Annotated in this window: 46 protein-coding genes (1 of these 46 running past the window's edge); 18 read left to right on the forward strand and 28 right to left on the reverse strand. The window is 62.0% G+C overall.

Annotated elements, in window-relative coordinates; translation table 11 throughout:
- Positions 1-15 precede the first annotated feature (15 nt).
- Complete coding sequence (locus BLR95_RS13710; RefSeq protein ID WP_092621336.1) at positions 16-1,350, forward strand: type II toxin-antitoxin system HipA family toxin; 1,335 nt, start codon at positions 16-18, stop codon at positions 1,348-1,350.
- Positions 1,351-1,446: 96 nt separating this feature from the next.
- On the opposite strand, the gene BLR95_RS15580 is transcribed toward BLR95_RS13710, so the two are convergent.
- From BLR95_RS15580 to BLR95_RS13720, 3 genes are all read right to left on the reverse strand, one after another.
- A complete protein-coding gene (locus BLR95_RS15580) occupies positions 1,447-1,881 on the reverse strand; it encodes a hypothetical protein (protein ID WP_143131012.1) in 435 nt (144 codons plus the stop codon).
- A gap of 156 nt (positions 1,882-2,037) precedes the next feature.
- The gene (locus tag BLR95_RS13715; RefSeq protein WP_092621339.1) at positions 2,038-2,751 is read right to left on the reverse strand and encodes a hypothetical protein; all 714 of its coding nucleotides are present in this window, start codon (positions 2,749-2,751) and stop codon (positions 2,038-2,040) included.
- Positions 2,748-4,157, reverse strand: a complete 1,410-nt coding sequence (locus BLR95_RS13720) for a type IV secretory system conjugative DNA transfer family protein (RefSeq protein WP_092621342.1) — start codon at positions 4,155-4,157, stop codon at positions 2,748-2,750. Before BLR95_RS13720 ends, BLR95_RS13715 begins: the two co-directional genes overlap by 4 nt.
- 279 nt (positions 4,158-4,436) lie before the next feature.
- On the opposite strand from BLR95_RS13720, the gene BLR95_RS13725 reads away from it, so the two are divergent.
- Positions 4,437-4,625: a hypothetical protein gene (locus BLR95_RS13725; protein WP_092621345.1), complete on the forward strand. Its 189-nt coding sequence runs from the start codon at positions 4,437-4,439 to the stop codon at positions 4,623-4,625.
- 51 nt (positions 4,626-4,676) lie between these two features.
- Here BLR95_RS13725 and BLR95_RS13730 read toward each other — a convergent pair whose 3' ends face one another.
- From BLR95_RS13730 to BLR95_RS13770, 10 genes are all read right to left on the reverse strand, one after another.
- Positions 4,677-5,576 (reverse strand): ArdC family protein, encoded by a 900-nt coding sequence (locus BLR95_RS13730; RefSeq protein WP_092621348.1) that lies wholly within the window; start codon positions 5,574-5,576, stop codon positions 4,677-4,679.
- 377 nt (positions 5,577-5,953) lie between these two features.
- A complete protein-coding gene (locus BLR95_RS15585) occupies positions 5,954-6,889 on the reverse strand; it encodes a hypothetical protein (protein ID WP_143131013.1) in 936 nt (311 codons plus the stop codon).
- Positions 6,889-8,616 carry an AAA family ATPase gene (locus BLR95_RS13735; protein ID WP_092621351.1) on the reverse strand — a complete coding sequence of 576 codons (1,728 nt, stop codon included), beginning with the start codon at positions 8,614-8,616 and terminating at the stop codon, positions 6,889-6,891. Before BLR95_RS13735 ends, BLR95_RS15585 begins: the two co-directional genes overlap by 1 nt.
- A 2-nt stretch (positions 8,617-8,618) precedes the next feature.
- The gene (locus tag BLR95_RS13740) at positions 8,619-9,635 is read right to left on the reverse strand and encodes a DUF4917 family protein (RefSeq protein WP_092621354.1); all 1,017 of its coding nucleotides are present in this window, start codon (positions 9,633-9,635) and stop codon (positions 8,619-8,621) included.
- A 9-nt stretch (positions 9,636-9,644) separates the two neighbouring features.
- Positions 9,645-10,565 carry a DUF5655 domain-containing protein gene (locus tag BLR95_RS13745; protein ID WP_092621357.1) on the reverse strand — a complete coding sequence of 307 codons (921 nt, stop codon included), beginning with the start codon at positions 10,563-10,565 and terminating at the stop codon, positions 9,645-9,647.
- Positions 10,562-11,077, reverse strand: coding sequence for a hypothetical protein (locus BLR95_RS13750; RefSeq protein ID WP_092621360.1), 516 nt, complete (start codon positions 11,075-11,077; stop codon positions 10,562-10,564). Before BLR95_RS13750 ends, BLR95_RS13745 begins: the two co-directional genes overlap by 4 nt.
- Positions 11,074-12,234, reverse strand: a complete 1,161-nt coding sequence (locus BLR95_RS13755; protein WP_092621363.1) for a restriction endonuclease subunit S — start codon at positions 12,232-12,234, stop codon at positions 11,074-11,076. The genes BLR95_RS13750 and BLR95_RS13755 overlap by 4 nt, the downstream gene beginning before the upstream one ends.
- Positions 12,231-13,757 (reverse strand): type I restriction-modification system subunit M, encoded by a 1,527-nt coding sequence (locus tag BLR95_RS13760; protein ID WP_092621366.1) that lies wholly within the window; start codon positions 13,755-13,757, stop codon positions 12,231-12,233. The genes BLR95_RS13755 and BLR95_RS13760 overlap by 4 nt, the downstream gene beginning before the upstream one ends.
- Positions 13,754-17,170 carry a type I restriction endonuclease subunit R gene (locus BLR95_RS13765; RefSeq protein WP_092621369.1) on the reverse strand — a complete coding sequence of 1,139 codons (3,417 nt, stop codon included), beginning with the start codon at positions 17,168-17,170 and terminating at the stop codon, positions 13,754-13,756. The genes BLR95_RS13760 and BLR95_RS13765 overlap by 4 nt, the downstream gene beginning before the upstream one ends.
- A complete protein-coding gene (locus BLR95_RS13770) occupies positions 17,167-18,024 on the reverse strand; it encodes a BrxR family helix-turn-helix transcriptional regulator (RefSeq protein ID WP_092621372.1) in 858 nt (285 codons plus the stop codon). Before BLR95_RS13770 ends, BLR95_RS13765 begins: the two co-directional genes overlap by 4 nt.
- 973 nt (positions 18,025-18,997) lie before the next feature.
- On the opposite strand from BLR95_RS13770, the gene BLR95_RS13775 reads away from it, so the two are divergent.
- The gene (locus BLR95_RS13775; protein ID WP_218119567.1) at positions 18,998-19,318 is read left to right on the forward strand and encodes a hypothetical protein; all 321 of its coding nucleotides are present in this window, start codon (positions 18,998-19,000) and stop codon (positions 19,316-19,318) included.
- A gap of 181 nt (positions 19,319-19,499) precedes the next feature.
- Positions 19,500-20,576 (forward strand): tyrosine-type recombinase/integrase, encoded by a 1,077-nt coding sequence (locus tag BLR95_RS13780; protein WP_218119568.1) that lies wholly within the window; start codon positions 19,500-19,502, stop codon positions 20,574-20,576.
- A gap of 611 nt (positions 20,577-21,187) precedes the next feature.
- Here BLR95_RS13780 and BLR95_RS15590 read toward each other — a convergent pair.
- Both BLR95_RS15590 and BLR95_RS13785 read right to left on the reverse strand, forming a co-directional pair.
- A complete protein-coding gene (locus BLR95_RS15590; RefSeq protein WP_143131014.1) occupies positions 21,188-21,766 on the reverse strand; it encodes a hypothetical protein in 579 nt (192 codons plus the stop codon).
- Positions 21,767-21,794: 28 nt separating this feature from the next.
- On the reverse strand, positions 21,795-22,619 hold the full coding sequence (locus BLR95_RS13785; RefSeq protein ID WP_092621378.1) for a helix-turn-helix domain-containing protein: 825 nt from the start codon (positions 22,617-22,619) through the stop codon (positions 21,795-21,797).
- A 186-nt stretch (positions 22,620-22,805) separates the two neighbouring features.
- On the opposite strand from BLR95_RS13785, the gene BLR95_RS15595 reads away from it, so the two are divergent.
- The 4 genes from BLR95_RS15595 to BLR95_RS13800 all read left to right on the forward strand — a co-directional run bounded on the left by BLR95_RS15595 (position 22,806) and on the right by BLR95_RS13800 (position 26,843).
- A complete protein-coding gene (locus tag BLR95_RS15595; protein WP_143131015.1) occupies positions 22,806-23,138 on the forward strand; it encodes a hypothetical protein in 333 nt (110 codons plus the stop codon).
- A complete protein-coding gene (locus tag BLR95_RS13790) occupies positions 23,132-24,772 on the forward strand; it encodes a recombinase family protein (RefSeq protein ID WP_092621381.1) in 1,641 nt (546 codons plus the stop codon). The genes BLR95_RS15595 and BLR95_RS13790 overlap by 7 nt, the downstream gene beginning before the upstream one ends.
- Before the next feature lie 204 nt (positions 24,773-24,976).
- Positions 24,977-26,209 carry a site-specific integrase gene (locus BLR95_RS13795; RefSeq protein ID WP_092621384.1) on the forward strand — a complete coding sequence of 411 codons (1,233 nt, stop codon included), beginning with the start codon at positions 24,977-24,979 and terminating at the stop codon, positions 26,207-26,209.
- Positions 26,210-26,546: 337 nt separating this feature from the next.
- Entirely contained in the window at positions 26,547-26,843 is a 297-nt protein-coding gene (locus BLR95_RS13800) for a hypothetical protein (protein ID WP_092621387.1), read from the forward strand.
- A 53-nt stretch (positions 26,844-26,896) separates the two neighbouring features.
- Here BLR95_RS13800 and BLR95_RS13805 read toward each other — a convergent pair whose 3' ends face one another.
- Positions 26,897-27,625 carry a Crp/Fnr family transcriptional regulator gene (locus BLR95_RS13805; protein ID WP_092621390.1) on the reverse strand — a complete coding sequence of 243 codons (729 nt, stop codon included), beginning with the start codon at positions 27,623-27,625 and terminating at the stop codon, positions 26,897-26,899.
- Positions 27,626-27,778: 153 nt separating this feature from the next.
- Here BLR95_RS13805 and BLR95_RS13810 point away from each other — a divergent pair, with 153 nt between their 5' ends.
- The 9 genes from BLR95_RS13810 to BLR95_RS13840 all read left to right on the forward strand — a co-directional run bounded on the left by BLR95_RS13810 (position 27,779) and on the right by BLR95_RS13840 (position 47,247).
- Positions 27,779-28,015 (forward strand): hypothetical protein, encoded by a 237-nt coding sequence (locus BLR95_RS13810; protein ID WP_143131016.1) that lies wholly within the window; start codon positions 27,779-27,781, stop codon positions 28,013-28,015.
- A gap of 37 nt (positions 28,016-28,052) precedes the next feature.
- Entirely contained in the window at positions 28,053-29,948 is a 1,896-nt protein-coding gene (locus BLR95_RS13815) for a B12-binding domain-containing radical SAM protein (RefSeq protein ID WP_092621395.1), read from the forward strand.
- 75 nt (positions 29,949-30,023) lie between these two features.
- Positions 30,024-30,218 carry a hypothetical protein gene (locus BLR95_RS13820; protein ID WP_092621398.1) on the forward strand — a complete coding sequence of 65 codons (195 nt, stop codon included), beginning with the start codon at positions 30,024-30,026 and terminating at the stop codon, positions 30,216-30,218.
- A gap of 228 nt (positions 30,219-30,446) precedes the next feature.
- Positions 30,447-30,650 (forward strand): hypothetical protein, encoded by a 204-nt coding sequence (locus BLR95_RS15600; protein WP_143131017.1) that lies wholly within the window; start codon positions 30,447-30,449, stop codon positions 30,648-30,650.
- Between the two features lie 17 nt (positions 30,651-30,667).
- A complete protein-coding gene (locus BLR95_RS13825) occupies positions 30,668-31,108 on the forward strand; it encodes a phosphate-starvation-inducible protein PsiE (RefSeq protein WP_092621401.1) in 441 nt (146 codons plus the stop codon).
- A 303-nt stretch (positions 31,109-31,411) separates the two neighbouring features.
- Complete coding sequence (locus BLR95_RS13830; RefSeq protein WP_245689544.1) at positions 31,412-39,850, forward strand: GH36-type glycosyl hydrolase domain-containing protein; 8,439 nt, start codon at positions 31,412-31,414, stop codon at positions 39,848-39,850.
- A gap of 214 nt (positions 39,851-40,064) precedes the next feature.
- Entirely contained in the window at positions 40,065-45,230 is a 5,166-nt protein-coding gene (locus BLR95_RS13835; protein ID WP_176787878.1) for an EAL domain-containing protein, read from the forward strand.
- 184 nt (positions 45,231-45,414) lie between these two features.
- Positions 45,415-46,215, forward strand: a complete 801-nt coding sequence (locus BLR95_RS15605; protein ID WP_143131018.1) for a hypothetical protein — start codon at positions 45,415-45,417, stop codon at positions 46,213-46,215.
- 132 nt (positions 46,216-46,347) lie between these two features.
- Positions 46,348-47,247 carry a transglutaminase family protein gene (locus tag BLR95_RS13840; RefSeq protein WP_092621410.1) on the forward strand — a complete coding sequence of 300 codons (900 nt, stop codon included), beginning with the start codon at positions 46,348-46,350 and terminating at the stop codon, positions 47,245-47,247.
- A 94-nt stretch (positions 47,248-47,341) separates the two neighbouring features.
- Here BLR95_RS13840 and BLR95_RS15845 read toward each other — a convergent pair whose 3' ends face one another.
- A complete protein-coding gene (locus BLR95_RS15845) occupies positions 47,342-48,043 on the reverse strand; it encodes a matrixin family metalloprotease (RefSeq protein WP_176787880.1) in 702 nt (233 codons plus the stop codon).
- 357 nt (positions 48,044-48,400) lie between these two features.
- On the opposite strand from BLR95_RS15845, the gene BLR95_RS15850 reads away from it, so the two are divergent.
- Positions 48,401-49,165 carry a PRC-barrel domain-containing protein gene (locus tag BLR95_RS15850; RefSeq protein WP_176787883.1) on the forward strand — a complete coding sequence of 255 codons (765 nt, stop codon included), beginning with the start codon at positions 48,401-48,403 and terminating at the stop codon, positions 49,163-49,165.
- 150 nt (positions 49,166-49,315) lie between these two features.
- Here BLR95_RS15850 and BLR95_RS13850 read toward each other — a convergent pair whose 3' ends face one another.
- From BLR95_RS13850 to BLR95_RS13900, 11 genes are all read right to left on the reverse strand, one after another.
- A complete protein-coding gene (locus BLR95_RS13850) occupies positions 49,316-50,704 on the reverse strand; it encodes a LuxR C-terminal-related transcriptional regulator (RefSeq protein ID WP_092621416.1) in 1,389 nt (462 codons plus the stop codon).
- A 112-nt stretch (positions 50,705-50,816) separates the two neighbouring features.
- Positions 50,817-51,149, reverse strand: coding sequence for a BON domain-containing protein (locus BLR95_RS13855; protein ID WP_245689546.1), 333 nt, complete (start codon positions 51,147-51,149; stop codon positions 50,817-50,819).
- Between the two features lie 102 nt (positions 51,150-51,251).
- Positions 51,252-51,416, reverse strand: a complete 165-nt coding sequence (locus BLR95_RS13860) for a DUF3309 family protein (RefSeq protein WP_092621422.1) — start codon at positions 51,414-51,416, stop codon at positions 51,252-51,254.
- A 119-nt stretch (positions 51,417-51,535) separates the two neighbouring features.
- A complete protein-coding gene (locus BLR95_RS13865; RefSeq protein WP_092621425.1) occupies positions 51,536-51,790 on the reverse strand; it encodes a hypothetical protein in 255 nt (84 codons plus the stop codon).
- A complete protein-coding gene (locus BLR95_RS13870) occupies positions 51,787-51,960 on the reverse strand; it encodes a CsbD family protein (RefSeq protein ID WP_092621428.1) in 174 nt (57 codons plus the stop codon). Before BLR95_RS13870 ends, BLR95_RS13865 begins: the two co-directional genes overlap by 4 nt.
- Before the next feature lie 417 nt (positions 51,961-52,377).
- Complete coding sequence (locus BLR95_RS13875) at positions 52,378-53,031, reverse strand: PqiC family protein (protein WP_092621431.1); 654 nt, start codon at positions 53,029-53,031, stop codon at positions 52,378-52,380.
- A 36-nt stretch (positions 53,032-53,067) separates the two neighbouring features.
- Positions 53,068-54,783: a PqiB family protein gene (locus BLR95_RS13880; protein ID WP_092621434.1), complete on the reverse strand. Its 1,716-nt coding sequence runs from the start codon at positions 54,781-54,783 to the stop codon at positions 53,068-53,070.
- Positions 54,776-55,399 carry a paraquat-inducible protein A gene (locus tag BLR95_RS13885; protein WP_092621464.1) on the reverse strand — a complete coding sequence of 208 codons (624 nt, stop codon included), beginning with the start codon at positions 55,397-55,399 and terminating at the stop codon, positions 54,776-54,778. Before BLR95_RS13885 ends, BLR95_RS13880 begins: the two co-directional genes overlap by 8 nt.
- Positions 55,396-56,019 carry a paraquat-inducible protein A gene (locus BLR95_RS13890; RefSeq protein ID WP_092621437.1) on the reverse strand — a complete coding sequence of 208 codons (624 nt, stop codon included), beginning with the start codon at positions 56,017-56,019 and terminating at the stop codon, positions 55,396-55,398. Before BLR95_RS13890 ends, BLR95_RS13885 begins: the two co-directional genes overlap by 4 nt.
- A 257-nt stretch (positions 56,020-56,276) precedes the next feature.
- Positions 56,277-57,176, reverse strand: a complete 900-nt coding sequence (locus BLR95_RS13895; protein WP_092621440.1) for a F0F1 ATP synthase subunit gamma — start codon at positions 57,174-57,176, stop codon at positions 56,277-56,279.
- On the reverse strand, positions 57,173-57,671 hold the 3' end of the coding sequence (locus BLR95_RS13900) for an alternate F1F0 ATPase, F1 subunit alpha (protein WP_092621443.1). Its footprint extends 1,082 nt past the window's final position; the window shows 499 of its 1,581 coding nt (coding positions 1,083-1,581); its start codon lies beyond the right edge, outside the window; the stop codon is at positions 57,173-57,175. Before BLR95_RS13900 ends, BLR95_RS13895 begins: the two co-directional genes overlap by 4 nt.

The following is a 57,671-nucleotide window of genomic DNA, read 5'->3' on the forward strand; positions in this document are numbered from 1 at the left end:
CGAGGACGTGTTCTAATGCCGCGCCGTCGTACCCGCATCCCTCTGAACGTGTATCTCAACAACCGGCTCGTCGGGCGTCTCAACCGCGAAAGCAGCGGCGCAATCGACTTCGCCTATGACCTGAGCTGGCTGGAATGGGAACATGCACTGCCGGTATCCCTCTCCCTGCCCCTTCGCGAGGATCGCTATATCGGCGCACCCGTCGCGGCCGTATTCGAAAACCTGCTGCCCGACTCCGACGCACTGCGGAAGCGGGTCGCCGAACGTGTCGGCGCGACCGGCACTGATGCCTATAGTCTGCTCGCCGCCATTGGCCGGGATTGCGTCGGGGCCTTGCAGTTTCTGCCGGATACCCTATCCCCGGACGATATCATGCAAAGCACCGGCAAGATCGAAGGGGAGCCCGTCGACGAAGACGACATCGGCCGGATACTGAACAACCTGGCGCGCGCGCCGCTCGGCCTCGATGAAGACGACGCCTTCCGAATATCCGTGGCGGGCGCACAGGAAAAGACCGCCCTGCTCCACTATGAAGGGCGTTGGCTCAAGCCAATCGGCACGACGCCGACGACGCACATCTTCAAGCCACAGATCGGCCAGCTCCCGAACGGGATCGACCTGTCTAACAGCGTCGAAAATGAATTCTATTGCCTGCAACTGATGAAAGCCTTCGGGCTTCCGGTCAACGAAGCGCGTATCGAAAGCTTCGCCGGAAAAAAGGTGCTCGTGATCGAGCGCTTCGACCGGCGTTGGGCGCGCGACGGCCGGTTGCTTCGCCTGCCGCAAGAGGATTGCTGTCAGGCGCTCTCAGTCCCGCCAACCATGAAATATCAGAACCAAGGGGGGCCGGGCATTTCGGCCATCGTCGAACTGTTGAAAGGCAGCGACGAGCCCGAGGCCGATCAGCTCGCCTTCTTCAAGGCCCAAATCATTTTCTGGCTCATCGGTGCGACCGACGGTCATGCGAAGAATTTCTCGATCTTCCTCACACCGGGCAGCCGCTATCGGCTGACGCCCTTCTATGATGTGCTCACGGCGCAACCGAGCCTCGACGATCACCAGATTCAGCGCAAGCAAATGAAGCTGGCAATGGCGATTGGCGACAAGAACCGATACCGGATCGAGGACATCATGGGCCGTCACTTCGTTCAGACGGGCGCGAAGGCGGGAATGGCGAAGCGCCTGACGATCCAGGCGATCTGCGATATCAGCGAAGCGGCCGAGAACGCACTGAAGGCGGTAGAAGCCCAACTGCCAAAGGACTTCCCCGCCGCCATCCATGAGTCGGTTAGCACCGCCATGCGAGACCGCGCCCGCCGTCTCGAACTGAGCGCGGCAGACGCCGAATAAGTCACCAACCACTATGTTCCGGGACAGCCGCAAGAAGCGCGGCATCAACAAGGATCGCGGCCAGGGCCGGGACCGGTAAAGTCTAAAGTCGCCCCGTCAATACAGAGGCGTACCGTTTCTGAATATCTGTACTATACGGTCTGAATTGTCATACTGTATCGAAAAATTATGCGACCAAAAATAGCCGGAAATAGGATCTTCATAATAGTAACTGAACGAATTTTCCCGCACATCTTCGGAAATTTTACTTTTAGTTACGCCCAAATTTGAGAATATTACCTTCTCTGCTTCTGTTTTTGGCAGCCCTATCGGGAAACTGTGGATCAAGGCTTGATCAAGCTCATCTCGATTTGAGTAGTCTCGGAATTTGAAATTTTGAGGCTTGAAATCAGGATGCTCTGGGTCTTTGATCTTGAAAGGGTTATAGTACAGCCATATCGAGAAGGCGACGACGACAATCAACGCTAACATAGATAGGGCCAGATAACCGATATATCTAATTATCCTAAATACAATATCTTCAATTCTCATAACTATAATCTACCTTAATATAGAACTCACAATTTCTATATTTTCACAAAGCCTTTGTTATGTCTTGGACTTTATCATTTTCGGCTATCATCAATAATCTAAAAAGGGCGGGCACCGGAATGCCCGCCCCTCAGAAACCGTCGATCTGCATCGGCTCTAGTATTTCATATCGCTGTCGTCGCCTTGCTGTTCGATCAGTTTCTTTAGCTCGCGCATCGCCTTGGCCTTCTTGGGGTCGCGGTCCTTGCGCTGCTTCTTCATCTCGCCGTTCAACACGGTCACAAGGCTGATGGCCTGCTGTTCGCTGTCCAGCTCCCAAACCTCGATGAATTTTTCGCCGTAGTCGAAGCCCACAACATAGAATCCGTCAGTACGCTGGGCCGTCGTCTTGCCGTTGAACGTGTGTTCCTGGACGGATGGCGGGACGTGATACATCTGGAACTTTCCGACCAGCGCCCTGTCATAGAAGGCGCCGTTGAGAAATAGGTTGCCGCTTTCCATCCGCTTGGGGTCGCCAAGCGCGTCGCGCTGATAGGACTCCGTGCGCTTGAAGAAGAGAAAAGCCCGCTTCTTGTAGGTGACGGTTTCCTTGACCATGGGCCGTTCCCACCGCCCGACGATGATGGTGTCGCCATACATGCGGAGCAGGATCGGGTCCTTGGGGTGATAGCCTTCCTTCATGCACTCCTTGCCGTGGAACAGGTTGTAGAGGTTCGCAAAGCCCTGGCGTCCGTTCCTGTGCTTGAAGCCGATTGTGAACGGTTCCGGCGCGCGGCTCCGTTCCGGCTCGATCCAGACGAGAGTCCCGAAGACGCGGAAGTCGAAGTCCGGGCTGACGGTATTGGGGCGGCTTTTGGTCGTGGTGGTCATGGCTCATATCTCCCTTTGAAATGTGGATGGGTGTGGTAGACGACGCGGCCGACGGCCATCGGCTTGAAGCCGGGGACCTTGATGATTTGCAGGCCGGTTTCGCGGGCGAAGTAGCGGGTCACTTCCTCGGGCGTCATAAGCTCGTGCAGCATGGTCGAGCGGGACTGGCCCTGAAGGCCCGCCCCCTGACCGGAGCGGGTGACCTCGCCGTCATTGACGACGCGGATCGCCAGCTTGCCGAGAAGCTTGGAGACGTATTCGGCGGTGCTGAAGTCGGTGTTGCCGAACCACTGCGTCACGCCCGCATTGCCGATGAAGGTTTCCCAGCTCGATTTGTAGTGCGCGCGAAGCTGCGAGATGTCCTGAATGATCGGCCAGAGTTTCACGTCGAAGCTGGCCATCTGACCGGCGGCGGATTCGATGGAGCGCATGTGCCCGAGGATCGGGAACTCATCGAGGACGAAGAGCACCGGCAGGCGCGGCTTCGTCCGCTCGCGCTCCATCGCGATCAGCGCCATGTTCAGGATGACCCGCAGCCAGCGGAAATGCGTCGCCATGCGACCGGCGGGCAGGCAGAGATAGAGCGTCGTCGGCTTCTTCTTGATGTCGGCCAGGGTGAAGGCTGAATCCGCAAGCACCCGTTCCATGGCGGGCGACACCAGAAAGCTGGTCTGCTCGATAGCGGTGGAGATGATCGAGCCGCGCTCGTTCTCGGGCTTGGCGCTCATGCTGTCGCCGACCTGGGCGACCGCGCCGCCGAACACGTCGTTTCCGGACATCTCGATGAACAGCTCTTCGAGGTCGCGCTGATCCGACGCAAGAAGCTCGCGCACATGCAGCAGATTGCGCAGCGCGGGCGGCTTCGTCGTCGCAACATGCAGGATCAGGCCGTGCAGCAGGTTCTTTGCCGATAGCGTCCAGTGATCCTGTCCGCGCCCGTCGGGGATAATCAGCGCGTCGGCGAGAAGCCCGGCATCGTCCACCGAGTCCTCGATGCTCGGGTCGAGCATCGCCATCGGATTGAAGGAAGATGTCTTCCATCCCGACGTACCGAAGGGATCGAGCACGATGGTGTTTTGCTTCAGGCGTTCATGGCGGAAGCGGCGGGTGATCCGCGCCAGCTCGCCCTTCGGGTCGATGGCGATCACCGAGCCGGGATAGTCGAGCAAGTTGGAAATGACGCCGACGGATTTGCCGGACCGCGAACCGGCCACGGTCAACATGTGCCGGTCGTCCATATAGCCGATCAGCTTCTCGCCGACGCTGCCGAGGATCAGCTTACCTTGCTGATAAGCGAAATTCGGGGAAGCCGCGACGCGCTCCGGACCGATCCATCCGACCGTGGCGGGAATCGCCTTGTCGATATCCGGGTCCACGCCGCGCGGGAATTTTGCGATGTCCAGCATCGGGGCCGGTGTCCTCTTCTAATTACCTAGAAGAGATATTTTCACCGGCGGGCTGTTCTTAAATGCTGGCCTTGCACAGGCTTTGCACCGCTGCAAGAGACGCGCGCAGCACCGCCGCGCGGTCTGCCGTCACCTTCGCGTTTCAATCCGGGCCGTTCGTTTCCTACGGTTCGATCAGCACGCCGCCAGGCGTGCGCCTTTTCCCTGTCGATGATTGTGCGGGGTCGGGGTCGGGAAAGGCTCCGACTGGCGGGGCCTCCGAACATAGGAGGAAACGAAATGACCCTGATTACGCGCTATCAACTGGCATCCCGCAGCGTCGCGGACCTGCACGCGCTCTATCACGAGATTTATGACAGCCTGGTCCTCAGCCATGAGGGCAGCCCGGAGCGCCGGTGCGCTCTCGCCTCGCTGGAAAACATCCTCGCGGAATTGCATTCCCGCGCGCTGCGCCCGCCCGGTCCCTGACCGGCAAAAAGATAGCGGCCGGACGGTGGAGCCGTCCGGCCGCGTCGCGGCTCAGGCCGCTTTCGCTTCGGCTTCTGCTTTTGGCTGATAGCCTTGCAAATGCTCGACGGCGGCTTGCGCGAAGCGCGCCGCCTGAAAGATGAAGCGCTTATCGTTGCGCAGCACTTCCAGCCATGAACCGATATAGGCCGCATGATCCTCGCGGGTTTCGGGTGTGAGTCCGAGGTCGGCGGACAGGAACGCCGATCCCAGCTCCGCGACCAGCTCTTCGCGGGCGTAGCCTTCATCGCCAAAGCGCTTGCGCCCGAAATCGCGATCCAGTCGGGACGGGTGCCGCGTCCAGTGGGTCAGCTCATGCGCCAAGGTGGCGTAATAGCTCTCGGCATCGCGGAACGTCTCGAAGGGCGGCATCTGCACATAGTCCGAACCGATGGCGTAATAGGCACGGTTCCCGCCATGGCGGATGGTGGCACCGGTGGCGGAAAAGAACCGCTCGGCGGATTCTATGCGCTCAATGTCCGGATTGACCCGCTCCGCCGTCGCATAGAAATGCGCGGGCAAGCCCTCGATCTCTTCGACGTTAAAGACGGTGTATCCCTTCATGAACGGGATGGCCTGCTCGTATTCCTTTCCGGCGTCGTCCGTCTCGGTCTTGGTGAAGGTGTCGGCATAGACGACCAGCTCGCCCTTGGCTCCCTTTCGGACATGCCCGCCAAGCTGCTTGGCCTGCTTGTAGGTCATCCACAGCGGCGCGGTGAATTCCCGCGCGGCGGCTGCCGCCCATAGCAGGATGATGTTGATTCCCTGATACGGGATTCCGTTGTGCCGCAAAGGCCGCTCGATGCGTCCGGCCAGATGTCCGGCGTTCCATGGCTTGCGCCAGGTCAGTTCGCCTTTCTCAAGGTCGGCAATGATCTTGTCGGTAACGCGGCTATAAACATCTGTTTTCATTGGTCTTCTCCTAGTTTGGGTTGCGCATATGCAACCGACTAGGCCCGCGCCAATGAGCGGGGGGACGCCGTCAAGGCCGGGGACCGGCGGAGGGGGATCGCCCGGCCTGCACAAGGCTCCGAAGCCAACGGCGAAGGAGGCGCGGAAGGCAGGGGACACCACCGGTCAACGCCCGAAGGGGCTTGGCCTTGACGGAGGAAGGGGCCGCAGGCCCCAATCAATCAAACAGGAAACAAGGTCGCGGCCGTGGCCGCGTCATTCAAAGGCGGCAACCGCCGCCGCCCGCGCGAGGGATGGAAGCCGAATGGCCGAAACCCGCCCTGGCGGGGTTCGGTTCACGACAGCCCGGCCCGAAAGGCGCGCCAAGCGCTTTTTGATTAGATCAACGTTGCACTGCCGTCGGGCCGCACGAGTACCGATCTACCAATCTTTGTGTAGACCTCCGCATCTGGGGCAAACCTCGCCCTTAGAGCTTGGGCGTGTGTATCGTCCAACAAAGTAAATGTCGCTGTTTCGTTTGCTCCAGCGGGCGATAGCCCGGCGCCGACCATGATTCCTGCACATTCGGAGAGAATGTACCTGTCATGAAAATCCTCCCCACCAGGTTTCTCAGCCCATTCGTTTAGTTCGAGTTCGATGTCTGTTGGCAAATGACCATTCAAACGCCTCTCGGCGTCAGCTCGTAGCATATGGTCAGGCGGGCGAGAGTCGTGATGGCCGAAATGCACCCGTATGCGCCTCGGAGTGAAATTGTAGTTCTGGCAAATGGCAAACAGTTGATCCAGAAATCCCCTATAATCTCCGCCTATTCCTCGAATGTCGAAGTAGGGATCTACAATATTGATCTCTTTTGATGCCGCCACCAGCAAATTTAAATGCACCGCAATATCTTGTATCGTGCGTCGTACATTTCGACTTATGGGAGCACAAAAAAGCGTGTGATCATCCTCACAATCATCAACTCTCAGCAACACAGTACAGGCCTCTTGGGTGTTTAAACTAACTATTGCATGAAAAGGACGAGCGCGATGCTCGCGAAGTGCATTTTTTATCCAGGATTCTCCGTGCTCAAAATCTCTTTGAAAATCTACTATACGCGCTTTCTTGCCGTTCTTAAGGCGATCCACAATGCTCTGAATTTTTACATCGCGGACTCCCGCCTCTTTTGCGGCTTCGATAACCTTCTTTTCCCACTTACCCGGAAACCTAGAAATTAAACGACCTTTATCGAAACCAAATTTATCGATCAAAAAGCGAAAATTCTCCCAACTCGAACCTATTGCCTCTGGGTCTACTGCATACTCGGAGTGCATCAGAAAAGCTCCTCCGACCGCTCTTCGAAGAATCCTCGCGGCCACCTATCCAAAAAGTCTCCGTCCGAGGCCACGCGAAGCGGGATGAACTTCACACTGCCATCGTCGCTCTCAGCGTAAATTACTGATAACGCATCGGTGGTTAGCGAGGGAGCGCCCGGCGGCAACTCTGCCTCAGAAGTCTCACGAATACGGCGGAGCAACCGCAACATGATGTGCTCGCTGTGGGTCTCAATGAGGAGAGACTTACGGGAAGATGGCTCTCCCTCGCCGTCATGCACTGCATCGATTAACAGGTCGCCCATCGCAACCTGGATAGCGGGATGAATGTGAAGTTCGGGCTGCTCAACAGCTAGGAGGCCTATGCGACCGCTAAGGCATCCGACGATCACGGGGATCATCTGCGAAATACCAACCCCGACATCGCTCGGCGCAACCAAGATGCCTTTCGCGAAGTCAAGAAGCGCGATCTGCGTTCGGCTATCAAGGTCTTCATAGAGTTCCTGAAGTTCGCCGATATCATCTTCCGTTAGGCCGCGTTCAAACAGCGCGCTAATACGGCTCGGTATCGGGATTTCACGGAAGAGAGCTTTTTCCAGGCGATAGTTCGTAGCGAGCTTGCTCTCGCTGCTGAGCCAATTGTTCACGGCGTCGAACAGTTCGCCTCTGGTATCGGTATAGAGCAAATCCCATGCTGCTAGCCCCTGCGCCCAACGGGATTCATCGGGCGATAGCCTCGGTCTGAAACCGCGTGTCGGGATTTCACGTAAAGGGCCGATATAGGTCATGGTGCTGAGGAAATCGCGCGCGATCCGTACTGGCCCGAGCATGAGTTCATCGAGCAACGCTGCCAAACCGCGAACGCGCGGAGTATTGCCTTCAAGCTCGAACTTGCCGACTTCTGGATCGCGCAGTTCACAATGCAACGGGCGATTGAGGTCGGGCAGCGCACCGACTTCGGTCGCGATGGAAACGCGGAAGTCACTGCCAAGTTCAGAGCTGCCATCACTCGCCATATCGCGGGAGAGCTCCCAAATCTCGCCACCTAACGGTGAGGCAAAGGGATCGGCTCCTATCTCGTCATCGGATGGTTCCAGCGCGAGAGCTTCCGCGTCTTCCTCAATGAGAGATTCATCCGACTCGTCGATTGACTGGAGCAGCGGATGGGCAAAATTGAATGCCGTGATGTATGCCCGGCCTGCCTGCGGCGGCGAATGAATCGCGGCAACGGGTTGGCCATCAGTGTCGATACGAACCGCTGAGACGTATGGGCCTGCGATCAACTCGCTCCATTTAACATCGATCCCGATTCCGATCTCCTGGACCACCGCATAGTCTTCAAGTTCTGTGTTTTCACCGACGACATAGCGCAGGCGTAAGTTCTCGAAGTCCGGGTGTTTGAGATATCCGCCACCATTGATCGGCAGGCGGTCACTGCCCTGCTCATCGCCTATGTTAATGACGAGCTTGATCGAGATCGCCCGATCCAATTCATGGTTGTGGACCAGTGCAGAGAATCCGCCGAGATCGATTAACCCCCCAGCGATGGTTTGGTCAGGATCGGGGTTCTGGCGCTCCAGGATTTCTCGCACATAGTGAAGCGCCTGGAGAATGGTGCTCTTGCCCGCGCTGTTGGGGCCGAAGAGCAGCGTGATAGGGCGCAGCTCTATGACCTGGCGCTTGCCGATGCCCTTGAAATTTTCGATCTCGATCCGGGTGAGCCGCATTCCTAGTCTCCCCAGACATTTGCCGTCGAGGCATCATAGAAATGGATCTCAAGCGGCCTCTTGCGGGGAATCTCGGAGCGTTGCTCGGCGAACCTCCTGGCCTTGGCGATTGTGCGCCTGTTCACGGTGGACTCGGGGTCGCCATAAATGCCGACGTACAGGTCTTGCACTTTGCCTGTGGGAATCCGGCCAAGGACATGGTCGTCGTTGTCGTCGAACGAATGCCCAAAGACAAACAAGGAGCCGCCGATGCTCTCAAAGCTGCGTAGCGCTTTGTGCAGATAGGCGCTGTGCATGATTTTATCGAGCTTGTCCTGGCTATGCCCCTCGGCGACGAATAACGGGTATTTCTGCTCATCAAGCGCCATCCGAATTTGATCAACGATGGCGACATCGGTTTTTGACCACGTGTATTTAGTCAGTTCGTGACCGGCATCGAAGATATGCAGCGCGCCATGTAGAAAATGGACCGTGGGCGAATTGCTATCCTGCCACGAGACGTAGGGGGCGTCTTCGTTGCCCTCCGGATGCCTAAAACCGTCGTCGCACCGGATATTCAACTCATCGACCTCATTGTGCATGAGGCTCCAATAAAGAAGGAGATCGTAGTTGAAGGTGTAGATGTGCTCAAAATTCGCAAGAAATTGTCGGCAATGAGCATACTGCTCATTTTCAATATCGTAAGGCCGATCTGGATGGTTGCGGGCGATCACATTGGCAAGAATCGTCTTCAGCGCTTCGGCGTCTTGTCGAACCTGCTCGACCAGTTCCGGCGCGGATTGTTCATAGAGCGGCAGTGCTCGCTCCATATCGACCAGCAGCCGGATGACCGCTTCAAAATCCTTGGTGTCCAGCGCATCGAATAGCGCTTCAGCATGGGGCGCAGTGGAGAAGTCCGCTTTGCTGAAGAGCGAGCCGTATGTGAAGATATCGGGCTTCAGCGCAATGCTGAAACCGTTACCCAGCAGCAGGTGCTTCTTCCCCTTAGCTCTTGCGATTGCCTGATCGAACGTCTGCATGCACCCCCCTCACGCGCTTTCGTAGCTGCGCTCCAGCAGCGGTTTGGCTTTGTCGAAATCGGCCATCGAGCCAATCGTCACTTCCAGGTCGCCGGTACCGAAATGGCCGATGGTGCGCACGTCGCGGGTGAAGCCTTTTTCGAGCTCGATCGAGTCCGGGTCGATCTTCAGGTAGACGAGCAGATTGCGCGTGCGTATGTGGACCTCGACGCAGGCAAAATTCTTAATGCGCTTGAAGGCGAAATAGTTCTTCAGCGTTTTAATCTGCACGTCATCGCCGAGATTGGTCAGGAACTCCCGTAGCGCCTCGTAGCGGTCGGTTAGCTCCTGATCGGCTTGGTCCAGATAGTTGGACACGGTCTTGGACCGCCCGCGCGAGCCGCCCGAACCCGGTGGCGCGGCAATACCATTGCCAGCGGCGGGGGCGGAGACGGCGTTGACCTGTTCCAGCAGCAGGAGATCGTCGCCGAAGCGCATATAGCGGATCAGTTCGATATTGTGGTTCATCTGCTTGATGGCGTGCTCGTCGTACTTGCTGAAATCCCCGGCGATGCAGATGAGGCGCGGCGCGGTCCATTCGACCGATTGCGCCGCCTCCTGACCAAAGGCTTTGAGAACCAGCATCTCGAAATCACCGCGATGGGTGACGAGCCAATCCAGGTAGAACAGGCCCTGATTGATCACATTCACATTGGTGGCGCGCTTGTATTCGATGATGACGGGGCAGCCGTTTTCGTCGAGGCCGAGCGTATCCATGCGCCCGCCGTGATCGCGCCCGGTGCTGAACTCGGAGGCGAGGAAGCGCACGCCGAGGAAGGTTTCCAGGTTCTGCTCGATCAGCGTCTGGAGCGACTTCTCCAGCGCCGCCGCCGATCCGTCGATCTCGGCAACATTGCCGGAGGTGATGCGGAAGAGTTTGAGATCGCTCATGCCGCCCCCTTCTCGATCAGATCAGGGAAGTACGACGAAAAGCCGCTACGTACTTCTAGCCAAGTCTTTTCGTTGTAGGTCTTTTTCGAGTGAACGACGTTGAGCACGCGGTAGCCTGCCGAACAAAGGGCATCTCGCAGTTTCTTTTCGAGTCCGGCCATTTCATCGCGAACCGGCTTATGCAAGCGCATTTGCTCTTCACGGTCCTGGCCCGACGTTTGGCCGATTTCGGGATGAATAGGGCCATGGGAGATGAGCTCGTAGCTTGCGCAGGCTTCTGGCTCGATCCCGTTCTCCAAAAGCAAACGGCGCAGGCTGTTTGCGGCCTTGGAAAACCCTAAATGTTGGCCCATCCGCGTATAGGGGGCCGTGGCAAAGGGGCTGCTGCTATCGCCTGTCCTACCCACATAGAGCATTTCACCATCGGGAGTTTCGATGCGCCAAACGTAGAGCCAGAATCCACGGGCGAGCATTCCGCCGGGCAGAACAATTCTGTAGGTTTCCGCTCTCATAAATCACCTCGGAAGGCGCGTTGGGAGAGGGATGCAAAGAGGCGTTCCGCCTGGCCTATTTCGTCGAATAGCTTCGAAAGGAGTGGATCGGCTTTTTCCCGCGCCGCTTGATACCGTGCTTGTGCGGCTCGATCGGGAAGCAGCACGGGATAGGCAGACAACTGCCGTTTGTTGATGGTAGCTATGCCAGTCGTTTGTTTAGCTGCGCGTAGGAAATAATCTTTGCCCCGACGACTGCCGATCTGACGACTTAGGACATCTGGGACGATGACGGACTGATCTACCCTAACGCGAAAAATATGATTCTGATGAATGCACTCGGGCAATTCTTCGCGCCAAACGCACCCTCGACCCAACTTGTCCGGATCGCCTCCTTCAGTGAGAAGCAAATCCCCCTCATACAGGCGAAATCGGTCGATCTCTGTCTCGGTCGCTTCGATTTCCTTAATTTCGTTCAAGTCGAGAAAGCCATCCTGGACGTTTGCGACTCGCATATAAGGCAACGACCGAAGCGTTTGGTCGGGTTTGACCTTTCTTCCCTTTGTCAGGCCTGACGTTATTTCAGCGATATCCCCTAATGGCACCTCATCCCACCCCATTGGGTTGGTGACGGGATCGCCGAACATCTCCAGGAAGGTGGATTTAAGGAGGCCGTCGGCGAGGGTCAGGGCCTGCTCGCGCTTGAGGCGTATGGCGTCCGCCTTGTCCAAAATCGCCGCGATCCGGCGTTGTTCCTCCAAAGTTTCCGGCAGCGTTATCTCTAACTCGGCAATATCTTTCCGCGAAACCTGCTTGAACGTCGAGCCGCGCGCACGTTTTTCTAGGTCGCGACGAGCAAAAGTAAGCCATCGCCAAAGGTAATTGTGATCCAAAGAACCGTTCTTTGGCCGCAAACCAGCGACGCCTCGGCCAAGGCAATATTCTTTGTCAGACCAATTAAGGTCGCCGATGGTGGCTCGAATGCATAATAGAATGTCATTCGGCTTTGATATCTTCGTCGGTTGTGACGTGAATTTTGATGAGACAGGGGTTAGGTCCCCAAAATCGCCAGCCCCAGCAAGCAACGGGTAGCCATTGCCATTGATATTGTAAGACGTTCCCTTGGGGGCCTGTCCCATCGAGATATCACAGACATCAGACAAAGGAACGGTTCTCATCCGAGCATCTCCTCCAGCTCGGCGAGATCGCTGGCAATGTCGTCGTTGAGCGTCTTCATTCGCTCCAGGATCACATGCGGCGGGTCGTATTCCTCTTCCTTGTAGACCCGCTCCTGATAACGGCCGAGCGAGAGATCATAGTTCGCGGCCCGGATATCCTCCGCCGGGACGAAGAACGCCCTGTCCTTACGGTCGGTGTCCTTGCTTTCGTCGCGAGCCTGCCAGCGAGCGAGGCAATCGGGCAGGTCGTTTTCTGCCACCAGCACGCGCTTGTCGTCGAGAGAGCGTCCATCGGCCTGCACGTCGTAAAAAAAGACGTTGTCGGTACGTCCGCCCTTGGTGAAGACCAGAATGCCGGTGGATACACCCGCATAGGGCTTGAACACGCCGCTCGGAAGCGAAATCACCGCCTCCAATTGATTGTCGTCTACTAGCAGGCGGCGCAGAGCCACATGGGCGGTCGAGGACCCGAAGAGCACGCCATCGGGCACAATCGTTGCCGACCGGCCGCCAACCTTCAGCATGCGCAGGATCAGCACGAGGAAGAGCAATTCCGTCTTCTTCGTCTTCACCTGGCGCAGCAGACCGGAGTCTACGTCCTCATAATCAAGGCTGCCTTTGAACGGCGGATTGGCGAGGACGATGTCGAAGCCTTCCTTCGCCGATTTCGGGAAGCGCTCCGCAAAGCCATTGCTGAGCGTGTCCTGGTAGTGAATGTCTGGATCATCGACACCGTGAAGCATTAGGTTCATGGCCGCGATCCGCAGCATGGTGGCGTCAAAATCGAAGCCGTGGAACATGGACGAGCGCACATGCTCGCGGTGCTCCTCCAGCATGTCACCGGTGTAGATTTTGTAAGGCTTGCCTGTGTCGGGATCGGTCTCCTCGATCACGCCTTCGGGCGAGGTGTACTTCTCCATCAGGTGTTCCATCACCTGCACCAGGAAGCCGCCGGTGCCCGCCGCCGGATCGGCGATCACGTCGGTCGGCTTCGGTTCCAGCATATCCACCATCAGCCGGATAATATGGCGTGGCGTGCGAAACTGGCCGTTGATGCCCGCCGTTGTCAGCTTGCTGAGCAGATACTCGTAGAGGTCGCCCTTGGTGTCGCCCTCAGTCAGCGGCAGCTTGTCGATCATGCCCACCGCTTTGACCAACAGGCTGGGCTTCTGGATCATGAGCTGCGCGTCTTTCATGAACTCCGCAAAAGCCGATCCGCTGGTCGATGCCTTTCGGAAGTGCGGAAAGACCTTGTCACGAACCAGTGGCAGCATCTTGTCCGCGCCCAGATGCCGGAATTGCGACCAGCGCAATTCCTGTTCTTCCGGCCCGAATCGCCGCTTTTCGAAAGGCTTGCCAGTGCGCCGGGCGCGGTTCTCGTCGCGCGCCTCGTTCACGTCGAGCAAGCGCACGAACATGAGGTAAGTGATCTGTTCGATCACAGTCAGCGGGTTGGTGATGCCTCCCTGCCAAAATTCAAGCCAGAGCGCGTCAACATCGCGTTTGAGTTCGCCGGTAATCATGGGGTTTGCGTCCTTTCATTGGTGTTCGTGCCGGCATCGCCCGTTGGCGGCGGCGCAAACAGATTCACGATCTTCATCAGCTCATCGATATCCTCAGCGCGCTCGAACACGCCTTCCGGCCCGTCGGCATCGACGACCGTAAAGGGCTGGTCATAGAGGTGATCGATGGTGATGAAGCCAAATTTGATGATGTGATTCTGCAAAAGCCCGAGGAAGCGGGTCTGCTTGGCGGTCAGCTCTGGGTGACTCGCCACGAAATCGGAAAACTTGGCTTTGACCGCGTCCGGATCGAGTCCCACGATGGAGCGGATGGTGATATCGAGCGGCAGAGCCGTGGCGCTGAAAAACTCGTGCAGGTCCTTGGCGGTGACCTGCGGATTCTGGGTGAGCACGAGCGAGACGAGGGTCTGCACATCCTCCGCCCGCACCGGCACGCCAGAACGGATTTTCTTGAGCACCGGGTTGGTGTTGAAGTGCTTTCTCAGCTCCGCCTCGACGAGTTGTTTGTACGCCTTCATGTCGACGGTGCGCAGGCTGGTGCTGCGGCGTCCGGTTTGGATCGCAGCCTGGTCTTCGGAAACATCGATGACCTTGGGCGGTACGCCGCCGGTCGTATCCTTGTCGCGGTAGTGGATGATCTGGCGCAGCGGATCGCGCACCGATTCCAACCGCTCGGCGGTGATGTCCGTCCAGAACTCATCCGATTTGGCACGCTTGATCACGTCGGCCTTCTCTCGCACCGGGTTTAGGTGCATCTGGAGACGGTCGAGGCGTTCGAAGAATTCGATCTTCTGATCGTCGAGGCTGGCAGTGCCATTCAGGATGGCGATCTGCATGCGGGCCACGAGCAGGTCGAACGCATGCGCCTCACCAAATCCGCGCGTCGTTCGCCATTGCATCAGCGGGGCCAGCGTGTTGCGCAGCATCGCGACCGTTGCCGGAGCAAATTGCTTGAGCCGTCCGGCCTCCAGGGCGGACCGGCGCTCGCGCCACTTCTCCCTTACGGAAACAGAGTCCTCTGGCAGATCGGCGATATCGGCCTCGATCAATTTGATGACCGTATCGAACACTCCGACCTCACTCTTGCGCAGTGCAGTTTCCGCCAGCGTCAGACGCTCTTCGAAGAGGAGCTGGAGCAGCGATTTGGATTGCTGGGGCTCGGCAGGCTGGTAGCCCGCTTCGAAGCGCTCGAAATTGCCCCAATGATCGAAGATGCGGAAAACTGTTTTGTCCTTGCCCGGCCCGAACAGGTCGGGGCAAAGGCGGGTTCCGCGTCCTACCATCTGCCAGAACTTGACCGGTGAGCGAACCGGCTTCGCGAAAACTAGATTGAGGATTTCCGGGATGTCGATGCCCGTGTCGAGCATGTCCACCGAAATCGCAATGGTGAGCTTGTCGTTGCTTCCCTGGCCTTTGAAGTCGTCGATCAGTTGCTCCGCGCGCGGATCATAGTTGTCGATGACCTGGCAGAATTTCCCGCCATACTGCGGATACATCTCGTCAAAGAGGCGGCTCATGAGTACGGCATGCTCATGGTTCCGCGCAAAGATGATCGACTTGCCGATGACCTGGCCACTCGCATTGCGAAGGCCGTTTTCCATCAGGTTCCGCAGGATCGCGCGGTTGGTGTCCTTGTTGTAGATTGCCTTGTCGATTTGCTCGGATGAGAAATCGTATTGCGACGGGTCCTCGCCTTGCTCCTCAAGCTCGGCAATTTGCTCCTTGGTGAGCCCTTCCAGCCGGATGCCCTCTCGCAAGAATTGCGTGGTATGGGTGAACACTTCGAACGGGGTCAGGTAGCCGTCCTCAACCGCCTGCTCCAGATCATAGTTGGCGGTCGGCAACTGCCCTTCGCAGTTGAAGAGATTGAAGGTGCTGCGGGTTACGAAGTGAACCGGCGTCGCCGTGAGTCCAACTTGCATTGCGTCGAAATAGTGAAACAGATCGCCATAGACGTTGTAGATGCTGCGGTGGGATTCATCGGCGATGATCAGGTCGAAAAAGCCGACGTCAAAGGACTGGTGGACTTTCAGCATCGCCGGATAGGTCGAGATGAAAATCCGCTCGTTTGCAGAACCTGACACACGCGAATTCACGATCCTTATCGGCTCTGAGGGGAGGAAATCCGTGAAAGCGTTTTTCGCCTGCTTGCGAAGCTCCCGACGGTCGCACAGGAACAACACGCGCTTGGCCCAGCCCGCCCGGATGAGCAGTTCGGCAAGAGCAATGGCAACACGAGTCTTGCCGGTGCCCGTCGCCTGGACTAGCAGGGACTTGCGATACTGATCTTCGAAACGCTCTGTGACGCGCTTGATCGCCTCAAGCTGATAGAGGCGGTTTACGATGTTCGGCTGAGGCGACAGCGCAGAGAGTTTGGTCCGATTGTTGCGCTGGACCTTCACCAGATATTGCAGACTGTCTTTGGAGTAATAGCCATAGACCTTGCGCGGCGGGTATCCGGAAACATCGTCCCAAAGCCAGATATCATACCCATTCGTGTAGAAGATCGCCGGGCGGATGCCTTCTTTCTTGTGGATGGCATCGGCATAAAGCTGGGCCTGTTTGCGTCCACGCTCAGGATCAACCGAAGTCTTCTTTGCCTCAACAACAGCCAACGGTGTTCCGTCATCGTCGAGCAAAACATAGTCAACGAAGCCCTTTCCGGTCGAAGTCGGTTGGTCTTCGACTTCGTACTCTTTCACAACTGTCGGCGTTGAAGTCGCATCTGGCCCAACGTCCCATCCGGCAGACGCCAACAATCCATCGATGATGCGCGCGCGGGTCGTTGCCTCATCGAATTTCAGAATGTCGGCAGACGCCTGCGCCGATGCCGATAGAGCCGCAAGCTCTTCGACCTTCTTCTCCGCGCTGTGAGCTTTCTTGCGGGTCTCATCAAGTTCACGCAAAAGCTCGTTTAGCTGCGCTTCCTGCGCGGCGAGCTTTTCTAGGGTACGCTTGCTCAAGCGCTGCGTTTCGGCTTGGTCTTTGACAATTTGTGGGGCTGGCTCGGCAAACGCCGGCAAGTTAGCCGGGTCAGCCTTTTCGAAGTTGACGGCGAGCCACCGCCCAAGGTCATGCGCCTCCTTCAGCAGCCAAAGTGCAGTTTGGGGCTTAGCCGTCTCGCCGTGCGCGGCCTTGTTGCCTTGCATGCGCAGAGCGTGAAGCTTATCCAACACCACCTTGGGCGCAACGGCGCAGAAAGCGCTCTCCCGCAACAAGTCGATGAAGGAAGGCCGGACTGGTTTGGGAAGCTGGAGTTCGCTGTAAATGTCCTTGGTCATGTACTCGGCGAACGCGCGAAGCTTCACCAGAGCGCTGGTGGCATCTGAATAAGCATATGCTTCGGCAAAGCCTGCCAGCGATGCGAGTTCAGGATATTTCTGGCGGAGGAATTCAAAATTCGTAGATTTCATGACATCGCCTCCGCAAGCGCCGCGTCAAAGGCGGCGCGGTTGGAGACAATCACCGGAGTCTCGTGAGGCTGATCAAGCGAATCCGCAGCATCTAAACGCATCCGCTTTTGGAAGTAATAGAGAAGCGCCTTACGAACCGGCACCGTCACTTTGCCATCAGTCATTTCGTAGTCTTGGGCAATAACAGCTTGCTGCGCCTTGCTCAGGGCCGGATTGGGCTTCAATGTCACCTCGAAGGTTTCGCTCCAGTACCGGTCTGCTTCGGACATAGCAGCAGGCTCACCTTCACCGCGTACCTGTAAACAGCGCGACAGGATGAAGTCCTTGAACTTTTGATCTATGTGACAAGAGGCACGGACGTGCCAACGCAGCCCATCAAAAGCGAGCGCGTGCGGCGTTATCCAACGCCATTCTGGGGTCGGCCGCTGCACATTCATTGATTGGTATTCGACTTTGATGGCGCGCTTGTTGCGGATCGCCGCCAGGATCGCGCGCAGCACCTCGACTTCCACCCGCCGGTAGGGCACCGGCGTGGTATCAAACTCTGGCGCAGCTGCCAGCCAACTTTCTTGAAGACCGTCTGCCGATACGACGCTGGCGCGCAATTGGGCGAGATACATACCGGCGCGCGGCTCAAGGAAGACTGGCTTGAAGTCCGGCGAAGCGAGGTAGCGCTTGGCGCTCTTGTCGTAAACGAGATTGCCGGGTGCCTTCTCCTCATACAGGGTCAGGTCCTTGGACGCCTGCGGAACTGAGACGCCGAACTGCTCCGTAATGTCAGCGCGATTGATGCCGCCCTCCCAGTAGAGGCGGAACTCAATGAATTCCAATCGCTTTTCAACGCCCCAGCGCATCGTTTCTATCTCTTCGTTGCTTTCGCCGGCTCTCGGCAGGAGCAGCCAACATTACGTAAACTTTCCCGATGGGTATAGTTTGTATACATATTATCGAAAGAGTCAAGAACATTCTTGGGACGACACTCCCTTCGCAATCCTCGATAAGGCGTCGTTTGATAGCAGCCGATAAACCGCATCCAAGGACGGTCCTTGGCCGGGTCCAGCGGCGGCACGCTGGTCGTGATTCAGCGCCGAAACGCTGGCCGGGATTTCGAAGGGCGGCGCGTCTTCGATCCATGGTCCGGTTCAGGCGGAGAGGGAAATCTCCGGGTCCTGATCGAGGGGTCCAGGGGGCGCGAATGCCCCCAGGCCGAAGGGGGTTGCAAGGGGGAGAGCCGGACATCCCCGCCCTGCTCGATGGGGCCTTGGGGAGAGCGAATTCTCCCCGGTCGCGATCCAACGGCGAGGCGTTGGCCATGGGGGTTTCGGGGGAGCTTGGAGGCTCCCCTGAACGGTGATGCAACAGCCGGATGTTGCACGGCACCAAAGCGGGGTTCGAAGCCCCCGACGGTGCCGCTCAAGCCCTTGGCGGACAGATGCGCAGACGCGATCTCGGACGGTTAGGGCTTGCCCTGGGGGATGCAACGGGGGACGGGAGGTCGCCCCCTTGCCAAGATGGTGTGGTACTACCACACACATCTTGCGACTCCTACGAACGACAGTTTTCACCATCCGGCTACGGGTTAGCCCGCAACCAAAAGCCAAGCCCCCTGATGCGTTGCAGCAAAGCTCCGGCCACGGCTCAACCGGACTCTGACCGACGACGCCGGGGATGACAAGCGGCCACCTCGAACCGCCCGACCGAATTCGGCAAGGGGTCCGAAACGGGCTGAAACGGATCGCCAGAATCGCCGCAAAATGGCTGTGAGCGCGGCACACAAATGACGCGAGGATAAGAATTTATTAGTACTTTAGGTTGTATCATTAAGATATGATTTACGATGAATTCAGAGCGAGTGAAGCAGGCAATCGGACGGACAAGGAAGCGCCTATCACGGAGGCGGCAAGGCCGCCGACATATGTCGATCTGAGCGAGGCGCGCATGGTGCTCGCGGAGCTGGGTATCCAGCTCACCGAGCGCCAGATGAAGCGCGCGGCGGAGACGGATGCAGAGGGGCGGCGCAAGCTGCCCTTTTTTATCGACCCCATTGACGGGCGTCTCAAGATTGCGCGTCAGGCACTGATCGACGCCTATCGCAAGCGACAGATTGCGGCGATGAAAAATGTTCGGGATAACTCCCCGATACAGTAATTATCGCTTTATATTTTTAACCAGAACGCAATCATTGAAGATTCACTTTGTTATTTTGATGAATTTATTTTGGTGAATGGCAGATATTAGAAAGCGCATAGGTAAAAACGGAACGACATACCAAGTTCGATACCCCTGCCCCTCGGCCAAGTCGGGATACGCATTCAAGACCTTTCGGACAATGAAAGAGGCGCGCGCGTTCCGGGAGAACGCACATGCCTGGAAAGAGAGCCGCCCCGTGTATGGGGCAATCAAGACCGTTCAGGATGGCCTCCAGAAGTGGCTCGATATCTGTGAGAAGGAAGGCCGTGGCGGTCGCGACCCGGTCACCCACTACACCCTCAAAGGCTACCGATACCGAGCGGAGATCATAGCCTCATACGATTGGCCGGACTTCCTTCCGAACCTCCGTGCGCCCGATGTCGTGGAATTCCGCTCATGGCTGCTGCGGAACTATAGCCGAGATCAAGCACGGAAGGTCCTCTCCTACTTCCACTCCATGGTCATCGAAATGGTCAACCGAGGGGTTCTCGACCACAACATTGCCTCTGGGGTGCGCGTTGCCACCACGTCCAGATATGACAAGCCAATCCGTATCCCGACCGTCGAAGAGGTTCGCGCACTCCTTAGCGCCGCAGACCGACTGGCCAACTCCAAGAACGCTCAAATCGCCCGGAGCTGGGCACGCTATCGGCCGATGCTCTACCTGGCCGCCGATTCCGGGATGCGGCCGCAGGAATATGTCGTGCTTCCGCGATTCAACCTTTCTGATCGCGGAGTCATGGTGGACCGGGCGCTAGATGCCGGTGGAGCCAAGATATCGGTTACCAAAACCCCGGCAGGACGACGGTTCATCGACTTGAGCCCCGAAACATTGGATATGGTCCGGCACTACGGTGAGAAGATCGCGTGGCCGAACGACCATGACTTGGTTTTCCCGACCTCTACCGGGAAATGGCAAAGCACGAAGAATTGGCGGCGGCGTGGGTTTCAGGTCGCCTGTCTCGAAGCCGGATTGATCGATTCAGATGCCGATGCATCAGATGGTTCCGAGGACCGCCCCAAATTCAAACCCTACGATCTCAGGCATTTCTATGCCTCGATGCTGATTGACCGGAAGGTCAACTTGAAACGTATCCAGAAACTAATGGGACATGCCGATATTCAAACAACATTAAACGTATATGGGCATATTATTGACAAAGACGAAGATATAGACAATAATATCGGAATAATTTCCATATTGCATGAAAATTGATGTGGCATATTTGTGGCACGCGACCGCTACCCAGCAGAAAGACTGACTTTTAATTAGGATTCCTAATCCTGGGGCCGTGGGTTCAAATCCCGCCGGGCGCACCACAATAAAATCAATGGGTTAGCGGAGAGTTACGGAAAGAAAATCAGCAAATTTTGCATTTTTGCCACAAATTTGCCACCCGCTGTAACCTGCGGTTTTCCTCACTTCTCTTTTTCAGTCTGAATCGACTTGTGGCAAATTGTGACAAATTTGATCGAATATTTTTATTTTTCTTTTATACTCAATAGAGTTTTTTATTTACAGAATGTACTTTTTTCGATACCCATAAACACATGATGAGTAAATTTTCGAAATGTTTGAGATCGATATTCAATATCGCATCTTTTTGTCACGCAAAATATTCAGCCACAGCTAGCCTCGCTGTGTCGACGCTATTGCTTTGGCGTGTAACAGATGAATCTCAGGTTATTCTTTTCATAGGGGGACTGCTCACAATCCTATCTGCCGCACGCGAAGGTTACTATCACGGAAAAGGCATCTCGATGCCGAGACTAAAGATACAACACCTGGGGCGCCAGCGACTGGCGTCTGTAGGAAGCTGCGCGCGATTAAAGGATCGCAATAGCGAGCCCAAGTAGCGTGAGCATGGCACTTACTGCTTGAACCGGGCCACGGCGATACCCGGCAATCGCACTAATCGGAATTTTTGTAAGGATTAGCAAGATTTGGACTATCACCAAAAGCCCAATAGCAATGACTAACGACAGTGCCTCGGCTGCTTGCTCTGACAACCGGCAGAGACTTCCAAATCCGTATGAAACCGCCAGAAAGCCAGGGCCAAAAATCAAGACCATGGCATACGTTTCCGCCCAATCACTTTGCCCTAACACCGATTTCACTGGTGATGCCCACCAGATCATCGTGCCAAGAGCTAGTAGGAGATAGACTACACCAACGATAATACTTAATAACTTTGTAATGAACCCGACGATGCCTTTCCTTTTCTCGACTAGATTTGCAGTCGCATTTCGTAGACTTGTTTTTGCGGATGCTATTCCACGAGAGAGAGATTGATTTAATCTCAATAATTTATCATTCAGGCAATTAATCCAATCATAGTGCGCCGCAATTGTATGCAGGACGCCGAAAGCCGCTATGATGACACCTAAAATCCTCACCAAGTCCATTTACAAATAGCCCAATACAATTCAGTGATTACCCTACCCTCTCCGGCGCGATGTACTCCAAAACATGGTCCGGCAGATCCTTGATCGGGACCGCGCCCATGCGCGGCTGCTCGGCCGCCTGCTCGATCCGTTCGCAATAGAACGGATAGCCGGGATGCGGTCCTTTGCCCGAGGCGGCGATCAGGTGACCGGCAAAGGCGGTCACGCGCGTGCCTTCGGACGGGGCCGGATAGACATAGTGCGCGACCATGAATTTCAGGCTGCGCTCGTCCTCTTCGCGCATGAGGATGAACATGTTGGCCCCGTACTGGAACAGCACACCCTCGTCATGCTCGTTGACGAAGATGCCGCTGGACGGATCGCGATAGCTCTGTGTCTCGCGCGCGGCCAGGAGGCCGCGCCGGTCTTCGATCTCAAGCGTGCTGGCCAGGGCCAAATCGGCGCGGCCGCGCGCAAGCCACCATGGCCGGACCATCCGGTAGTGGCCGCAGAAAGCCGTCGCGGCCCGTTGGTTTTCCGGCGTGGCCGCGATGCCAAGGGCCGCGAGAAACTGCATGAAGCCGAGGCTGAGCGGATCGATCTCGGCCGCGAGGCCGGGGCCGTTGATATGCGGGCTCCATAGCGCCGGATCGGACAGCAGGAAGGCGAACACGCGCCCGCCGCTCTCGTAGTCGATGGGCGGCGGATCACGGCGCGAGGATAGCCATCGGGAGATGGTGGACTGGTCGATCGCCTTGCCGTCCACGTTCATGCGCAAGGCGACCTGATAGGGCGTGATGCCCTGTTCGGCTTTCAGCCAGGCAAGCGCGTCGCGCAGCGCGCGCTTGTCGTCATTGGTGCCTTTCCACTCCATCCCGTCTCAACCCGGCCCGGTCCGCCTCACACCGCCTCTCTCCGTACCGGCGCAGCTTTGCATCGCTGCAAGCCCTGTGCAAGGTCGCCTTTGAACCGGCGCGGACCGGATACCAAACTCATTGATACGGAATGTTGTGTAATGAATCGAAGGGCCGGAAACGGCCCGCAAATGGCAGGTAATTCGATGATCGATCCGGTCACGCACCAGTCTTTATTCTTCCTAAGCGGCCTGCGTCGTCCCGCAAAGGCCAGCTTTGGCCTGCCTAAGTGTCTGTTTTTCTTGACTTATTCTCCGGAGCAACTGGTAAAATATCTATATATTCAAAGTAAAAGGTGTCAGCGTGCGAAGATAAGGCAAGAGACTGCATTCAATAGCATTCACTCCACTTTCAACGGGGTATCCGCCGGACCGGACCGGCGTCTGGTCGCCATGGCGAAGCTTCTGGCGCGCCGCGCGGCGGAACGCGATTATCATGCCTTTCTGGACGCACGCGACGGAGAGGACCGCCCATGCTGAGGGTCGCCCTATATGCCCGCTATTCATCGGACTTGCAGTCCGATGCCTCGGTCGAGGACCAGCTCCGGCTATGCCGGGCGCGGGCCGATAGCGAGGGCTGGCAGATTGTCGAAAGCTATTCTGACCGGGCGATCTCCGGCGCGTCGATGATGCGCCCCGGCCTGCAAGGGCTGCTCTCCGATGCGCAGGAAGGCCGCTTCGATGTGGTTCTCGCGGAATCGCTCGACCGGCTGTCGCGCGATCAGGAGGACATCGCCCATATCTATAAGCGCCTGACCTTCCGGGGCGTGAAGGTGGTCACGCTCTCCGAAGGTCCCGTTTCGGAGATCCATATCGGCCTCAAGGGCACGATGGGCGCGCTCTATCTCAAGGACCTGGCCGACAAGACACGGCGCGGGCTGAGCGGGCGCGTGATGCAGGGCAAGTCCGGCGGCGGCAATGCCTATGGCTATGACGTGGTGAAGCGCGTCAATGCCGACGGCGCAGCCATACGGGGCGAACGCACGATCAATCCCGATGAAGCGGAGATTGTCCGGCGCATCTTCCGCGACTACGCAGCAGGCAAGTCGCCGAAGGCGATAGCCATGACGCTGAACAAGGAAGGCATCGCCGGTCCCGGCGGTAACGAATGGGGCCAGAGCACCATCAACGGCAACCGTCACCGTGGCACCGGCATCCTGAACAATGAGCTGTATATCGGCCGGATGATCTGGAACCGGCAGCGCTTCATCAAGGACCCGGACACGGGCAAGCGCGTCGCGCGGCCCAATCCGGAATCGGAGTGGATCGTCTCTGACGTGCCGGAGTTGCGGATCGTCGATCAGGAGCTATGGGACATCGTGAAGGCGCGCCAGGGCACGCTGGAACGCGCGAAGCCGAACTTCTGGAAGAACCAGAGGCCGCGCAATCTGTTTTCCTATCTGCTCAAATGCGGGGAGTGCGGCGGCGGCTTCGCCAAAATCTCCCAGACGCATTACGGCTGCTCGACGGCGCGCAACAAGGGCACCTGCGACAACCGGCTGGCCATGGGCCAGGTGAAGCTCGAAGCCGCGATCATCGAGGTCCTGCAATCCAAGCTCATGGACCCGGCGCTGTGTGACGTGTTCTGCCAGGAATACACGCGCCATGTGAATCAGGTTCGGCGCTCGCACAATGCGGCGCTGGCCGGGCACAAGCGCGAGCTCAAGAAGCTGGAACGCGACAAGGCGCGGATGATCGACTCGATCAAGGAAGGCGTCCCTGCCGAAGTGATCCGCGATGAGCTGATCCGAACGGTGGACCGGATCGGGGAGATCGAGCGGCTGATCGCCGACGCCCAGGAAGCGCCGGTCATGCTGCACCCGAACATGGCGCAGCGCTATCGGAATGAAGTGCTGAACCTGATCGTCGCGCTCAATGACGAAGCGCACCGGCACGAAGCGGCGGACCTGCTCCGCTCGCTGATCGACAAGGTGGTGTTGACGCCAAACCCGACCCGTTCGGCGCTCACCGTCGATGTGCATGGCGATCTGGCGGGCATCCTGGCGATGGCCCACAAAGAAAAAGGCGGAGCGCCCTCTCGGGGCACTCCGCCGGTCTCGCAGGTTAAGTTGGTTGCGGGGGCAGGATTTGAACCTGCGACCTTCAGGTTATGAGTTCTGCGAATACTGTTGCGACGACTTACGCTTATGTACGACAACACACGGTAACGCCCTGTTTCCGGCTCATTTTCCGATTTTTCGCTTGCTGCTCATTTGCGCTCTTGATACCCTGAATTTGCTCTCTTCTGTTACCTATGTGTTGCCCGACGGGACCGTCAGGAGAGATGCCTGAAGGTCGCGCGGCGCGGGAGGTCGGCCATGACAAGGATCACGAAACGGGTGGTGGACAGCCTGACGCCGGGCCCCCGGGACGTCATCCATTGGGACGATGCGTTGCACGGGTTCGGTGTCCGAGTGTGGCCGACGGGCCGCAAGGTCTATGTCGCCATGACACGGGTGAAGGGCCGCCTGCGCAAGGTGACCATCGGGTCCCATGGCACCATGACGCCGGACCAGGCGCGCACCCGGGCGCACGAGATCATCTCCGAGGCCAAGGCAGGGCGTGATCCCGTCCGCGACGCCGACCTGGCCCGCAAGGCGCCGACCATGCGCGGGCTCGGCGACCGCTTCCTGTCAGAGCACGTGGCCGTGCGCTGCAAGCCATCGACCCAGGCGGAATACAAACGCGCGGTCGAGTTGTTCATCAACCCGGCGCTCGGCCCGCGCCGTATCACGGACATCGAACGGCGCGACATCGCCGACCTGCACCATTCCCTTCGGCACATTCCGTACCAAGCCAACCGGACGCTGGGCGTGCTGTCGAAGATGTTCAATCTGGCGGAGGTCTGGGGCCTGCGGCCGGACGGCAGCAATCCTTGCCGCCATGTGGGCAAGTACCCGGAGCGCAAGCGCGAGCGGTTCCTGTCGCCCGAAGAGTTTGCCGCCCTTGGCGAGGTCCTCCGCGATGCCGAACGGGATGGGTCGGAAACGCCCTCGGCCATCGCCGCCATCCGGCTGCTGGCCCTGACCGGGTGTCGGCTGAACGAGATCATGACCCTGCGCTGGGAGCATGTCGACCTCCGCAACCGGGCGCTGCGGCTGCCGGAGTCAAAGACGGGCGCCAAGGTGGTGCATTTCGGCGAGACGGTGGCCGCCGTGCTGCGGGGCATTGAGCGCGTTGACGGGAACCCCTGGGTCATCATCGGCCGGAAAGAGGGATCGCGGCTCACCGACTTGCAGCACCCCTGGCGGCGCATCCGCGCCGGCGCAGGCCTCGATGACGTCCGCCTGCACGACCTGCGCCATTCCTTCGCCAGCGGCGCGCTGAGCCTCGGCAAGGGCCTGCCGATGATCGGCAAGCTGCTGGGCCATTCCCAGGTCCAGACCACCGCCCGCTATGCCCACCTCGCCGATGATCCCGTCAAGGCCGCGGCCGGCAAGGTGTCTGACTACGTTGGGGCGGCGATGATGGGTGGCCGAGAACCGGTGGCGGCGCATTACAATTCTGAAAGGGGTCAAGAAAAAAATAATGGGATGACTGCTGAAAGATGAGAACTCTAAAAATATTAAAAAATAACCGTAGCCGATTGAAATGGCCCGCCCTCGATACCATATCTGCAACGCTGGCAAATCATTGCCTGCATGGCCCGTAAAGGGGCACTCATGTCTTTCAAAACATTCGCCCAATCGCACCCCAACGCATACAAGGATACGTCGGACGACAAGGCGGCGGGTGCGCCGGCCGCCGGGAAAGCGGCCGCCCAGCCCCCCGGAAAAGGGAGCGATGTGGCTTCGGAGCAGAAGCCGAAGTGACGGGACTCGGAGGGGGGCGACTCCCTCCGCCTGCCTCCCCCCCCCTGCCGGGATCGTCGCGACGCGGAGTTCTCCGATGACCGTCCGCACATCAAAGAAAACCGTCACCTTCGCAAACCCCTTCACTCTCGGTGATTTCGACGAGCTTCTCCAGCCCGGGACCTACGACGTGGAAACGGACGAGGAACGACTGGAGGGCGTGTCGTTCGAAGCCTATCGAAGGGTACAGACCCTGTTCCACCTGCCCGCGACGCCTGCAACTCCTGGGCGTTCGCGAACGCTGACGGTCGATCCCGATGACCTGGAGGCAGCCCTGGCGCGCGATGCGGCGGCGTCAATCCAGACCGCGCCAGAGCTGCCGACAGTCCGCTGAACGGCCCGCTCAGCGCATCCGCCAACGCGATCCCGGCGACCGCCGCGCGGGCATCACGTCCCGGAATGACCGTGATTGAGATAGCCGCTGTCGAAACCGGCCAGGTCCTCAAGCCCCGCCAAGTCGAGAATAATCACCTGTTGGGCTTTGAGCGTGATGAGCCCGCGTTCGCGCAATTGCCTGAGAATGCGGTTGACATGGATGGCGCTGAGACCCAGCGCGTCGGCCAGAACGTATTGATTGAGTGGGCAGGCGAATCCGTTGCTCGTCACTCTGCCGATCAAGGCCAGGCGTTGCCCCAGTTCCAGAAAAAAGTGGGCCGTGCGCTCGATGGCGCTGCGCCGCCCGATACTCACCAGGTGCTCGACCACCATCGCCTCGTCGCGGGAGGTGCCCCACATGATGGCCGTGGCCAGACGTGGCAAGTCCTCAAAAATCTGGGTTATTCTTTGCTGAGACACTTCGCTGATGACGGCGTCGGTCAGGCTCTCGAAAGAATGATCGGAGGTGCGCAACAAGATGCTGCGCAATCCCATGAAATCACCGGGAATCGGAAAGCCGATGATCTGCCGGCCGCCGTCGGGAACCAGTTTATAGCTGTTGGCCCAGCCATCAAGAAGCAGCCATGCGGCATGGTCCTTCTGCCCCTCGTATACAATTTCCGTTCGCGGCGCCACGCTGCGACGGGTGGATTCAAGTTCGGCAACGCACCGCAATTCGTCCGGCATCAGCGGCATGAAGGAGCCAAGCTTTCTCGCCAGGGGGCTTTCGCTTGCGGACATGGGTCGTGCTCCCGGGTCGCACTGCCGACACCGGGCCGACATGCTATCCCAGATTAGCACGCGGCGCTGCGGGACGCTGTAGGCTTTCTCGTACAGTCGCCCTGGAGCGCGGCACGGCTATACCGCCAGCCCCCACCTCCTTGAGGACCGCACGTGAAACCTGATCCCGATATCGCCGGTTTGGCGGCCCTGTCCATCTGCGAGTCGCTGCTGCTGTCGATGACCGACCTTGAGATCATCGACCGCGACGAGGCCCACGCGATCCTTGAGGATGCCGCCACGGCGCATCGAAGAGCCATGGAGGAGGCCACCAATCAACAGCTTCATAGGGACGTCGTCGACCTGATCGAACGCATCATCAAGGGCAGGAACTCGACCCGCCCCATCTGATGGTCGTCCCTGCGGCCTGCCTGAAAGGGGCCAGTCCATGCATCTGCTGCTCATCAATCCCAGGCTGCCCGAAAGCTATTGGAGCTTCAAATGGGCGGTGGACCATGTGCTGCCGGGCAAGCGGGCGGTGAACCCGCCACTCGGCCTCGCCACCCTGGCCGCGCTGTGTCCCGGCGATTGGGACATCGAGATCGTTGACGAGAATGTCGAGACCATTCCGCTGACGACCACCGCCGACATCGTCGGCGTGTGCGGCATGGGCGTGCAGCTTCCACGCCAACGGGAACTGTTGGCCTATTACCGCGAACAGGGCCACTACGTGGTGGCCGGCGGCAGTTACGCATCGCTGTGCCGTGAGGACTACACCGCCGTCGCGGACACCGTGGTCGCCGGCGAGGCGGAATACATCTGGAAGACATTCTGTGATGATTTCGCCCGTGGCGAGCCAAAGCCCATGTATCACGAAACCGGGACAGTCGCCCTTGCGGACTCTCCGCGCCCGCGCTTCGATCTGTTGAAGCTGGACCTCTACACCAATGTCACGTTGCAATTTTCGCGGGGCTGCCCATTCCGCTGCGAGTTCTGCGACATCATTGTCATGTTTGGCCGGAAGCCGCGGACAAAAAGCCTCGGACAAGTGGAGCGCGAGCTGGACGAACTCCGTCGGCTGGGCGCGCGTCAGGCGTTCTTCGTCGACGATAACCTGATCGGCAACCCGCGTCAGGCCAAGGAACTCCTGCGACGGCTGGCGTCCTACCAGGAACAGCACGGCTACAGGTTCAGTTTCGGGACCGAGGTGTCGCTCAATCTGGCCCAGGACGAGGAAATGCTCGACCTGTTGCGGGCCGCCAACTTCGGCTGGGTGTTCATCGGCATCGAGTCCACGGACCCGGTCAGCCTGAAGGAAACCGGCAAGACGCAGAACCTGCGCGAGGACCCCCTGACCGCCGTCCGCCGGATTTATGCGCATGGCATCGACGTTCTGGCGGGGTTCATCATCGGCTTCGACAATGACACCCCGGAGACCTTCGAAAGACACTATCGGTTCATCACCGAGGCCGGCATCCAGTCGGCCATGGTCGGCCTGCTGACGGCGCTGCCGCGCACCCCCCTGTATGAGCGGATGCAACGGGAAGACCGCCTGATCAAGACCGAGACGATCGGCGACAACACCGGCGCGACGACCAATATCGTGCCCAAGACCATGACCCTGGAGACGCTGGTCGAAGGCTATCGGGCCCTTTACACGCGCCTGCTCACAGCTCCCGAGATCGGCCGCCGCCTGCGCAACAAGCTGGCCTATATGCCCACACCGATCTACGGCAGCGGGTATTCCCTGCCCCAGCGCCTCGCCATCATCGGCCGCCTGATCGTCCGGGGGATCGCACCGGGAGGGTTGGGGCACATCGCCCCCTTCCTGAGCACGATCCCGTTGCGGTCCCCGGGCCAGGTCCCGCTGATGATCTCCGACTGGATCATCGGCCTGTCGATGCAACGCTTCGCAGAACGGCAATTGGCCCCGGAAGAGCGCGATGTCCCGGGGATCGAGGGGCGGATCGCGGCTTTCCGGACCGCCATCGCGCGCGCGATGGCGGCGGAGCGGGTTTCCATCACCCTGAGCCATGACCCGATCACGCGCGTCGATGTCTCGTTCACCGGGTTGATCGACCGGCGGATCGTGTTGGCAAGCGCCCGCTATCTGTCCAGGCTTCTCATGGAGACGCCAGCCAGGCTGACACTGCGGTTTCACGCCATGGAGCCGACACGCTTAAACCAGGTTGATCGCCTGCTGGATCGCCTGAAAGCCCATGGCGACAGGGTTTCCATCATGGCGGACGAACACCTGTGGGGCCGGCTTGCCGTCGATACGTCTGTGTTTCATCTCGTGCTGCCGGACCGGACACCCCATGCGGTCGGCCGTGCCGGGGCATGATACCAGCGGCGGATGAGTTTGACTCATCCGCCGAGCCGGCACCCCTGAACCAGAAAGTGAAAAGGAGACCAGGATATGGACCGCCAACAGATCGACACCGCCGGCAAGGACAAGAGCACGCCCGTTACGGAGGCGGAAATGCGCAGCGCCGGAATCACGCGGGTTTCCGCCGACGTATTCCACTATCGCGAATACAAGTACACGACCCTGAAGGATGCCATGGCCCAAGCAAAACGCGACGCCGACGCGAAACATAGTCAAAAACCGTAAATCGCCGATTTTATCATTCCGGGGCGCTCGCCCCATCACCCCCCAACCAGGGAGAAACCGAAGCGTTCAGTGTAGCAAATCACTACGAAGCGAAGTGTTGGACGTGCATCAAGGTAGGCGGATTCGTGCATTATCGCCCTGGAAGAGAGAGTTTGATCGTATTCATGATTTTCTTGATTTGGCCTTTTATGAAGACTAAGAGCATTCGATATCCAGGACGAAGCGCAAGTGGAGGCCACCGATATCTTAGGAGATGGCGGAAAACTCATTCCCAAATCAGCCAGTTCTACAAAAGAACTCTCGGCAGATAGGATTGATATTATAGAGACGAATGAAGAATGGGAAGTTCGTGTTGATGACATATTCTGGGGCGACTACGTCGACAAGGAAAGCTCACACGTGGCCGAAGACTTGGTAAGTCAGCCTCTTTAAAAAATGGATCCTCAAAAATGAGCCACGCCAAAGAAGATTATACAGAAAACAGTGTTATTGCAAAATCCGCTCGCTCGGAGAAAATTGATGAAATAGAAAGAAATATAGCGCATTATATATTCCACATAACGGAAAGATTATTTCTTATCGTAATATTAATTATGACCATATGCGGGGTTGCAGTTGAGATATATCATATGTACATTGTAAAAATAATCGGCCTTCCCGATATACTGCTTATGTTTCTTTATATTGAAGTTGTTGGAATGGTATCTGTTTATTATTCAGATCGCCGCTCTGTGTTCGTTTACCCGATTTTTATCGCCATAACGGCGCTGACCCGATTGATCATTCTTCAGGGAAAGGAAACCGCGCCGGAAAGCGTACTCTTCGAGTCCATTGCCATTCTTCTGTTGTCTTTATCCGCCATCGTCATCGTCCGCATGAGCAGAGACTGATCCGGACCACACCGGCACCGACGGTGTTGAGGGTAAAAGGCACTGGCGCCGCAAACCGGCGGACCATTGCCCACCGCGAATAGGGTGCCCGAAAACCTTTTTGGAATGAGACCGCATGGGGGCGCATGCGGGCAGAAGCCGACGCCCGAACCGTTACTGGAGGACCCCTGGACCATGCAGTCTCTACGGCACCCCGGCATCCGAAGGCGTCCATCCTCCGCCCCGCTCTGGGTCGGCCCGGCTCCCATCCGAGAGGAACGGTTCGGCCTGGACCGTCTGGAGCGGCACGCGGAAAGCCTTGCCGTGGCCCAGCAGGTCACGGCAAGGCCGCCAAGGGTCCCGCCGCTGGACCGACGCCTGAAAAGCAACGCCACCGCGTTGTTGGCCGATTATCGGTCGAGTGCCGCCGAAGCCGAGAAGGGGGGCGATATTGTTCCCGCGGCGGAGTGGCTGCTGGACAACTATCACCTTGTCGAGAAACAGATCCGGCAGATCCACGACCATCTGCCCGCCGGCTATTATCGCCAATTGCCCAAACTGGCCGCCGGTCCCCTCGCCGGATATCCGCGCGTCTTCGGGCTGGCCTGGGCCTTCGTTGCCCATACCGACAGCCATATCGACCCGGTGATGCTGCGCTGTTTCATCAAGGCCTACCAGCGTGTCCAGCCGTTGATGATCGGCGAACTCTGGGCTGTCGCCATCACCTTGCGCATTGTCCTTGTGGAGAACCTGCGGCGGTTGTCGGCCCAGATCGTTCTGGGGCGTTCGGAACGGTCGGACGCGGACACGTTGGCCGACCGACTGCTGGCATCGGCCGGCGCAAAGGCGGCGCTGGACGCCGATATCGCCACCCGCGCCGTTGGCCCCCTCTCGGAGGTCTTCGCCGCGCAACTGGCGAAGCGGTTGCGGGACCAGGACCCGACGATGACACCCGCCATCGGATGGCTGTCCGAACGCCTTGAGCAACAAGGAGGGTCCATCGAACAGGTGGTCTCGCGCACGCAACAACGCCTGGGATACTCCAACGTTTCGGTCCGCAACGTCATCAACAGCATGCGGCTGATTTCGGACATCGACTGGGCGGAGTTTGTCGAGAGCATCAGTCTGGTGGATGAACGCCTCCGCGCCGCCGGCCGGTTCGCCGACATGGACTTTCCGACGCGCGACCTTTACCGGGCCGCCATCGAGACCCTCGCCCGGGGCTCGGTGCTGTCGGAAGGCGACGTCACGGACCACGCCATCCGCGCCGCCAACGAGGCCGCCCGAACCGCCCCCACACAGGACATGGCCGAACGGGTCGGAGATCCCGGCTTTCATTTGATCGGGCACGGCCGTCGCGCGCTTGAGCAGGCGATCGGGTTCCGTCCGACGTACCCGGCACGGCTCGGCCGCCTGGGTCGTGACATGGGACTGGCCGGTTATGTCGCCGCCATGGTGGTCATGACCCTGCTGGTTCTGGCGCTGCCTCTCTGGTGCCTCTCCCTGACCGGGCTGGGTTGGGGCGGACTGGCGATCTTTGCCATCCTGGCAGCCGTTCCCGCCACCGAGGTGGCCACCGCCCTGGTCAACCGCCTGGCGACCTGGCGCCACCGTCCGATCATCCTGCCGGGGTTCGAGCTGGCCACGGGGATTCCAGGGTCTGCGCGCACGCTGGTGGCCGTCCCAACGCTTCTGACCCGCGAGACCGATCTTCGCGACCAGGTCGAGACCCTGGAGGTGCACTATCTGTCCGGCTCGGGCGGTGACATCACCTTTGCCCTGCTGTCGGACGGGGCGGATGCCGATCATGAGGTCGTTGACAGCGATGCGGGCCTGCTGTCCGTCGCCGTCGAGGCGATCGCCGCGCTGAACAGGCGACATGGCCCCGGCCCCGCCGGCGACCGCTTCCTGTTTCTGCACCGCCACCGCCGTTTCAACCCGAAGCAGGGCGTGTGGATGGGGTGGGAGCGCAAGCGCGGCAAACTGGTCGAGTTGAACCGACTTCTGCGCGGGGCCACCGACACGTCCTTCGCGGCCGTGGGCGGGGTGGCACCCCATGTGCCCGAAGGTGTGCGCTATGTCATCACCCTGGACGCCGACACCCGGCTGCCGCGCGACGCGGCGCGGCGGCTGGTAGGCAAGATGAGCCATCCCCTGAACCGGCCGATCCTGGATCCGGCCCTGCGGCGGGTCACGGACGGGTATGGCATTCTCCAGCCGCGCGTCACGCCGTCGCTGCCCCGGGGCGCGGAAGGCTCGCTGTTCCAGCGGGTGTTCTCGGGACCGGCGGGCATGGACCCTTACGCGGCGGCGGTCTCCGACGTCTACCAGGATGTGTTCGCAGAAGGATCCTTCGCCGGCAAGGGCATCTATGACGTGGATGCGTTCGAAGCCGCCATGTCCGGCCGGGTCCCGGAAAACGCCCTGCTCAGCCATGACCTGTTCGAGGGCCTATGGGTGCGGGCGGGGCTGGCCTCCGACGTCGAGGTCGTCGAGGACTTTCCCAACCGCCATGACGTCGCCGCCAAACGCCAGCATCGCTGGATCCGAGGCGACTGGCAGCTTCTGCCCTGGGTGTTCGGTCACTGGACCGGACCCGGCGCGCCGACACCGCTCGGGCGGTGGAAGATGCTCGACAATCTGCGGCGGTCGCTCCTCGCGCCCTTCCTCCTGTTCGCACTGGTGGCCTGCTGGGTGATGCCGACGCCGGCGGCCTGGGTCGGGATCGGGTTCGTCTTGGCGGCCATGGCGCTGCCCGCGTTCCTGCCGAGCGCCTTCGCCATCCTGCCTCGGCGCTCCGGCCTGACGGCGCGCAGCCATTTCGACACCCTGGGCAAGGGGGTGTGGCTGGCGATGGTGCAGGTTTTTCTTTCGGTCTGTTTCCTGCCAGACCAGACCCGGCGCGCCGTCGACGCCATCGGCCGCACCGTACGGCGCCTTTTCGTTACCCGCCGCAATCTCCTGGAATGGACGACGGCGGCGACATCGACGGCGGCGCCCCGTCTGGACCTGCGCGGGTTCTATGCAACCATGCGCGGCGGCGTCACGCTCGGCTTGATCCTGGCGGGCGCAGCCGTGGTGATCGCGCCGTCCTCCTGGCTGGTGATCCTGCCTGTCGCCGTGTCCTGGGCGGCCATGCCCGCCATCGCGTACCGGATCAGCCGGCCGACGCCGCGCGCGCGACGCCTTGTGGTGTCGGACGCCGACCGCGCCGCCCTGCGCCTCGTCGCCCGCCGGACCTGGCGCTTTTTCGAGACCTTCGTGACGAAGGCCGACTCTTTTTTGCCGCCCGACAATTTTCAGGTCGACCCGGCCCCCGTCCTCGCACACCGGACCTCCCCCACCAATATCGGGCTGTACCTGCTCTCCACGGTGGCGGCACGGGATTTCGGGTGGGCGGGCACGACCGAAACCGTCGAACGCCTTGAGGCGACCCTGACGGCCATGGACGGTTTGGCACGCTACAAGGGCCACTTCTTCAACTGGTACGACACGCGGGATGGGCACGTTCTCGATCCGGCCTATGTTTCGTCGGTCGATAGCGGAAATCTGGCGGGCCACCTGATCGCGCTTGCCAATGCCTGCGAGGACTGGGCGACCCCGGCGCCGGGCAAGCCGGACGCACCGCCGAACGCGCCCGAGGTGGATGTGCGGGCCGGGCTGACGGACACCGTGCGCCTTGCCCGTCTGGCCATCGCCGATCTGCCCGCCGCGCCCCGGGGGCAGGGGCCGTCCGTGTCGGCCTGTCTCGACGAGATTGAAACCCTGCTTGAGGGGGCCCAGGGCCTCGACCTGGTTTTCGCACCTCTGAACCGCCTTGCAGGCAAGGCGGCGGACGCCGTTCGGGACAGTCTGCCCATGGCGGACGACGACGACTTGGCATCCGATCCCCTGTTCTGGATCGACGCCCTCAGGACGGCCGGCCTGAGCCATGCCCGGGATCGCCACCTCGACCACAACGCGGCGCGGCATCTGGCGGATCGGTTGAGGGGACTCGCCGCGCAGGCCCGCGCCATGGCCCTGGCCATGGACTTCACGGGCCTGCTCAACCCGGAAAGGATGCTGCTGTCCATCGGGTATTCCCTCGCGGACAACGGACTGGACGCGAACTGCTATGACCTGCTGGCCTCGGAAGCGCGGCTGGCCAGTCTGTTCGCCATCGCCAAGGGCGATGTGCCGACGCGACACTGGTTCCGCCTGGGCCGGGGCGCCACGCCCATGGGCGGCGGGTCGGCCCTGATCTCCTGGTCCGGCTCCATGTTCGAATACCTGATGCCGTCGCTGGTGATGCGCGCACCCATCGGCAGCGTGCTTGAACAGACCAATCGGCTTGCCGTTGCCGCCCAGCAGGGCCATGCCCGCACACTGGACATCCCCTGGGGGGTTTCGGAATCCGCCTTCAACGCCCGCGATCCCGAGCTGACGTACCAGTATTCCAGCTTCGGCGTGCCGGGACTCGGCCTGAAGCGGGGGCTGGCCGGTGACGCCGTGGTCGCGCCCTATGCCTCCGCACTTGGGGCCATGGTCGATCCGCACGGGGCCCGCCGCAACTTCGACCGGCTGACCGGGATGGGCGCCCTGGGACGCCATGGCTTTTTCGATGCGCTGGATTTCACGCACTCGCGGATCCCGGAGGGCGAGACGGTCGCCATTGTGCGCACCTTCATGGCCCACCACCAGGGCATGACCATCGTCGCCCTTGCCAACGCCGTCACCGACGGCCGGATGCGCGACCGGTTCCATCGGGATCCCATGATAAAGGCCTGCGAGCTGTTGCTTCAGGAGCGGGTCCCTCAGGATGTCGCGGTCGCCCGTCCGGATCTGGAGGGCGTGAGGACACCCGTCGCCGCCATCACCTCTGCAGGAGCCGCGACCCGTCGGTTGAGCGTCGCGGCCTCCGGCGCACCGGCCACGCACCTGCTGTCGAACGGTCGTTACGCGGTGATGCTGACGGCCACGGGCGGTGGATACAGCCGCTGGGGAAACATCGCGGTGACCCGGTGGCGGGAGGACGCTGCACCCGAAGACGGGGGCACGTTCATCGTCCTCAGGGACCGTGCCACAGGCAAGCGCTGGACCGCGAGCGCCAGCCCCACGGGCGAGGGGGGACGCCAGGGCCATGTCCTGTTCAGCGAGGATCACGCCCAGTTCACCGGCCACGACGGGACCCTGACGACCACCATGGACGTTCTGGTCTCCGGCGAGGATGACGGGGAGGTGCGCCGGGTCTCGCTGACCAACAGTGGCTGGCGCCCCCGCGACATCGAGCTGACGTCCTACACCGAACTGGTTCTGGCGCCGGTCGCGGCGGACGCGGCCCATCCGGCCTTTTCCAGGATGTTCGTGCAAACCGCGCACCTGCCGGAATTCGAGGCCCTGACCGCGACCCGCCGGCCCCGATCCCCGGACGATCCGGGCGTCTGGGCGGCCCATTTCGCCGTCGTCGAGGGCGACATCGCCGCCGACCCTGAATTCGAGACCGACCGGGCGCGCTTCCTCGGCCGGGGCGCCGGCACTCTGGCCGGCGCGGTCGCGATGCAGGACGGACGGACGCTGTCCAATACCGTCGGCACCGTTCTGGATCCGGTCTTTTCCCTCAGGCGCTGCGTGACGATCCCGGGCGGGTCCGTCGCCCGGGTGTCGTTCTGGACCGTGGCGGCCTCCACCCGCGCCGCGCTGCTGGACCTGATCGACAAGCACCACGACCGCAACGCCTTTGACCGGGCCAAGACCCTGGCCTGGACACAGGGCCAGGTGGAGCTTCGGCATATCGGCATCGGCGCGGCACAGGCCGCCGATTTCCAGACCCTGGCCGCGCCGATCCTTTACCAGGACCCCCGGTATCGGATGTCGGTGGAGGCGATCAGCCGCGCCGCCGGGCCGCAGTCCGGGCTCTGGCCGCTGGGCATCTCCGGGGACCTGCCCATCGTCCTGCTTCGCATCGACGATTCGGCGGACATGGCCGCGGTCGGCCAGATGCTTCAGGCCCATGAATACTGGCGCATGAAGCAGGTCGCCGTTGACCTGGTGATCGTCAACGAGCATCCCGCCTCCTACATCCAGGACCTTCAGGCCGCGCTTGAGGCGGCGGTCCGCAAAAGCCAGTCGCGCCCACGTCTGGGCGAGTCCGTCGCGGCGGGTGCGGTGCATGTCCTCCGGCGCGATCTTGTCCCGCAGGAGACGCGCGACCTTCTGGCCGCCACCGCGCGTGTCGTGCTCCATGCCCGGCGCGGATCCGTGGCCGACCAGATCGCGCGGGTCGAAAGGCCCGCCACCGGCGCGCGCCCCAAGGCCAGGCATCCGGACGCCCGACCCGCGCAGGGGCCGCGCCGGTCCGCGCCCGGTGGCGCCGATCTTGAGTATTTCAATGGCTTCGGGGGCTTCGATCGCGAAGGACGGGAGTATGTCACGGTCCTGACGGGCGACGAGACCACACCCGCGCCCTGGATCAACGTGATCGCCAACGCCGAGTTCGGCTTTCAGGTGTCGGCGGAGGGCGCGGGCTACACCTGGGCCGTGAACAGCCGCGAGAACCCGTTGACGCGCTGGTCCAACGACCCGGTGATCGACCCGTCGGGCGAGGCCATCCTGGTGCGGGACGAGAGCACCGGGGCGGTCTGGAGCCCGATGGCGCGGCCCGGGCGCGATGGCGGAACCTACGTGGCGCGCCACGGCTTCGGGTACAGCCGGTTCGAGCACGAGGCGGAGGGCGTGGCCCTCGACCTGATCCAGTTCGTTCCGCGCGCCGACCCGATCAAGATCTCGCGCCTGACCCTGCGCAACCGGTCCGGCCAACGGCGGCGTCTGTCGGTCACCGCCGCTGTCGAATGGATGGTCGGCATCGCCCCGGGAACCGCCTCGCCCTTCCTGCTGACCGGACGCGACGACGAGACCGGGGCGATTTTCACGCGCAACCCGTGGGGACCGGGATTTCCGGATCGGGTCGCCTTCACCGACCTGGGCGGACGGCAGACGAGCTGGACCACGGACCGCGCCGCGTTGCACGGCGGCGTCGGTGCGCCGGTGTCGGACACGGCCGGCGTGGGGCTCGACCGCTGTGTGGCCCTGACCGCCGCCATCGATCTCGCGGACGGCGAGGAGACCGACGTCGTCTGGTTCATGGGCGAATGCGCCTCGGACGCCGACGCCCGCGCCCTGATCGCGCGGTTCCGACGGGCCGATCTCGACGCCGTCCTGGCCGCCGTCACGGACCATTGGACCGGGCTGCTGGGCGCGGTGCAGGTCAGGACCCCCGACCGCGCCATGGACATCATGCTCAACGGGTGGCTGCTCTATCAAACCCTCGCGTGCCGCATCCTGGCCCGATCGGGGTTCTATCAGGCCAGCGGCGCCTATGGCTTCCGCGACCAGTTGCAGGACGGCATGGCCCTGACCTTCGCCTGTCCGGAGGAGGCGCGGACCCACCTGCTGCGCGCCGCCGCCCGGCAGTTCGTCGAGGGCGATGTGCAACACTGGTGGCTGCCGCACTCCGGTCAGGGCACGCGGACCCGCATTTCCGACGACCGGATCTGGTTGGTGTTCGCCGTCGCCAGCTATGTGATGACCAGCGGGGACGCCGGGGTCCTGGACGAACCCGTGTCCTTCCTGGCGGGGCCGGGCCTGAAGCCGGGCGCCCACGATGCCTTTTTCACACCGACTCTCTCGGATCGGCGGGCGTCGCTGTTCGAACACTGCGCCCTGGCCCTCGACCGGAGCCTGGCCCTGCTGGGGCCGCATGGCCTGCCGCTGATGGGCACGGGCGACTGGAACGACGGCATGAACCGGGTCGGAGAGGACGGTCAGGGCGAAAGCGTGTGGCTGGCCTGGCTGATGGCCCGCACCGTCGCACTGTTCGCGCCCCTCGCCACGGACCGCGGCGATGCCCGCGCCCAGGGGTGGCGGGATCAGGCCGCCGGGATCGTGGCGGCGGTCGAACGCGAGGCTTGGGACGGCGACTGGTACCGACGGGCCACCTTTGACGACGGCACGTGGCTGGGCACACGGGACGGCGATGCCTGCCGCATCGATTCCATCGCCCAATCCTGGGCTGTCCTGTCAGAAGTGGCGGACCCGGACCGCGCCGCCCGCGCCATGGCCGCGCTGGACCGGCATCTGGTCCGGCGGCAGGACCGTCTGGTTCTGCTGTTCACCCCACCCTTCGACTCAACCACGCACGATCCCGGCTACATCCGGGGCTATCCCCCGGGTTTGCGGGAGAACGGCGGCCAGTACACCCATGCCGCCATGTGGGCGATCCTCGCGTTCGCCAAGCTTGGCGATGGCGCCAAAGCCGCAGAGCTGTTCGCCATGCTCAACCCGATCACCCACGCCCGGCGGCACGATGATGTCCAACGATACAAGGTCGAACCTTATGTGGTCGCCGCCGATGTCTATTCCCAACCACCCCACGTCGGACGCGGCGGGTGGACATGGTACACCGGGTCGGCGGCCTGGATGTACCGCGCCGGGGTCGAGGGCATTCTCGGCCTGCGGCGGGAGGGGGGCGACCTGGTCGTCGATCCGCGGATCCCGGAGACCTGGCCCGGGTTCGAGGCCACCGTCACCGTGGCCGGAACCCGCTGCGACATTCGGGTGAAGACCGCCCTTGCCTTCACTGAAGACCAACCCTGCGTGGCCCTGGATGGCGCCCTGATCGCCGCCGGCGCCGGCGCCGCCCGTATCCCCCTGGATGGGATGCCACATGCTCTTGTCATCACGCTGACAACAGAATCCGCTCAGCCGCAATGCGACGGAGGCCATTGACGAAGATATGCGGCAGAAAAATCGGCATCGTTCCGCATAAAAAAAATGTGATGAGTTAAAAAACAAAGGATATCACAAAAAAAATGTCCCGAAGCTTAACGATTCCTGCAACAATACGTATTGGGGAATGACTTAGATTCTCTTTTTGGTCGGCATCCGCAACGGCCCGGTCGGCCGATGGTCCCGAGGTCCCCAACCTGGCAGAGGCGCCATGATGTCCAAGCGCAAGTCCTCGTTTCCCATCGTCGGAGTTGGCGCTTCGGCCGGTGGCATCGCCGCCCTGAACACCTTCTTTGACCACATGCCACCGGACAGCGGCATGGCCTTCGTGGTCATCCTGCACCTGGATCCATCCCAGGCCAGCCGCGTCGCCGAGATCATCGCCACGCACACGGCCATGCCCGTGGTCCAGGCCGAGCAGGGGATGCCGGTCGAACCGGACCGGGTCTACGTCATCCCGCCGGCCACCCTTCTGGGTCTGGGCGACGAGATCTTCCGGCTTGAAGAGATGAACCCGGAGCGGGTGCGCCGCCGCCCGGTGGACCATTTCTTCACGGCGGTGGCCGCGCTGCGCGGCGAGCGCGCGGTGGGGGTCATTCTTTCCGGCACCGGCAGCAACGGGTCGGAAGGGATCCGCCGCATCAAGGAAGCGGGCGGCCTGATCGCGGTCCAGGACCCCGAAACGGCGGAATACCCGGGCATGCCCCAGAACGCCGTTGCGACCGGGCTGGCCGATATCGTCCTGCCGGTGGAGGCCCTGCCGGACACGATCCGCCGCGTGATCCTGCACGACGAAACCGTCTCACAACCAGTAAAGGGACCGGGGCCGACCGTATCCTCGCCGCCGCTGGATGCCATTCTGGACGCCATTCGCACCGAGACCGGGCACGAATTCCAATGCTACAAGGACGCCATGATCGGCCGGCGCGTGCAGCGCCGCATGGGCCTGAAGGGTCTGCGGACGATCACCGATTATCTGGACCTTGTCCGCCAGAACCCCCAGGAAGCATCAGCCCTGGCGCGCGACCTGCTGATCAACGTCACCAGCTTTTTCCGCGACCCGGAAGCCTGGGAAGACCTCAGAGCGCAGGTCATTGCGCCGATGGTTGCGGAGCGGGACCCGGACCGCCCGATCCGCGCCTGGGTCGCGGGCTGCGCCACGGGAGAGGAAGCCTATACCCTTGCCATGCTGCTGATCGAGGCGACCGAGGCGGCACAAGGCTCCGTGTCGGTGCGGATCTTCGCCACGGATGCCAGCGAAGACGCGCTGGCCGTCGGTCGCGACGGGGTGTATCCCGCCAGCGTCATCGAAACACTGCCGCCCGCGCGCATCGAGCGGTTCTTTTCCCCGGAGGACGATGCCTTTCGGGTCCGCCCGATCCTGCGCGATGCCATCACCTTCGCACCGCAGAACCTGCTTCGGGATCCCCCGTTCTCTCGCATGGATCTGATCGTCTGTCGGAACGTTCTCATCTACCTCAAACCGGATGTGCAACGGAAGTTGTTGGCCCTGTTCCGGTTCGCGTTGCGCCAGGGCGGCGCCTTGTTTCTGGGGTCCGTCGAAACCGCGCTGGGAGCGAACGAAGGATTCAAGGCGATCTCGAAGCGGTGGCGTATTCACCGCCGGACCGGGCCGGTCCCGCGCGACGGGGTTGAGTTTCCGGTCGTGGGCGGCCCGCCGACCGGCGCTCAAGGGGTCGCTTCAACGTCGGGCAGCGCGCCGACAGCGCCGCATCGCGACCACAGCGAACTGGCGCGGCGCGCGCTGCTTGACCGGTTCGCGCCGGCCGCCGTGCTGACGGACTCCGATCTGCGCCTTCTGTCGGTGCATGGAGATACCACGCCCTTTCTGCGCCACCCCGACGGCGAGCAGACGCGCGACCTGACGCGGCACCTGCGCGATGCCCTGCCCCACACGGTCCGCAACCTGCGGCAAAGAGCCCTGGCGCAGCGACGCACGCAGAGCGGTCAGGTCGTGATGACGGGCCAGGACCTCCACCACGCCGTGACGGTAGCCGTGGCGCCGCTCTCCAGTGGCCAGGGCGATACGCTTCTGCTGATCACCTTCGATCGAAACGGCGCGCGCGACAGTGCGCCTCTTAGGGCACCGCATCCCGAGGCGGCCAATCCGCACCCCGCGGATGACCAGGCAGAGACGCCCGCCACGCTGGAACAGCACCTTCTGGCGACACAGGAACAATTGAGACTGACCGTGCGCCAGCTTGAAGGCGCGAACGAGGACCTGAAAGCCTCGAACGAAGAAATCATGACGATGAACGAGGAGCTTCAGTCCACAAACGAGGAACTGGAAAGCTCAAAGGAAGAGCTGCAGTCCCTGAACGAGGAGCTGAATACGGTCAACAGTCAGCTTCAGAACAAGGTTCAGGAACTGGAAAGCAAAAGCAACGACCTCAACAATCTTCTTAACAGTACCGACACCCCGACGCTGTTTCTGGATCAGGCCATGACCGTGCGCTGGTTCACGCCGGGTTTGCGGCGTCTGGTCGATCTGACACCCGGCGACATGGGGCGCCCCTTTGCCAGCTTTGCCCGCAAGGTCGTGGACGAAACCTTCGAGGCGGACGCCAGCAGCGTTCTGTCCACGTTGACCCCCAACGAGCGACAGGTGCCCGGCACCCAGGGCGATCAGTGGTTCCTGCGGCGCATTCTTCCGTATCGGACGGAGGACGACCGTATTGAAGGCATCGTGGTGACGTACATCGACATCACCGAACGGCGCCACTACGAGCAGAAGCTTCAGTCGGCCAAGGATTTCGCCGAGGCGATCGTCGAAACCGTGCGGGCCCCCCTGCTCATCCTCGATCCCGAACAAAGGGTGGTGTCCGCGAACCCCGCCTTTTATGACCACTTCCGCATCTCGCCGGGCATGGCTGAAGGGCACTTCCTGTCCGAACTGGGCTCGGGACAATGGAACATCCCCGACCTCCACCGTCTCCTGACGGACGAGCTGCCGACCAAAAAAGAAACGGGCGGCTACGAGGTCGAACACGTCTTTTCCGGACTTGGAAGCCGCACCATTCTGATCAATGCGATGCGCCTGGACAGCATGGACCTGATCCTGCTGTCCCTTGAGGATGTCACGCAGGAGCGCCACGACGAAGCCCGGCGCCGTGAGCGTGAAACGCATCAGGCCCTGCGGATCGAATTGTCCGACCGGTTGCGGGACCTTGCCGACCCGGCCGCCGCCCAGGCCGTCGGATGCGAGATTCTGGCGCGACACCTTGGCGTCAGCCAGGCCATCTATGCCGAGATCACGCCCACGCGTGACGAAGCCGTCGTTGCGCAGGACTGGACGGATGGCACCCTCGCGAGCATGGCGGGTTGTCATCCCCTTGGAGATTTCGGATCGGCGATCCTCGCCGACCTCACCAATGGCAGGACGGTGGCCGTCGCCGATGTCCGCAAGGACCTGGACCCGTCCGCATCGGATGAGCCCGGCCTATTCGCGGCCCGCTCGGTCGGGGCCTTCCTGATGGCGCCCCTTGTCAAGGGCGACAGACTGGCCGGGGTGTTCGGCGTCCTCTCCTCCACCGGGCCGAGACCGTGGAGTAGCGGCGACGTGGCCCTTGTTGAGGACATCGCCACCCGGATTTGGTCGGAGGTCGGGCGGGCGCGCGCGCAGGAGGCCCTTCAGGACAAGGAAGAGCGTCTGCGGCTGGCGGTCGATGCCAGCGAAGGTGGCGTGTTCGCGTTCGACATCAGCCAGGACAATCAGACCTTCGTCAGTGATCGGTGCGCCGAAATTCTTGGGGTCTCACCCACCGAGTGGCCGGACAATGACCACCTTGATGCATGGCTGCCGGACCGGGTTCATCCCGGCGATGCAGCCCAGGTGATGGGCCGGGTCGCCGAACTGATGGACGGCGGGACTGACAGACTGGACCTTGATTTCCGTGTTCGGCTGGCGGACGAAACGTCGCGCTGGGTCAGGGTGGTTGCGCAGGCGGCGCGACGGTCCGACGAAGACCGCGCCCAGCGCATCACCGGCATTCTGTTCGATATCGATGCGCGCAAAACCGTCGAGGAGCGGCTGGCCCACCTGGCGTTGCATGACCCCCTGACCGGATTGCCGAACCGATCCTTGTTCGGCAATCGGCTGGAAACCGCCCTGACACAGGCAAGTCGGCAGGACAATCGGGTCGCCCTGGCCATGCTGGACATCGACAAATTCAAGGACATCAATGACACGCTCGGCCACCCTTGCGGTGATCGCCTGCTGTGCCGGGTTGCCGAGATGGGCGCCGCCGCCCTCCGCCCCCTTGATACCCTGGCTCGCCTTGGCGGTGACGAGTTCGCCGTGATCCTGCCGGACCTCGACTCCGGCGCGGATGCCAGCCACGTGCTCGACCGTCTGCTTGGTGGACTTGATCTGAGCGTTGGGGATCAGGATCAACAGGTGAACGCAGGCCTGAGCCTGGGGGTCGCCGTCTTTCCCGAGGACGGCGGCGATCCGGAATCGCTGTTGCGGCATGCCGATCTCGCGCTTTACCGCGCCAAGGACCTGGGGGGCGACCAGATGGTCTTCTTCGAACCGGCGCTGGGCGTCGCGGTCGAACGTCGGCGATCTCTTGCGGCCGGGCTTAAGCTGGCCCTTTCTGAGGGTCAGTTCGAGGTCTACTACCAGCCGCTGCTGGATCTCCGTGATGGCCGTGTTGTCAGCACCGAGGCGCTTGTTCGCTGGAATCATCCGACGAGCGGTCTGATCATGCCGGATGATTTCATCCGTCTGGCCGAAGAGACGGGAGAGATCATACCCCTGGGGCGGTGGGTTCTGGATCAGGCGATGCGACAGGCCCGTCGCTGGCAGGATGAAGGGTTGACGTTGAAAATGGCCGTCAACCTGTCTGCGAAGGAACTCACGAACCCACTGATCCTCGACAGTATCGACGGGTGCCTTCAGGCGCATGGCATGACCGCCGAGGCGATGGAGCTTGAGTTGACTGAAAGCGCCTTGTTCAGCCAGGACGCCACCGAAACCGAAACGTTTGTGGACGGTGCCAGGCGGCGCAACTTCGCCTTGACCATCGACGACTTCGGGACCGGCTTCAGCGCGTTCAGCTATCTGAATTACCTCCCCATCACCAAGATCAAGCTGGACCGCTCGTTCATTGCCGCGATTAGCGACGCGGACCACGAGGCCCTGGTGGGCGGACTGGTCGATCTGGGCCATCGGCTTGGCTGTCGGGTCACCGGGGAGGGAGTCGAGACCGTCGAACAGTTGCGGTTCCTTCTCCGCGTTGGCTGTGACGAAGCCCAAGGGTTTCTGATTGCCCATCCAACGCCGGCGGGGGAGGTGTCGGCCGTCGTGCGAGAGATCAACCAACGCGGCTTGTCGGCGTTCCTGCCGGACGAAACGTGACCCTGCCCAATGACGCCATGAAACGGCGGGGAACGCCGGTTGATCGCAGCCGCGCTAACCTCGATCAGCACGGCCTGTCCCGGACCCGTGTACGATTTCCGATCACGATCATGGGTCCCGCACATGGGTTGCCCATCATCAACCGGCGCGGGAGCGAACCCGCGCCAGGAAGGAAACGCCCAAGATGCACAGTTTCGAGACCGGGGCCCTGTTTGTCGCGAGGTCAACCTGGCGCGTCCTATTGGTCGCGTTCCTTGTTTTGCTGTTCATGTCTGTTGCTGTCGCCCAGGACCGGACCGGCCCGACACCCGAGAACGCGCATGACCGCTCTTTTGGTGGAGGCTGGGCCTGTGACGACGGGTATCGTCGGGAGGACGGCGCCTGCATCGCCATCGTTGTTCCCGAGGATGCTTTTGCGACGGAGCGGTCTTACGGCAACGGCTGGGAATGCCGGCACGGCTTCAAGGACATTGACGGGTTGACCTGTCGAAAAGTGGTCGTTCCGCCCAATGCCTACCTGAAGTCGACAGGCGAGGATTGGGCCTGTGATCGCGGATACAGGCGGGTCCGCGACCGATGTGAAGTCATCGAAAGTCCCACGAACTCTTTTCTGTCAGACGATGCCTATGGGTCCGGATGGGAATGTGATCGCGGCTTTTCGAAAGATTCCCGCCGGTGCGTGATGATCAACGTTCCTGACAACGCCTATCTGACGAACAAGCGCTATGGCCCGCCCTGGGCCTGCGACCGAGGGTTCGTGGAAAAGGGCGGCCGATGCGAGCCCATCGTGGTTCCGGACAACGCCTTTCTTGTCGGGGGGGAATTCGGGCCAGGGTGGCAATGCGAGCGCGGGTACGAGCAGGACGGAAACACATGCATCCTGATCGTTCCCCCGCCAAACGCCCACATCGACCGGTCGGGGAACAGGTGGGCCTGCAACAGGGGCTTCCGGATGCTGGGCGGACAGTGCGTGTTGGCGCGCTGATTGCATGATCGCGCGGACAAAGGCATGGGCCGGGCGGCGGCGCCAGCACACCAAGAATTGCGAAAGTGCGCAGATTATGACCAAAAAAAGCCGCCTCCGACAGGCCGACACGCCGGCATCCGGAGACCGCACTTGAACGCCCTGACGGTCCGTCACCGCACCACTTATCGCTATCGCGAACCGATGGCCTTCGGTCCGCATCGTTTGATGCTGCGCCCGCGCGAGAGCCGCACCGTGCGGCTGCACACGCACGATCTGGAGATCGCTCCGGCCGCCACCGTCACCTGGGCGCACGACGTCGCCGGCAACGCCGTGGCGACGGCGACGTTCGGCGCCCCGGCGGACACGCTGGTCATCGACAGCCTCGCCACGCTGACGCTTGATGTCGAGCAGTGGCCGGTCTTCGACATCGCCGCCTCGGCCGTCACGTATCCGTTCCTGCTCAGTGACGACGACATGACCGATCTGGGCGCGCTGCGGCTTCAGGCCTACCTCGATTCCGGGGGACATCTGCACGACTGGGCGCGGGGGTTCGTTGCCGGCCCCGACACGGACACGCTGTCGCTGCTGAAGGATATCAGCAACGGCGTGGCCGCGCGGATCGCCTACGAGGCCCGCGACGAAGAAACCGTACAGACCCCGGTCGAGACGCTGGCGCGGGGTCGGGGCTCGTGCCGCGATTTCGCGGTGTTGTTCGTCGATGCCGTCAGAAGCCTGGGGTTCGGCGCGCGGATCGTGTCCGGCTATCTGTATGACCCAGACCTGAACACCCTCGGGTCCGCCGGCAGCGGCTCGACCCACGCGTGGGCCGAGGTCTACGTGCCCGGCGCCGGCTGGATCGTGTTCGATCCGACCAACCGCAGCGTCGGCGGGTTCAACCTGATTCCGGTCGCCGTGGCGCGCCACATCCGCCAGACCGCGCCGGTCTCCGGCCGGTTTGTCGGCCCGGCCGCGGCCTGCAGCGCGCTGGAGGTGGCCGTATCGGTTGAGCCCTCAAACCGTCCAGGGGGTGTTGGAGGCGAGGTGGTGTAACACCAGCGGCATCTGACGATGACCGCTGGAGGGTCCGTGGCCGGCCTTTTCCCTGTGCGGAGTTCCTCCCTCGCCGGGCCGACGCTGTCGCGCCCTAATCCGTCCGGCCGCTTTGCGGGCGCACACCGTAGAGCCTGACGATGCCGGCGATATCCCCTTCGGTCAGGGAATCGAGCTCCTCCTGATAGCTGTACGCCATCAGCACGCCCCGTGACCCCGGATGATCGAGGCCGACGGCATGTCCGATCTCGTGGGCCAGGACGCGGCTGAGTTCGAAGGTTCTGGTCGTATCGTCCGCCGTGCCGCCCGCCCGCCAGGTCGCCATGGGATTGAGGCAGACCGTGGCTTGACCAAGCCTCGCGAAGGACCGGCCCGCCACCGGCTCGGACTGGATGTTGGTGTAGGCAACGCCGCGCGGCTCGGCCTGTGCGCCGATCACGATGTCCGATGTCTCTGGCGACGCCGCGCGCACGAAGGTGATATCGGCGGCGGACTGCCACAGGGCCAGGGCCGACGTCAGGCGTTCGGTGAACGTCGCCATATCGAGCCCCGCGCGGCTCAGCAGACCCTCCAGCCGGGTCATCGCCTTGCAGTTGATCGCGTCTGGATCCCGCCGCGCCTCCGTCAGAAGCGCGTAGCTGACCGTCGCACCGGTTCCGAAACGCGGCGCACCCCACTTGATATAGGCGCCTTGCAAGCGGAGCAGGGTGAAGTCGCCCTCCGATCCCCTGGTCGCCTCCTGTCCTGCCTGGGCCGTAACCGCGACCAACGCCAGGGTCGCGGCGACGATCGCCACCCGCGCCCGGCGCCATCCTGGGCGCCTGTCCACCATCTCCACTGGCTGTCGCATTCCCCACTCCCCTGAATTCAGAGCCCGCACCCAAGACCGCATGCGCCGGGAATATGTCGATCCTGCCCCACGCGAATGAAAAAACCGTTGAAAGGACAGGATTAGACGCCGGGCATGAGTAGATTCCGAGGCTGCCCAAACCGCCAAAAACTTTGTATTCATTTGGGATAGGCCAGAACCCGCCTTCTCAAGGCGACAAAGGAAACCGTGAAAACGGCTCTGGCCCGACACAGAAGGATGGGAACGTCTCATGCGAACCGCACGGGGCCTTCTCTTTTCTTCGACGGAATGAAGGGCTGCAGCATGAAAAAGATCACTGTATTCGGAACGATCCTGACCGTCCCAATGCTTGCGCTGGTCGCTGGTACCGCGATGGCGGCGGATCCGGCACCCAGCGTCAGCGACACCGGCGCCACGGCTGGTGACACCATGAAACCAGCGGCCTCTGACACGCAGGCACCCGAAACGCCCGCGAACGCAGCCGCACGGACGGCCATGCCGACCAAGGCGGCGATCGGACGGGAGGTCGTCAATACGAAGGGCGATACGGTCGGCGAGGTTTCGGCGATCACCGGTGACCGCGTGATCGTCGATGTCGGCGGGTTCCTCGGCATGGGCACGCATGGAGTCGCGCTCAACTGGCGCGACCTCACCCCCATCGGCAGCGGCGAGGGCATGACGCTTCAGACGGCGCTGACCAAGCAGCAGATCGAGGCCTTGCCGAAAGCGGAGACCGGCGCTCAGGACACCGCGCAGACAGGCGAGGCTTCCGATCAGACGACCGACTCCGCCGCGCAAACGGGTATGTCGTCGCAGAAGGCGGACATGCCGACCAAGGCCATGATCGGACGGGAGGTCGTCAATGCCGAGGGTGATACCGTCGGCGAGGTTGCGGCGATCACTGGTAACAAGGTGATCGTCAAGGTCGGCGGATTTCTCGGCATTGGAACGCACGGGGTTGCGCTCAACTGGCGCGACCTGACCCCCATCGGCAACGGCGAGGACATGACGCTTCAGACGGCTCTCACCGATGCGCAGATCAAGGACCTGCCGAAGTACGATCAGTAGGACTCGCTGGCCATGAAACGGCCCCGTCCGTTTCATGGCCTTCGCCGCCTCTGCGGTGCCGACGTCACGCCATCGCGGCGGGCGCGGGGCCGCGACGCGGCGGATTGCGCTCCGTCCCGGCGGGGGGCAGGAGCACGAAGCCGGCCGGTGTCACATGGGCCAGGACGGAGCGTTTGGGCTCGCGGCCAGGGCCAGTCGTGTCAACCCCGGGAGGGACCGCGCCCCAGTCTTCCGCATGATCGCGGATCGGTGGTTCTCGACCGTGCGTTGGCTGATGCCAAGGCTGGCGGCGATGATCTTGCTGGGCTGGCCCGCGAGGACAAGGGCCAGGATCTGGTTTTGCCTGGGCGTCAGGCCGGCAACGCTGCTGGTCGCGATTTCATGACGGGCTTCGGCCTGTCCCAACGCCCGCGACCACTCCAGCGCGCTGCCAATGCTGGCGAGCGCCGCTTGGCCGCACACCGGCTTTTGAAGAAAGTCCATTGCGCCCGCCTTCATGGCCGCGACGGCGACAGGGATGTCGCTGCCCCTGCCCATCATGATCGCCGGAAGGCGACGGTCGGACTGGCCGAGCCACCGCAGAAGATCGAGTCCGCTCAGTCCGCCGCGCAGATCGGCGTCGATCAGAACGCAGGCGTCCCGCCGGCTCGGTTGTTTGGCCGGATCCGCGCTCAGGAACGCGTCGCTGGACGGAAAGCCCTCAACCTGCCAGCCCCATTGACCGACCAACCCGCGCAATCCCTCGCAGGTGTCCGGATCGGGATCAACCACAAGGATGACATCCGAGGTGTTGGGGCTGGCGCACGCCTTTGCCTCTGGCACGGCGGCGCGCGGCGGTGGCCAGCGCATGCCGTCCCAGGGCTGTGCGCGTTCGCCTGCGTGTGGGCCCTGGAGGACCTCCCAGAACCGCCCGACTTTGATGACGAACACCGACCCTACACCCGGATGGCCCCGCATCACGACCTGACAGCCGATCAGATCGCCCAGCCGCTTTGCCTCGGCAAGGCCGATGTCAGGACCATGGTCATGGTCCTGAGGTGGCGTGTCTCGCAGGACGTGGTTCCCGATGATGTCCTGAAGCGGGTGTCTCGGAACGCCGGTCCCGGTCTCCCGGACCTCGATGCTCAGGTGTCCGCCGTGGCGATGGCATCCGATCAGAATCATGCCGTGCCGGGAGTGTCGCAGCACATTCACAAGAATGATTCGCATGATCTTGGCAAGATGGCGCGGATCGCCGTCTATGGACAGGGGGCACGATGCCACCCGCAGGACAAGGCCCTCGGCCTGGGCCTGAGAGGTGAAGTCTGCCCTCAAGGGGTCGAGCACCGCGTTGAGCGGAAACCGGATGCTCTCCACCCGGTCGGGGTTGGCCTTCATGACGAGGTCGGGATCATCAACTGGCGGGCCCGTGTCGGCGGCCGGGCGACCCGGTTCGCGCACCGCAGCGGCGGCATGACGGGGCGCGACGAGCGTTGCGGTTGCGGCCGCCAGAGAGAGCATGGCGGTGTGGCTGACCGTGTTGTGCTTGCCTGAATCCATCGCGAAGTCTCCACCCGGAAGAGTCGGGCGCCAGGCCTTTGCGGGTCACCGGGCCACAGGGCGCACGCGTGCGGCGGATCGCCTTTCGATCAAGGCGACCAAACCCACGCCGTCACTTGATGACCAGATCGTTTCGCACCTGCCTGACCCCGGTCACGTCGGCGGCGACGGCGCCGGCGCGCTGCCTGGATGCGGCGGAGTCCACGAATCCGCTCAGTTGCACGACGCCTTTGTAGGTTTCGACATCGATCTTGAAGACCGTCAGGCCCTGGTCGCCGACAATGGCAGCCCGCACCTTGCTGCTGATGACCGTGTCGTCCAGGTACTCACCCGTGCTTTCGCTGGTCGAAGTCGAGGTGCAGGCGGCCATCGACCCGACGGTCAGCCCGGCAAGCACGAGCAGGGCGGGCAGAAGGGCACGATGGATGAAGCGGGGGCTCGTCACGATGGGATACCTCCGGCAGTGCCGCGCGGGGCGCGGGGGGGGATGATTCGGCGGCCTGAACATCGGATCGAAGCGTGCCCTATCCCGGCACGGCATGAGCTCTCAGATGCGGCCAAGCACCATCAGGACGATCAAGATGATCAGAACCGTGCCAAGGACACCGACCCCGGCATGACCGAAGCCATAGCCATACCCCCCGAAGCGTCCGCTGAATCCGCCAAGGAGAAAAATGACAAGAAGGATGATGAGGATCAGGCTGAGCGACATCGCGGTTCTCCTGGATGTCAGGATGTCACCGGGGTTCCGAGTGACACTGAGTGTTGGCCGTATCGCGCGGTGTGCCGAAGGGACGGCATCGCCGGGCTTCGGCGACCGGTCCCGATGGGTCAATTGCTGTCGATGGTTACGCCGCTGCCGTCGATCTTGATATCGACGCCACTCTGGCGTTCCTGATAATAGAGGTACCCGGCCACGGCGGCGACCACGGCCAGCGCCACGATGACGACAAGAAGAAAAGTCCGATTCATGAGCCCGTGCCTCGCCAAATCTTTGAACTCTACGGACAACGCGGGACCGCAGAGGGCCATAGCGCCGACGACATCACGCCGGTCGTGCTCCGCCGTTGCGGCCAGAGCCGTCAAGCGTCGCGGATGGTGTCCTTGACCCCGCCGACGGCATTCTGGACCTTGCCCTCGATCTTGTCGGCCTCGCCGTCCGTTTCGAGCTTCTTGTCGCCGGTCGCTTTGCCGACTGCGGCCTTCACCTTTCCCTTGACCACTTTCGCGGCGCCGATCACACGATCCTTGTCCATGACGTTCTCCTTTCTGCTCTGCGGCGGCCCGCCGGAGACGTGTCTGGCGGACAGGTCTCAACTGAACAGGTTTCCACCGTGTCGGCACTGACGCAGATTAGCCTGTGGTAGAAAGCCGCCACGGCCTTCTTGGGGCGGCGCGCGGAGGGAAGGCAGGCCGCCGGACCGGATTGACAATGTCCACGCAAGGCCTGTCGGGTCCTTGACCCCACCAGCCGGCTTACAGACGACGGCTTCATCGGGCGGCCGCAGATCGCCAGCACCGTCGCCATCCGCGGCATTCGGGGCCGGTTCCTGGCGACGGCATCGGGTCCACAATCCGCTTGCCCTTGGCGCTGGCGCCGATGGGTGTGGTCAGGCCCTTGAGTCCAAACGAAATGGGTGAGCCGCCTCGGGTGCCGATCAACACCGTTGAAATTACTGCGCGACTCCCGCAGAGCTGGTCGCGCCACAGACGTCAGCGCCCCCATTCAGGGCTTCGCGCAGACTATCACCGATCCGCCCGACCAAGCGTTGGCTTGCTGCGGCCAGGGCAGCCACGGCGGCGCCCGGGTCCGGCCCGGCAAGCGGTTGTGTGCCGGCCCAACGGCAGATGTGAACCGCGCCATCGGTCAGGGAACGAAGCGTCCACGACCCCGCCACCACGGCGGACTGGCCGGGGATGGCGTCGAACCGCTCGACGCGCAGGGCCAGCCGGTAGCGGGGCAGCGCCGTGGCGTCCTCCGGCACCGGCGCGTCATAGGTATCCGCCGCCCGCACCGACCGCCACAGCGCGTCTGCCACCAACTGCTTCAGGTCGTCGGCAACGGGCGCCAGCCAGCGGTCCGTTTGTAGAACGGTAATCCGGCCGCCCGGGTCCTTCAGCACGATGTTTTCGCGGGTCACGCCCTCGGGTACGCCGACGGGCAGGATCTGCACCAGCACCCGGGCCGCGTCCGACCCAGTCGTGGCGGCGTCGCCGCCAGGATGCGCCAGGGTATGATAGCGCACCGGCGGCGAGGTCGCGCAGCCGGCCAGCAAGAGCAGGCAAAAGACGGATCGGACCATGTGCGAACGAGCGGACGAGGTCATGGCGTGAAGCCTTCTCGATGTCGCGGGTTCTTCATCCTACCTGTCGTCGGGCCGCCCCGTCAGCAACGCTTCGGGATTCCGTTCCAGGGCATCGGTCAGGGTCCTGATCGAGCGGGCGGCCTCCGCCACGGCACGCAGGGCCTGACGGGCGTCCTGCTGCAAGGGCGCATCACCGGCCATGCTGTCGTCGACGACCCGCAGGGTTCGGCTCAGATTGCGGCTCGCCCGGGCCAGTTCGGGCAGGGTCGCCGTGTCCAGCGTTTCCGCCAGGGTCTCCAGCCGCTTGAGGGCGGACGTCAGCCCCGTCATGACGAGACGGACATCCGGCATGGTCTCGCTGTCCACCCGCTCAAACACCGTATCCAGCCGCCCAATGGCGGACTCAAGAGCCGCCATCACGTCGCCAACGTCCCCCGCCAGGGTATCGAACGGAATCCGGGACAGTTTGCGAACGATGGTCTGCACCTGCTGTTGCAGTTCCTGCAGGTCGCTGGGAACGGTCGGAAGCTCTGGTGGTGCGCTGTCCGGGTCGAAGCGGGCGGGCTCTGCGTCGGGAAAGAAGTCCAGCGCCACATAAAGCCGGCCCGTCAGCAGATTGCCCGATCGAAGCTGCGCGCGCAGGCCTCGTTTGATCAGGTCGGCCAGAACGGCCAGGCGCTGCTGGGGGGTCGCATCCTTCGATAAGGACTCGATGGCGCCGCCCAGGCGCCCGGGGAAGGTGTCCGCCACGACCCGCGAGGTGAACTCGCCGCTGTCCGCGTCATAAGCGGCGTTCATCGACCGGACCCGCCCGACCTCCACGCCACGGAAATCAACCGCCGCGCCGACCGACAAACCCCGGATGCTCTGGCGGAAGTTCAGGACCAATGTCTGCGCATCGCGCTCCGGGACCTGCATGGCCTCGGCGCGATCCGATGCCAGCACGAACCGATGTCCGTCCTCGGCAGGGTCCGACAGGCTGTCGCCGGGCGGCGCCTCGAACGCCACCCCACCCAGGAGAATGCTGGCAATGGACTGGGTCCGCAGCGTCACGCCCGACGCATCCACCCGCAGGTCAAGGCCGCTGGCATGCCAGAACCGGGTCTCTGTCGTGACGAAGCGGTCGTAAGGCGCTTTCACGAAGACTCCGAGCGAAAGGCGCCGCCGGTCCGGAAGCAGGGTGAACCGCTCCACCTGCCCGACCTGGATGCCGCGAAAGTACACCGGCGAGCCGATGTCCAGCGACCCGAGGTCGTCCGCCAACAGGGCGAAGCGCTGGCCCGGGGCGTCCGAGGCCACGACGGGCGGTTCCTCCTCGCCGACGAAGTCGGTAACGCGCGTCTCTCCGCCCCCCGGGTCGACGGCGATGTAGGGGCCGGACAGCAGGGTTCCGACGCCGGAGACGCCCGACCCAGCGAAGCGGGGCCGCACCACCCAGAATCGGCTCCCCTCGACCGCGAAGGACTCGGCCATCTTGAGCAGGTCAATGGTGGCAACCACCCGCGTTCGGTCCCGGGTCAACGCGACGTCGGTCACGCTGCCGATGTCCACGTCCCTGAACTTGACCTTGGTCTTGCCGGCCTCGATCCCCTCGGCCGAGGCAAAGGACACCGTGACGGTCGGGCCACGCCGAGACAGTTGGTTCGCCACCAGCGCCAGACCGATCAGGGCCGCGATCAGGGGGATTCCCCACACCAACGACGGCCGCCAGCGCCGGGGCTGAACGATGTCCGGTTCGGACGGGCTGGCCGAGGCCGACAGGTCGTCAGGCATGATCTGGTCGTCCGTGCTTGTCCCACAACAGGCGGGGGTCGAAACTGCTTGTGGCCAGCATGCTGAGAACGACCACGGCGCCAAAGGCGGCTGCGCCCGGCCCGGCCTCGACCATGGCCAGGGACTGGAACTGGACCATGCCGGCCATCAGCGCGATGACGAACACATCAAGCATGGACCAGCGGCCGACCCGCTCGACCACCTTGTACAGACGGCCCAGTCGATGCGCGTCGGCCCCGGTGGACCGGCGCGCCCCATAGGCCAGATAGGCCAGCGCGCTCATCTTGGTGGTGGGAATGATCACGCTGACGGTGAAGATGAGAACCGCCAGTTCAGGCGAGCCCGAGGTCCAGAAATAGGCCACGCCGCCGATGATGGTGTTCCGGGTGGTGCCGAACAGAGTCGTCGTGTGCATGGCCGGCAACAGGTTGGCCGGAATGTACAGAATGGCCGCCGCCACCAGGAAAGCCCAGGTGCGCGTCAGGCTGTCGGCCTTGCGGGAATGGACGGCGGCGCCGCAGCAGGGGCACCACACGGGGGCGGTGCCGGCCCCGGTGGCATCACACACCGCGCGGCAGACCAGACACGCGCGCAGGCCCGCGTCCCGGGCATTCATGGGGCCACCGCCCGCCGGCAGCCCGGCCGCCACAGGGCGCGAAGATCATAGGACAGGATGACCGCCAGCAGAACGGTCAGGGCCATGAAGGCCCACAGCGCCGCCCCCGGCACCACGTCCGCCATATTGGACAGCTTGATGAGGGAAACCACCACGCCCAGCATCAATACCTCGATCATTCCCCAAGGCCGCATGGCCTGAAGCGCGCGCAGCAGCGGCGCAAAAAAGGCGGGACGCCATCCCGTCTCGACCGCCAACAGAAGCAAAAACATGGACAGCAGGTCGAACAGCGGAAACAGCCAGGCGGTGAAGAATACCATGACGGCGGCCACTTGCTGGCCCTCCGCCCACAGGGTGGCCACGCTGCCGAGAAGGGTCGCCTCGTTGATCATGCCTTGCGACCGCAGCACCAGGATTGGAAAGGTGTTGGCCAGGACAAAGGCAATCAGCGCCGCCGTTACGATGGCCAGCATCTGTTCCGGCCGGCGCCGCTGCATGCGGTACAGGGTCGTACCACAGCGGGCACAGCGGGCCCGTTCCCCCCGCCGCAAGGGACGGCGGACGTGCAGTTCGTCGCACTCGGGACACGCGGCGAGCCCGGCCTGATCCACACTGCTCATCCTCAACCTCTTGCCAGGCCCTACCCCATCAATACAAATGATGACGATATGCCCGCCTGCCAAGCCGCGCTGATCCCGAAGCCCGGTTCGCGGCGTTGGGCGCTGCCATTCGTGGGTTGGGGCGCGGTGTCCACTTTTTCGGGGCAAGGTCATCGCGGACGTCCTCCAGTCCGACCGAGATCCGCACCAGACCGGGCGCAATACCCTGGGCGGCGCCGGCCAGCCGACAAAAAAGTTCGTTCTTTTGTCGACTGGTATCAGGCCTTATCGGTGCCCAGGGCCTCGAACCCCGCCGTCACGTCGAACAGTTCTTCGTCAATGCTGGACTTGCGTAGCCGATGGAAGTTGCCACTCAGCGTTTCCAGTAGATCGTCGATGTTCCTGTCGGCCCTTTGCATGGCGGCCAGGCGGCTTGCGTTCTCGCTGGCCAGCGATTCCGCGCAGGCGCGAAACAGCGAGACAAAAAGGTATTCGCGGATCAGCGCCTTTAGCGTTGGCATCGTTTCGCCCAAAACTTCGGGCAAGGCGGCTGTGGGCCAGGTCAGCGCCAGAACCTCTTGTTGCCAGCGCGCATCCAGCGGCAGCAGGCGTTGGGTGACAGGCGCATGGCGGCCTCCCGGGGCGGGGCGGTTGTAGTAAAGGTGAAGCTCGGTGATCGCGCCGCCCGCCCGACCGCCTTCGGCTTCGACTTCGACGAGGACCCGCCCGCCTAGCGGGGCAACAGCGCTGACCGAGTTCGGCACGGCAAACCGGCCTGCGGGCGGGAACCCGGCATCGCCGAGACGGTCATGCACACGCTCGCCCACAGCCCAGATGCGCGGGTTTGGGCCCATCCCGCGCAGTGCCGCGACGGCGAAATCGGCCACATCGTCGTTGAACCGCCCCACGAGCCCCTGATCCGAGCCGAAAACCACCACTCCGACAGGCGCCCGCCCTGTCGGGGTCGGGCCGGCGGCCATGGCCATGCCCGGGCCGAGATCGCGGAGGCATTTGCCAAGGCCAAGCCGGACGTTGTGATCGTAGTCACCGAGCACCCGTTCGGCCCGTTCATATTGGCCGATATTCGCGGCTGCCATCGCCTTCATCGTGCGGACAACGGCTTGCAGGTCTCCGGCACTGGAGATCTTGCGCCGCATGCTCTCCATCGTGTTGCTCATTGAGCGTTCGCGGTCTTTGAAGGCGGTGTTGACGGGAGCCCGGCTTCGGTGGGTTGAAGGGCCGCGAGTGCCGCCCGACAGAGTTCGGTCATCACCGCGCGGTCTTCGTCGCTGAGGTCGTCGGTATCGAAGCGCCGGCAAACCGCATCGGGGATGGTTTGGGCGGCCCGCAGAACCGCCTTTTCGGCCTCGGGCATGGCGTCGAGAGGCACAGGGTCGAACAGCCCGGCCGTCAGCGACGTCAGGATCGCGATCTGCCCCGCAACCGGAACCGGAGCGAATTCCGGCTGCTTCAGGCAGGCCCGAATGCGGTCACCGTGGGCGATGGTCGCGCGGGTGTCGTCGTCCAGCCGGGCGCCAAAGCGCGAAAAGCTCTCCAATTCCTCAAACTGGGCATAGGCCAGTTTCAAATCGCCCGCCACCGCCCGATAGGCGGCGCGCTGCGCCTTGCCGCCCACCCGCGAGACCGATTTGCCGACATCCACCGCCGGCAGA

Source organism: Roseospirillum parvum, assembly GCF_900100455.1.
Classification (GTDB): Bacteria; Pseudomonadota; Alphaproteobacteria; order Rhodospirillales; family Rhodospirillaceae; genus Roseospirillum; species Roseospirillum parvum.

Coding starts and splice junctions, on each gene's coding strand:
- BLR95_RS13805 (WP_092621390.1), bottom strand. CDS start 27,625: ATGTCCGCAAGCGAAAGCCCCCTGGCGAGAAAGCTTGGCTCCTTCATG.
- BLR95_RS13765 (WP_092621369.1), bottom strand. CDS start 17,170: ATGAAATCTACGAATTTTGAATTCCTCCGCCAGAAATATCCTGAACTC.
- BLR95_RS15585 (WP_143131013.1), bottom strand. CDS start 6,889: ATGCACTCCGAGTATGCAGTAGACCCAGAGGCAATAGGTTCGAGTTGG.
- BLR95_RS13755 (WP_092621363.1), bottom strand. CDS start 12,234: ATGAGAACCGTTCCTTTGTCTGATGTCTGTGATATCTCGATGGGACAG.
- BLR95_RS13740 (WP_092621354.1), bottom strand. CDS start 9,635: ATGCAGACGTTCGATCAGGCAATCGCAAGAGCTAAGGGGAAGAAGCAC.
- BLR95_RS13835 (WP_176787878.1), top strand. CDS start 40,065: ATGTCCAAGCGCAAGTCCTCGTTTCCCATCGTCGGAGTTGGCGCTTCG.
- BLR95_RS13775 (WP_218119567.1), top strand. CDS start 18,998: ATGATTTACGATGAATTCAGAGCGAGTGAAGCAGGCAATCGGACGGAC.
- BLR95_RS15580 (WP_143131012.1), bottom strand. CDS start 1,881: ATGAGAATTGAAGATATTGTATTTAGGATAATTAGATATATCGGTTAT.
- BLR95_RS13750 (WP_092621360.1), bottom strand. CDS start 11,077: ATGAGAGCGGAAACCTACAGAATTGTTCTGCCCGGCGGAATGCTCGCC.
- BLR95_RS13890 (WP_092621437.1), bottom strand. CDS start 56,019: ATGAGCAGTGTGGATCAGGCCGGGCTCGCCGCGTGTCCCGAGTGCGAC.
- BLR95_RS13820 (WP_092621398.1), top strand. CDS start 30,024: ATGGACCGCCAACAGATCGACACCGCCGGCAAGGACAAGAGCACGCCC.
- BLR95_RS13870 (WP_092621428.1), bottom strand. CDS start 51,960: ATGGACAAGGATCGTGTGATCGGCGCCGCGAAAGTGGTCAAGGGAAAG.
- BLR95_RS13780 (WP_218119568.1), top strand. CDS start 19,500: ATGAAAGAGGCGCGCGCGTTCCGGGAGAACGCACATGCCTGGAAAGAG.
- BLR95_RS13715 (WP_092621339.1), bottom strand. CDS start 2,751: ATGACCACCACGACCAAAAGCCGCCCCAATACCGTCAGCCCGGACTTC.
- BLR95_RS13725 (WP_092621345.1), top strand. CDS start 4,437: ATGACCCTGATTACGCGCTATCAACTGGCATCCCGCAGCGTCGCGGAC.
- BLR95_RS13825 (WP_092621401.1), top strand. CDS start 30,668: ATGAGCCACGCCAAAGAAGATTATACAGAAAACAGTGTTATTGCAAAA.
- BLR95_RS15590 (WP_143131014.1), bottom strand. CDS start 21,766: ATGGACTTGGTGAGGATTTTAGGTGTCATCATAGCGGCTTTCGGCGTC.
- BLR95_RS13730 (WP_092621348.1), bottom strand. CDS start 5,576: ATGAAAACAGATGTTTATAGCCGCGTTACCGACAAGATCATTGCCGAC.
- BLR95_RS15605 (WP_143131018.1), top strand. CDS start 45,415: ATGCACAGTTTCGAGACCGGGGCCCTGTTTGTCGCGAGGTCAACCTGG.
- BLR95_RS13770 (WP_092621372.1), bottom strand. CDS start 18,024: ATGCGCTGGGGCGTTGAAAAGCGATTGGAATTCATTGAGTTCCGCCTC.
- BLR95_RS13745 (WP_092621357.1), bottom strand. CDS start 10,565: ATGAGCGATCTCAAACTCTTCCGCATCACCTCCGGCAATGTTGCCGAG.
- BLR95_RS13735 (WP_092621351.1), bottom strand. CDS start 8,616: ATGCGGCTCACCCGGATCGAGATCGAAAATTTCAAGGGCATCGGCAAG.
- BLR95_RS15595 (WP_143131015.1), top strand. CDS start 22,806: ATGATCGATCCGGTCACGCACCAGTCTTTATTCTTCCTAAGCGGCCTG.
- BLR95_RS13720 (WP_092621342.1), bottom strand. CDS start 4,157: ATGCTGGACATCGCAAAATTCCCGCGCGGCGTGGACCCGGATATCGAC.
- BLR95_RS13885 (WP_092621464.1), bottom strand. CDS start 55,399: ATGAATGCCCGGGACGCGGGCCTGCGCGCGTGTCTGGTCTGCCGCGCG.
- BLR95_RS13795 (WP_092621384.1), top strand. CDS start 24,977: ATGACAAGGATCACGAAACGGGTGGTGGACAGCCTGACGCCGGGCCCC.
- BLR95_RS13895 (WP_092621440.1), bottom strand. CDS start 57,176: ATGAGCAACACGATGGAGAGCATGCGGCGCAAGATCTCCAGTGCCGGA.
- BLR95_RS13800 (WP_092621387.1), top strand. CDS start 26,547: ATGACCGTCCGCACATCAAAGAAAACCGTCACCTTCGCAAACCCCTTC.
- BLR95_RS13790 (WP_092621381.1), top strand. CDS start 23,132: ATGCTGAGGGTCGCCCTATATGCCCGCTATTCATCGGACTTGCAGTCC.
- BLR95_RS13875 (WP_092621431.1), bottom strand. CDS start 53,031: ATGACCTCGTCCGCTCGTTCGCACATGGTCCGATCCGTCTTTTGCCTG.
- BLR95_RS13785 (WP_092621378.1), bottom strand. CDS start 22,619: ATGGAGTGGAAAGGCACCAATGACGACAAGCGCGCGCTGCGCGACGCG.
- BLR95_RS13815 (WP_092621395.1), top strand. CDS start 28,053: ATGCATCTGCTGCTCATCAATCCCAGGCTGCCCGAAAGCTATTGGAGC.
- BLR95_RS15850 (WP_176787883.1), top strand. CDS start 48,401: ATGAAAAAGATCACTGTATTCGGAACGATCCTGACCGTCCCAATGCTT.
- BLR95_RS13710 (WP_092621336.1), top strand. CDS start 16: ATGCCGCGCCGTCGTACCCGCATCCCTCTGAACGTGTATCTCAACAAC.
- BLR95_RS13860 (WP_092621422.1), bottom strand. CDS start 51,416: ATGTCGCTCAGCCTGATCCTCATCATCCTTCTTGTCATTTTTCTCCTT.
- BLR95_RS13760 (WP_092621366.1), bottom strand. CDS start 13,757: ATGATTACCGGCGAACTCAAACGCGATGTTGACGCGCTCTGGCTTGAA.
- BLR95_RS13850 (WP_092621416.1), bottom strand. CDS start 50,704: ATGGATTCAGGCAAGCACAACACGGTCAGCCACACCGCCATGCTCTCT.
- BLR95_RS13880 (WP_092621434.1), bottom strand. CDS start 54,783: ATGCCTGACGACCTGTCGGCCTCGGCCAGCCCGTCCGAACCGGACATC.